This is a genomic window from Pseudofrankia coriaricola (assembly GCF_001854805.1).
Classification (GTDB): Bacteria; Actinomycetota; Actinomycetes; order Frankiales; family Frankiaceae; genus Pseudofrankia.
Map to the genome: position 1 here is coordinate 1 of NZ_MBLO01000045.1, position 47377 is coordinate 47377.

The 47377-nt window shown below is 68.0% G+C and carries 41 protein-coding genes and 1 pseudogene; 10 read left to right on the forward strand and 32 right to left on the reverse strand.

What is annotated here, in order from left to right:
• Positions 1-2: 2 nt before the first annotated feature.
• From BCD48_RS09005 to BCD48_RS09015, 3 genes are all read right to left on the reverse strand, one after another.
• Positions 3-638 carry a transposase gene (locus tag BCD48_RS09005; protein ID WP_198543159.1) on the reverse strand — a complete coding sequence of 212 codons (636 nt, stop codon included), beginning with the start codon at positions 636-638 and terminating at the stop codon, positions 3-5.
• A complete protein-coding gene (locus BCD48_RS09010) occupies positions 563-1081 on the reverse strand; it encodes a winged helix-turn-helix domain-containing protein (RefSeq protein ID WP_241841602.1) in 519 nt (172 codons plus the stop codon). Before BCD48_RS09010 ends, BCD48_RS09005 begins: the two co-directional genes overlap by 76 nt.
• A 284-nt stretch (positions 1082-1365) precedes the next feature.
• Entirely contained in the window at positions 1366-2145 is a 780-nt protein-coding gene (locus BCD48_RS09015; protein WP_071047868.1) for an enoyl-CoA hydratase/isomerase family protein, read from the reverse strand.
• A 34-nt stretch (positions 2146-2179) separates the two neighbouring features.
• On the opposite strand from BCD48_RS09015, the gene BCD48_RS09020 reads away from it, so the two are divergent.
• The 4 genes and pseudogenes from BCD48_RS09020 (at position 2180) to BCD48_RS09030 (ending at position 6001) form a co-directional block, all read left to right on the forward strand.
• Entirely contained in the window at positions 2180-2461 is a 282-nt protein-coding gene (locus tag BCD48_RS09020; RefSeq protein ID WP_071047869.1) for a hypothetical protein, read from the forward strand.
• Positions 2462-2987: 526 nt separating this feature from the next.
• Complete coding sequence (locus BCD48_RS09025; protein WP_157910455.1) at positions 2988-5003, forward strand: flavin-containing monooxygenase; 2016 nt, start codon at positions 2988-2990, stop codon at positions 5001-5003.
• A 266-nt stretch (positions 5004-5269) separates the two neighbouring features.
• Positions 5270-5467, forward strand: a pseudogene (locus BCD48_RS56440) (GntR family transcriptional regulator); the annotation flags it as partial.
• A 6-nt stretch (positions 5468-5473) separates the two neighbouring features.
• On the forward strand, positions 5474-6001 hold the full coding sequence (locus BCD48_RS09030) for a UTRA domain-containing protein (protein WP_241841603.1): 528 nt from the start codon (positions 5474-5476) through the stop codon (positions 5999-6001).
• Positions 6002-6082: 81 nt separating this feature from the next.
• On the opposite strand, the gene BCD48_RS09035 is transcribed toward BCD48_RS09030, so the two are convergent.
• The 4 genes from BCD48_RS09035 to BCD48_RS09050 form a co-directional block, all read right to left on the reverse strand.
• Entirely contained in the window at positions 6083-7009 is a 927-nt protein-coding gene (locus BCD48_RS09035; RefSeq protein ID WP_241841604.1) for a zinc-binding dehydrogenase, read from the reverse strand.
• A gap of 100 nt (positions 7010-7109) precedes the next feature.
• Positions 7110-8051: a hydroxymethylglutaryl-CoA lyase gene (locus BCD48_RS09040; protein WP_071047872.1), complete on the reverse strand. Its 942-nt coding sequence runs from the start codon at positions 8049-8051 to the stop codon at positions 7110-7112.
• A 12-nt stretch (positions 8052-8063) separates the two neighbouring features.
• Positions 8064-9998, reverse strand: coding sequence for an AMP-binding protein (locus BCD48_RS09045; RefSeq protein ID WP_071047873.1), 1935 nt, complete (start codon positions 9996-9998; stop codon positions 8064-8066).
• A gap of 46 nt (positions 9999-10044) precedes the next feature.
• Positions 10045-11256: an FAS1-like dehydratase domain-containing protein gene (locus BCD48_RS09050; protein ID WP_198543160.1), complete on the reverse strand. Its 1212-nt coding sequence runs from the start codon at positions 11254-11256 to the stop codon at positions 10045-10047.
• Between the two features lie 191 nt (positions 11257-11447).
• Here BCD48_RS09050 and BCD48_RS09055 point away from each other — a divergent pair, with 191 nt between their 5' ends.
• Positions 11448-11852 carry a Zn-ribbon domain-containing OB-fold protein gene (locus BCD48_RS09055; RefSeq protein WP_071047874.1) on the forward strand — a complete coding sequence of 135 codons (405 nt, stop codon included), beginning with the start codon at positions 11448-11450 and terminating at the stop codon, positions 11850-11852.
• Positions 11849-13054, forward strand: coding sequence for a thiolase family protein (locus BCD48_RS09060; protein WP_071047875.1), 1206 nt, complete (start codon positions 11849-11851; stop codon positions 13052-13054). The genes BCD48_RS09055 and BCD48_RS09060 overlap by 4 nt, the downstream gene beginning before the upstream one ends.
• Positions 13055-13136: 82 nt before the next feature.
• On the opposite strand, the gene BCD48_RS09065 is transcribed toward BCD48_RS09060, so the two are convergent.
• The 24 genes from BCD48_RS09065 to BCD48_RS09180 all read right to left on the reverse strand — a co-directional run bounded on the left by BCD48_RS09065 (position 13137) and on the right by BCD48_RS09180 (position 41334).
• Positions 13137-13904: an ABC transporter ATP-binding protein gene (locus BCD48_RS09065; protein WP_198543161.1), complete on the reverse strand. Its 768-nt coding sequence runs from the start codon at positions 13902-13904 to the stop codon at positions 13137-13139.
• Complete coding sequence (locus tag BCD48_RS09070; RefSeq protein ID WP_071047876.1) at positions 13901-16669, reverse strand: branched-chain amino acid ABC transporter permease/ATP-binding protein; 2769 nt, start codon at positions 16667-16669, stop codon at positions 13901-13903. Before BCD48_RS09070 ends, BCD48_RS09065 begins: the two co-directional genes overlap by 4 nt.
• A gap of 150 nt (positions 16670-16819) precedes the next feature.
• The gene (locus BCD48_RS09075) at positions 16820-18115 is read right to left on the reverse strand and encodes an ABC transporter substrate-binding protein (protein WP_157910456.1); all 1296 of its coding nucleotides are present in this window, start codon (positions 18113-18115) and stop codon (positions 16820-16822) included.
• Positions 18116-18584: 469 nt separating this feature from the next.
• The gene (locus BCD48_RS09080; RefSeq protein WP_198543162.1) at positions 18585-19178 is read right to left on the reverse strand and encodes a MarR family winged helix-turn-helix transcriptional regulator; all 594 of its coding nucleotides are present in this window, start codon (positions 19176-19178) and stop codon (positions 18585-18587) included.
• Between the two features lie 107 nt (positions 19179-19285).
• On the reverse strand, positions 19286-20296 hold the full coding sequence (locus BCD48_RS09085) for an amidohydrolase family protein (RefSeq protein ID WP_071047878.1): 1011 nt from the start codon (positions 20294-20296) through the stop codon (positions 19286-19288).
• A gap of 129 nt (positions 20297-20425) precedes the next feature.
• Positions 20426-20872, reverse strand: a complete 447-nt coding sequence (locus BCD48_RS09090) for a hypothetical protein (RefSeq protein WP_071047879.1) — start codon at positions 20870-20872, stop codon at positions 20426-20428.
• Positions 20873-20874: 2 nt separating this feature from the next.
• Positions 20875-21927, reverse strand: a complete 1053-nt coding sequence (locus BCD48_RS09095) for a phosphotransferase family protein (RefSeq protein WP_198543163.1) — start codon at positions 21925-21927, stop codon at positions 20875-20877.
• Positions 21924-23042, reverse strand: coding sequence for an Rv3169 family protein (locus BCD48_RS09100; RefSeq protein ID WP_206745005.1), 1119 nt, complete (start codon positions 23040-23042; stop codon positions 21924-21926). Before BCD48_RS09100 ends, BCD48_RS09095 begins: the two co-directional genes overlap by 4 nt.
• A gap of 148 nt (positions 23043-23190) precedes the next feature.
• Positions 23191-24057 (reverse strand): enoyl-CoA hydratase/isomerase family protein, encoded by an 867-nt coding sequence (locus BCD48_RS09105; RefSeq protein WP_241841605.1) that lies wholly within the window; start codon positions 24055-24057, stop codon positions 23191-23193.
• Complete coding sequence (locus tag BCD48_RS09110; protein WP_071047881.1) at positions 24054-25190, reverse strand: CaiB/BaiF CoA transferase family protein; 1137 nt, start codon at positions 25188-25190, stop codon at positions 24054-24056. Before BCD48_RS09110 ends, BCD48_RS09105 begins: the two co-directional genes overlap by 4 nt.
• Positions 25191-25271: 81 nt before the next feature.
• Positions 25272-26501 carry an acetyl-CoA C-acetyltransferase gene (locus BCD48_RS09115; RefSeq protein WP_491677124.1) on the reverse strand — a complete coding sequence of 410 codons (1230 nt, stop codon included), beginning with the start codon at positions 26499-26501 and terminating at the stop codon, positions 25272-25274.
• Entirely contained in the window at positions 26498-27277 is a 780-nt protein-coding gene (locus BCD48_RS09120; protein ID WP_071047882.1) for an enoyl-CoA hydratase/isomerase family protein, read from the reverse strand. Before BCD48_RS09120 ends, BCD48_RS09115 begins: the two co-directional genes overlap by 4 nt.
• Positions 27274-28431, reverse strand: coding sequence for an acyl-CoA dehydrogenase family protein (locus BCD48_RS09125; RefSeq protein WP_071047883.1), 1158 nt, complete (start codon positions 28429-28431; stop codon positions 27274-27276). Before BCD48_RS09125 ends, BCD48_RS09120 begins: the two co-directional genes overlap by 4 nt.
• An 88-nt stretch (positions 28432-28519) precedes the next feature.
• Positions 28520-29635, reverse strand: coding sequence for an acyl-CoA dehydrogenase family protein (locus tag BCD48_RS09130; RefSeq protein WP_071047884.1), 1116 nt, complete (start codon positions 29633-29635; stop codon positions 28520-28522).
• An 11-nt stretch (positions 29636-29646) separates the two neighbouring features.
• Positions 29647-30888 carry an acyl-CoA dehydrogenase family protein gene (locus BCD48_RS09135; RefSeq protein WP_071047885.1) on the reverse strand — a complete coding sequence of 414 codons (1242 nt, stop codon included), beginning with the start codon at positions 30886-30888 and terminating at the stop codon, positions 29647-29649.
• Between the two features lie 55 nt (positions 30889-30943).
• The gene (locus BCD48_RS09140; protein ID WP_071047886.1) at positions 30944-31831 is read right to left on the reverse strand and encodes a MaoC family dehydratase; all 888 of its coding nucleotides are present in this window, start codon (positions 31829-31831) and stop codon (positions 30944-30946) included.
• Positions 31832-31883: 52 nt separating this feature from the next.
• Positions 31884-32798, reverse strand: a complete 915-nt coding sequence (locus tag BCD48_RS09145; RefSeq protein WP_071047887.1) for an SDR family NAD(P)-dependent oxidoreductase — start codon at positions 32796-32798, stop codon at positions 31884-31886.
• Between the two features lie 132 nt (positions 32799-32930).
• Positions 32931-33332 carry a limonene-1,2-epoxide hydrolase family protein gene (locus BCD48_RS09150; protein WP_083418368.1) on the reverse strand — a complete coding sequence of 134 codons (402 nt, stop codon included), beginning with the start codon at positions 33330-33332 and terminating at the stop codon, positions 32931-32933.
• A gap of 52 nt (positions 33333-33384) precedes the next feature.
• Positions 33385-35019 carry a GMC family oxidoreductase gene (locus tag BCD48_RS09155; RefSeq protein ID WP_198543164.1) on the reverse strand — a complete coding sequence of 545 codons (1635 nt, stop codon included), beginning with the start codon at positions 35017-35019 and terminating at the stop codon, positions 33385-33387.
• 240 nt (positions 35020-35259) lie between these two features.
• A complete protein-coding gene (locus BCD48_RS09160) occupies positions 35260-36450 on the reverse strand; it encodes a CaiB/BaiF CoA transferase family protein (RefSeq protein ID WP_083418369.1) in 1191 nt (396 codons plus the stop codon).
• A gap of 93 nt (positions 36451-36543) precedes the next feature.
• Positions 36544-37461, reverse strand: coding sequence for a cyclase family protein (locus BCD48_RS09165; RefSeq protein WP_071047891.1), 918 nt, complete (start codon positions 37459-37461; stop codon positions 36544-36546).
• Positions 37458-39137 carry a class I adenylate-forming enzyme family protein gene (locus tag BCD48_RS09170; protein WP_071047892.1) on the reverse strand — a complete coding sequence of 560 codons (1680 nt, stop codon included), beginning with the start codon at positions 39135-39137 and terminating at the stop codon, positions 37458-37460. The genes BCD48_RS09165 and BCD48_RS09170 overlap by 4 nt, the downstream gene beginning before the upstream one ends.
• Positions 39138-39298: 161 nt before the next feature.
• Positions 39299-40108, reverse strand: a complete 810-nt coding sequence (locus tag BCD48_RS09175) for an enoyl-CoA hydratase/isomerase family protein (protein ID WP_071047893.1) — start codon at positions 40106-40108, stop codon at positions 39299-39301.
• An 8-nt stretch (positions 40109-40116) separates the two neighbouring features.
• The gene (locus BCD48_RS09180; RefSeq protein WP_241841606.1) at positions 40117-41334 is read right to left on the reverse strand and encodes a CaiB/BaiF CoA transferase family protein; all 1218 of its coding nucleotides are present in this window, start codon (positions 41332-41334) and stop codon (positions 40117-40119) included.
• 575 nt (positions 41335-41909) lie between these two features.
• On the opposite strand from BCD48_RS09180, the gene BCD48_RS09185 reads away from it, so the two are divergent.
• From BCD48_RS09185 to BCD48_RS09200, 4 genes are all read left to right on the forward strand, one after another.
• The gene (locus BCD48_RS09185; RefSeq protein ID WP_071047895.1) at positions 41910-43391 is read left to right on the forward strand and encodes an aldehyde dehydrogenase family protein; all 1482 of its coding nucleotides are present in this window, start codon (positions 41910-41912) and stop codon (positions 43389-43391) included.
• Entirely contained in the window at positions 43381-44274 is an 894-nt protein-coding gene (locus BCD48_RS09190) for an SMP-30/gluconolactonase/LRE family protein (protein ID WP_071047896.1), read from the forward strand. The genes BCD48_RS09185 and BCD48_RS09190 overlap by 11 nt, the downstream gene beginning before the upstream one ends.
• A 128-nt stretch (positions 44275-44402) precedes the next feature.
• Positions 44403-45257 carry an SDR family NAD(P)-dependent oxidoreductase gene (locus BCD48_RS09195; RefSeq protein WP_241841607.1) on the forward strand — a complete coding sequence of 285 codons (855 nt, stop codon included), beginning with the start codon at positions 44403-44405 and terminating at the stop codon, positions 45255-45257.
• Positions 45254-46189 carry an SDR family NAD(P)-dependent oxidoreductase gene (locus BCD48_RS09200; protein ID WP_071047898.1) on the forward strand — a complete coding sequence of 312 codons (936 nt, stop codon included), beginning with the start codon at positions 45254-45256 and terminating at the stop codon, positions 46187-46189. Before BCD48_RS09195 ends, BCD48_RS09200 begins: the two co-directional genes overlap by 4 nt.
• Positions 46190-46334: 145 nt before the next feature.
• On the opposite strand, the gene BCD48_RS09205 is transcribed toward BCD48_RS09200, so the two are convergent.
• Positions 46335-46679: a hypothetical protein gene (locus tag BCD48_RS09205; protein ID WP_071047899.1), complete on the reverse strand. Its 345-nt coding sequence runs from the start codon at positions 46677-46679 to the stop codon at positions 46335-46337.
• Positions 46680-47377: the final 698 nt, after the last annotated feature.

Below are 47377 nucleotides of genomic sequence, written 5' to 3' on the forward strand. Positions count from 1 at the left end.
GCTTACTGACGTTGAACTCGCGAGGTGACCAGCTGTGGGGGTTCGAGTTGTAGGCCGGTTCCGGTCAGGAAGCCCGCGAGCAGGTCAGGGCGGTACTGGAGGCGTTTGATCGCGGTCCTGATGACGTGGATCAGGTGGTCCAGGCCGTGCGCGGCGAGGTTGGCCAGCGTCCCGGTCTTCAGATAGGCCCAGAGGCTTTCCACCGGGTTGAGTTCGGGGGCGTAGGCCGGTAGCCAGGCCACGTCCAGCCAGTCGGCGTGGTGTTCGACGAACGTGCGGGTCAGCGCGGCGTGGTGGGCGGGCAGGTTGTCCCACACCACCGTGATCTTGCCGGGGAGCTGGTGATGCGCGGCGCGCAGCAGCCCGGTCAGGTCGGACGGAGTGACCCCTTTGGGTTCGCCGCGACGGCCTCGGTGGACCCGCAGCCGGTAGAGCAGCCGGGGTCTGTGACCGGGGCGCAGACACAGCAGGCCGATGATCGCGACCCGCGGTGAGCGCCGCGCCGAGACCGCCACGATCGGGGTGCGGCCACGGTGCGCCCAGGTCCGTCCCTTCGGCGGTCTCAGCGACTGGCCGGTCTCGTCGAGGAAACAGATCCAGGCACCGCGGGCCGCGGCCGTTCTTTTACCCGCGGCCACCCGTCCCGCTGCCAGGTCGCGACCGCCCTCTCGTCGCGCTCGACCGCCCGCCGCGTCGGGCGCTGCGCCGAATAGCCCAGCCGGTGCAACAGCTTGGCGACCCCGGTCAGCGTGTAGGACTGCCCGAACAGGTCCTCGATCAGCAGCGCGACCCGGGACAGGGTCCAGCGCTGGTCGACCGTCCAGCCGTGCACAGCCGGCCCGCGATCCAGCTCGTCGTCCAGCCGGGCCAGCTGCTCGTCGTCCAGCCGGCAACGCGACGCCGGCCCGGACGACCGCAACGCCTCCGTCCCGCCGGCGCGCCAGGTCTGTTGCCAGGCGTAGGCGGACTTTCTCGACACCCGCAGCCGCACGGCGACCTGCGGCGCAGGCAGGCCATCAGCGAACATCGCCGCGGCCCGCAGACGGACCTGTTCACGGCGGGCACGGTCCGCATCCGTCAACCCGCCACCATCGGCATACCTCATACCTCGGGGCTACCCCACAACCCGAAGCTCACCCCACGAATTCAAGGTCGATAAAGGCCCAGGCTGACTTCTGGCACCACAGCCAGAGGGCAGTCAACTCGGCGAGCGGAGGTCCCGCTGGCAGGAATATCTTTGCCCAAGATCGCCAGGGGTGGCTCGATGCAACACCGCCCTTCCGCGGCACCGCGTCAAGAGCCGGGCGAAAAAGACGCTGACAGGCCGACACTTCCGGCGTGGTCGAGCCCGATCAACCCGAACGCCTACCGCCCCGACCAGCGCGGCTGCCGCCTAGCGCGGAACGCGGCGACGCCCTCTTGGAGGTCCTCCGTGGCGAAGGCGAGTGCGAGTTGGGCCTGCAGGTAGCCCAGGGCAGCATCAAGCGGCTGGTCTCTGGTTGCGTCCAGGGCGTTCTTGCCCATCCGCATCAGGAGCGGTGAACGAGATGCGATCAGCCCGGCCCATTCATCGACCTCGGCGGCGAACCGGTCTGGGGGTGCCACCGTGTTGACGAGGTGTAGCCGTTCTGCCTCCTCAGCTGAGATCAGTTGGCCGGTCATCATGAGTTCGTTGGCCTTTGCCCGGGGCACGCTTCGATAGATGAGTGCGGAGATCATGAACGGGAACACGCCAACATTGATCTCGGGACACCCAAACCGAACGCCCGTGCGAGCGACGATCAGGTCGCAGGCGAGCGCGAGGCCGAACGCGCCGGCGAGGACGTCGCCGCCGGCCGCACAGATGCTCGGCCGCCCAAGCTGCCCCAGCAGCCGAAAGACCCGGGGAAACCGATCCAGCCCGGCATACTTATTTATCATCGGGACGTCGTCGGAAAACGCCTTGAGGTCGCCGCCGCTGGAAAACACTTGCTCGTCGCCGGACCTCAAGACGACCACTCGCACAGAGTCATCTGCTTTTACCTGCTCGAGCAGGCCGATCAGCTCGTCGAGCAGTTGGTTACTGAGGGAGTTACGCGTCGAGGGATCATTGAGAGTGATGGTAGCCACGCCACGTGCATCACAGTCATATTCGACGATCGGCATTGGAACGGTTTCCTCCTTCTCCGCGCTTCTGCGGGTGCGGTGGGAATCGGCAGCGCTGCTCGGTCACGCGCGCCAGCCCGACGTGGTTCCGGACGTACGGGGCGGCCGCCTTCTGGCACTCGGCCTGATCCTCTCGTTCAGTGCCGGACTGGCCGCGGTACTCATGAGCCTGGGACTGCTGCTGGTCCGTTCGCGCTCCCTCGTCGCCCATCTAGGCCGCTTCGACCGGTCCTGGAGCGCGGCGCTGCCCATCGTCACCGCCGTGGTCGTCACGGCCCTCGGCCTCAAGGGCATCGGCGTCACCGGTCCGGTGTAAGGACCGAGAGAACCGCGCCACCACGACCGGGGGCGGCCCCGCGAGCGGACACCTCGCGCTCCCCGAAGGGTAAGTACCTCGCGCCCGTCCCGATGTTCGGTCGATCTGGCGTGCGGCACACGTGGCACCTCGACACGCAGAGGGTTGCTGGKGAGCACCTCCTCGCGGTGGTCGTAGGCAGGGACGCGCGCTCGACTCGCCAGCTTGAGCGAGCCGCTAGTCGAGTCCGGCTCCCTGCCTCCACCAGCCGCGAGCCGTATCGGACGCAAAACTTAACCACGTAGTGGCCCGATCGTCAAGGGTTGAATTGTGACCCACCCTATTGCTAGCGTCAGACGTCAGACGTCAGACGTCCGCACCAGGCTAGGACCTCGTCGCAGATTCAGACCTTGCCGCCTCAGAAGCCATGCCCGACCTCGTGGGGTCTGGGTCTTCGTGTCGGCCACATCGCCGGACAGTCCGGCCGCAGTGTGTGCTCTCCGGACGGGGTGACAGGAAGTCCTATGGAGGTAGAGCGTTGAAACGAGTGATCTGCACTTCAGTGGACCGAGGCGTCGCCCCGTCCGACATCGGCCCTGACGACCTGCGCAAGCACCTCAGTGTCGCAGACACCGCCCGTATGCTGGTGTGCGCCGTCCACCTGACCGGCGATCTCACTCTTCTCGATCGGTACGAGGCGCATGTCACCGCCTCAGGCGGTGCTGGACAGTTCTTCGTCGTGGAGGGCGGTGCTGGAGACCACCCCGTGGGAGACCCTGAGCCGGACGGGTTGGCCGAAAACCAGGTACGCGCGGAACTGACCGACATTCTCTGCGAGGCCGTTGCGCAGACCCCGCTCAACCTCTACACCCCCTTCGACGACAAGACCACATTCATTCGGCTGGGCAGCGTGGCCTCGGGCGCCAAGATCGACTCGGCCTACAGCCAGTTCCTTCTCGAGCAGGCCGGGTTCCTGAATGACCTCGTTCAGGACGAGCCCGCGAAGGCGACCTCGGACGTGCACATCGCGATCATCGGCGCCGGTATGGGTGGCCTCGACGCGGCGGTTCGGGCCACGGCGCTGGGCCTTGACTACACCATCCTCGAGAAGGCCGCCGGTGTCGGCGGTGTGTGGCAGACCCACCGCTACCCCGGCAGTGGCGTGGACACCCCGTCGGTGGCGTACTCGATGTCCTACGAACTCAATCCCGACTGGGGTCGCGAGTTCCCGCTGTCCGACGAGTACCGGTCGTACCTCGAGGACTTCGCCGCAAAGCACAATATTCTTGAGCACGTGCGGTTCGGCACCACCGTGTCCGCGATGGTGTGGAACCCGGACGACGCGACGTGGGAGCTCACGGTGAGCTCCCCAGGCGGCGACCGCGTGGTCCGCGCGAACGTCGTCATCTCGTCGGCCGGCACTCTCAACGAGGCGAGTATCCCGAACATCGAGGGCCTGGACAGCTTCCAGGGCGACATGGTTCACACCACGCACTGGCGTCCCCTCGACGTGGCAGGCAAGCGCGTCGCGGTGATCGGTACGGGTGCTGCCTCGATCCAGACCGTCGCGTCGATCGCGTCGGAGGTGGGCTCACTCACCGTATTCCAGCGGCAGCCGCACTACCTGATGCCCAACAAGGCGTCCGACATCGTGCCGGACAGCGAGATCTGGCTACGCCAGAATCTCCCATTTTACCTGCAGTGGACCAGACTAAAGTCGGTCTGGGAGCTGAGCGATGCGGATCTCTACGAGATGAGCTACGTAGACCGTGAGTGGATGAAGACGCACGACATGTCGTTCTCCGCCGCGAACGAACGCAGCCGGCAGGCGTCGCTCGACTACATCAACGAGTGCTTCGGCGAACGCTCCGAGCTGGCGCGGAAGGTGACGCCGGATTACCCTTTCATGACCAAACGACCGTTGCGTGACCCAGGGACCTTCGGTCCCGGCGGTTTCTACTACGCACTCACTCTGCCGCACGTCGAGCTCGTCGCTGAAGGAATCGACTCAATCGGGCCGAACTTCATCCGCACGACAAGCGGTGAGAAGATCGAGATCGACACGATCATTCTCTGCACCGGAATGGTGCTCCACTGGATGAAGCACATCGACGTAGTCGGCGTCGACGGCGTCAAGCTCGTGGATGTGTGGGGCGAGGACGACCCCCGCGCGTACCTGGGTGGGACCGTTCCAGGCTTCCCGAACTTCTTCATGAACAACGGGCCGAACACGGCAGGTGGGCACGGAGGCACGCATACCCTCCAGGCAGAGACGGTCAACCACTACTCCTTCGAGTGCATCAGGTTCATGCTCGAGAAAGGTGCCCGGTCGATCGAGGTCACGCAGGAGGCGTTCGACGACTACCAAGCTCGTCTTGACGAGGCGATGAAGGACAAGGTGTGGGTGGCCGATGATCGCGCCCACAACTTCTGGAGGAACTCCAAGGGTCGCGTCATCCTTCAGCAGCCGTGGCGTCTCCTCGACATGTGGCGCATGTGTCGGCGGCCGAAACCAGCTGATTTCGTGCTCGCTCCCGGCCCGGTGCTGGTGGAGTCAGCGTGAGATGGTGGCCCTGACTGATATTCTGGATCATGCCGGCCGAGCGGCCGGCAGGTCGCCTAGTCACTAGCAGCACCGCGGTGCCTGTCCGGTAACGGAACCTGTGGGATTGTGGCTCACAGGCATCCGTTGCCGGAAGGCAGTCGGGTGTGACGCGTGCGGGACTCTCGTTCAGCGGGCACGAAGGAACTTGATCCTCAAGCGTGTGACCAGGCTAGTTGCTGGCGATCATCAGCCCTGTCACTGACAACACCGCGAGGCCTGCGAGTATGGCAAGACATCAACCACGTCAGCGAAGCACCTCTGCTCAGGTCGAGGAGCTGGTCCGAAAGCTTGCGGCCAACGGTGAGAAGCGAGTGCCCAACGAGGACCTCCTGGCGTCGGAGCTTGGAGTGAGCCGGCCTACGATCCGAACCGCTCTGCAAGCGCTTCAGCGCGACGGGCTCATCAGGCGGCGCCACGGTACCGGAACGTTGATCAACCATTTTGCCTTCGGTCGCGACACGACAAGCATCACCGCTGAGCGCGACATCATGGCCCACATCAAGGAGTGCGGTCACGAGCCACGCCTCGAGTCCGTCGCGGTCATCCCGTCGGTCACACACGAGGGCGCCGGGGCCGAGCTTGGCGTGTCGGCTGATGAGCCGCTTTGCGAGATTCGGCGGGTGTACACCGCCGGCGAGGTGCCGGCCGTCCTCACCTACGAGTACATCCCCGAAACCTACATCCACGTGCCAGCCGAGGCGCGCGTACCCTCCCGCACGATCCTCGACTTCGTCGCGGCGTGCACCGAGTTCCGCGTCGCCTACACGGTCACCTCGCTCGTGCCAGCCGTGGCCGACGCCGAGGTCGCGTCGGCCCTCGACCTCCCCCCGGGCACGCCGATCCTGTGCTTCGACAGCCTCCAGATCGCGTCCACCGAGACTCGCGTGGCGTTCTCGCGGTCCTGGGTCAGCTACGGCGTCGTCCGCTACTGCGTGGTCCGCGACCAGGGTGGCTGACGCTGGTCAAGCACGCCCACGCGGCGATATGCCAGGGCCGGGACCATGACGAGGGAAGAAGGCGCAGCAGCACGGGATCTCCTAGATTTCGAGCACGAGCCGGCCGAACGCCGCGCCGCTCTCCAGGCGTTCGTGGGCGGCGACCACCTCGTCGAGCGGGAACGCGCGGTCGACGACCGGTGGCGGGACGTTGTACGAGGCGAGCACGGACATCAGGCCGGCGAAGTCCTGCGGGCTGCCCATCGTGGTGCCAAGCAGCGAGTACTGGCCGAAGTAGTAGGGCCGGACCGCGATGCGAGCTTCCTCGGCTCGCGACGCACCGAGCACGACCAGCCGCCCACCGGGGCGCAGGGCACGCAGCGCGTCCTCCCACGTGCCGACCGAGTCGAGGACGACGTCGAAGCCTCGTCCGCCCACGAGTCCCCGCGCGTCCTCCGGCCAGCCGGGGTGGTCGTATCGCACCCCTGCGGCAGCCCCCAGCCCGCGGGCCCGGTCGATCTTCTCCTGGCTCGACGACGTCACGACAACTCGAGCGCCGACGGCGGAGGCCAGCGAGACCGCCATGGTCGCGACGCCACCGCCCGCGCCCAGGACGAGCAGCGACTCGCCCTCCTTCAGCGCGGCCCGGGTGAACAGCGCCCGATAGGTGGTCAGCCCGACCAGGGGCAGCGCGGCGGCCTCAGCCCAGGACAGGCCAGCCGGCTTCGGGACGACGCACTCGCGAGGCACCCGGACAAGCTCGGCATAGGTCCCGTTGCGGCGGTCTCCGAGGATCTCCCACCCCGCTCCGGGCGCCGCCACGTCCTCGCCCCACCACAACGAGGGCACCACCATCACCTCGTCGCCGGTGACGGCGTCCACACCGGCACCGTCCGCGCCAGGGACGTGCGGCAGCGGCGAATCGTAGCGACCCTGCCGGACCAGCACGTCGTGCCAGTTGAGTGCGGCGGCCTTCAGCCGGACCACCGACCAGCCGGGTGCGGCCTCAGGATCTGGTACGGCGGCCATCCGGAGCACTCCCGGGGGGCCGAACTCGTCCAGTACCGCCGCCCTCATGCCGCCCCCGGCGCAGTACGGTGCGCCATCTTTCCTCGCGCTTCTCCTGTGATCAGGCCGGGTACCAGCTAACCGGCCCGGCCACGATCGAGTGGCTGGTCAGCTGGCGGCCCAGGGTGGACTGGGCCTCACGAGCAGCCTCGATGATCAGCTCGAGGTCGAGACCGGTGTCGACCCCCATCTCGTGGAGCATCGAGACGAGGTCCTCGGTGGCGATGTTGCCCGTCGAGCCAGCCGGCACCGGGCAGCCGCCCAGCTCGCCGAAGCTGGACTCGAAGCTGGTGCAGCCCGCCTCCAACGCCGCGTAGGCGTTGGCCAGGCCCTGACCCCGGGTGTTGTGGAAGTGCGCGGTGACCTCGATGCCGGGCAGCCGCTCGATGGCCGCCGTAAAGAAGCGCGAAGCGTACGCCGGGTTGCACATGCCAGTGGTGTCGCCGAAGCCGATCTCGGTGGCCCCGGCCTCCGCGAACCTCTCGGCGAGATCCAGCACCCGACTCATCTCGACCTTGCCCTCGAACGGACAGCCGAACGAGGTCGCGATTATCGCGCACAGCCTGAGACCCTCGGCCAGAATCCGCTTTCCCATGACCTGGACGCCGGCCACGGTCTCCTCGACCGTGCGGTTGATGTTGCGCTTGTTGTGCGTCTGGGACGCGGAGACGAACAGCGCCGCTTCCTCGAAGAACTCACGTTCACGCAGCGCGTTGTCGAGACCGCGACTGTTGGGGACGAGCACCATCCGGGCGACGTCGCCGGGCACGTCGATGCCGCGCAGCACTTCGGCCCCGTCCGCGAGCTGCGGGATGACGTCGGGCCTGACGAAGCTGGCCACCTCGATCCGCTTGAAGCCTGCGCGTCCCAGGGCGTTGACGAGCCGGATCTTGTCCGGGGTCGGGATCCTCTCCGGCTCGCTCTGGAACCCGTCGCGAGGTCCGACCTCGCGGATGTGCACGCGTCGGGTCTCTCCGTCGGTCGCGTTGGGGTAGCTGGTCATCACACCTCCTGATCAGCGCAGCTTGTCGACGAGGCCGCGGATCTCGTCCACGGCCTGCGGGTTCTCGGCGCTCGACAAGTCGCCCGGATCGGTGCCGAGGACGGCCGCGCGGATTGCCCGCCGCAGGATCTTCGCCGAGCGCGTCTTCGGTAGCCGCTCGACCCGGAGCACCTGGCTTGGCGTGAAGGGCTTCCCCACACCACCGGCCACCAGGCCGCGCACGCGGCTCGCCACGTCGGGCTCCGCAGCGGCGTCGCGCGCGGCGACGTAGAAGACCCACACCGCCTCGCCCTTGCTCGGGTCCGGGATGCCGACGACCGCGCACTCCGCCACGTCGGGGTCCGCGGCGACGACCGACTCGATCTCGCCCGGCGCAACGCGTTTGCCCGCCACATTCATCACGTCGTCGGAGCGGCCCAGGACGAACCAGCTACCGTCCTCGTCAACGAGCGCGAAGTCGCCGTGCCGCCACAGGCCATCGAAGGTCGACCAGTAGGCCTCGTGGTAACGCGAGCCGTCGGCGTCCTGCCAGATGCCCCTGGTCATCGAGGGCCAGGGCTGGCGACAGACGAGCTCGCCGATCACGCCTCGGACCGACTCCCCCTGGTCGTCGACCACGTCAACGTCCATCCCGAGCGCAGGACCGCCGAGCGAGCAGCTTCGGATCTCCTCGACCGGGTAGGGACAGAGGAACGAGCCCCCGACCTCGGTGCCACCGGAGAAGTTGATGACCGGCACCCGGCCGTCGAAGACGTCGCGTGCGAGCCACTGGTAGGACTCGGGATCCCACGGCTCTCCGGTGGAGCCAAGGACACGCACGCTACCGAGGTCGTGACGCGCCACGCCGCCGTCGGCCCGGAGTGCCCGGACCAGGGTCGGGCTCACGCCCAGCATCGAGACCTGGTGCCGCTCGACGAGGTTCCAGAGCCGCTGCGTGTCCGGCATGTCGGGCGAGCCTTCGTAGAGCAGAAGGGTGCCCCCGGTGCCGTGCGTACCGAAGATCGAGAGCGGGCCCATGATCCAGCCCATGTCGGTGATCCAGCAGAAGGTGCGTCCCGAACCCAGGTCGAAGCCGTAGGCGACCTCGGAGGCCGTCTTCGTCACAAAGCCCGCGTGCGTGTGCACTGCTCCCTTCGGCCGTCCAGTGGTGCCCGAGGTGTAGGCCAGTAGCAACACGTCGCCGGCCGCCGTGGACTCGACCACGGGATCCAGATCGCCGGCCAGCGCCTCGTACCAGGCGATCTCGCCGTCGACGAGCTCGAGCGGCCGCCCGAGGTTGCCGACCACTACCACCGTCTCCACGCTTGGAGACGATCCGAGGGCGGTCCGCAGCATTGGGAGCATCGCCGTCTCCCTGGAGCGGCGCACCGTGCCGTCCGCGGTGATCACCACCTTCGCCCGCGCGTCCCGCAGACGGCGCGCCACGGCTAGCGGCGCGAAGCCCGAGAACAACGGGACGAGAATCGCGCCCAGGCTCGCGACGGCGTACGTCGCCACTACGGCCTCGGGCGTCATCGGCAGGTAGATGGCCACCGCGTCGCCCTTGCGGACGCCCCGGGCCCGGAGCGCACCTCGCAGCCGGGCCACGTGGTCGGCGAGTTCACAGTAGGTGAGCGTTCGGACCCGCCCATCCTCGGACTCGTGCACCACCGCCCTGACGTCCGGGGAGCGGTCCGCCCACGCACCGAGGCAGGCGTCGGCCGCGTTGAACCCGGCGCCGACGAACCATTCGGGCCACGCGATGCCCCGGCTCTGGTCGACCACCTGGCTGTACGGCGTCCGGAACGTCAGCTGCAGGTCGTCGACCACCTCGCCCCAGAAGGCACCGATGTCGGCCACCGACCGGGCGCGCAGCTCGTCGGCCGTCGCTACGCCGAGCCGGCGCATCAGCCGTGCGACGTTGCTGTTCTCCAGATAGTCGCGGCCGGGGCGCCAGACGTAGGTCATGAGTGGTTCCGTTCGACGACGAGGTGGACACTGCGCGCGGTCCGGCTCAGAACCGGCTGCGCGCTCTGCGGGCGGCCGGGGTTGTGGCGGATGTGCGTGACGGCAGGCCGACGGTGGCCTTGCCAGGCATGACGTCCTCGCCGCGCTGGTTGCGCGCGAAGGTCGTGACGTGGACGAGGGACTCGCCGTCCTCCGACACCTCCTTGCCGACCACTTCGCCGCCGAGCTCGATCACATCGGAGAGGTAGACAAAGCCCCGGTACTGCGAATCCAAGTGCTTCACCCAGCCAGCGTCACCCACCCAGTGAGTCATCAGCTGGATTTGCCAGCACTGACGCTGGAAGCCCACGTCATACTGGAACGCGACGCCCATCGCATTGGCGGCCGCCCGGTTGTAGTGCACCGCGTAGATCGGCTCCTGCGCACCGGTCGTGGGGTCACGAAAAGACCATGCAGGGTGAGCTGCGTAGTCGACAAGCGACGCCGCGTGCGCCTTCAGCCGGGGGATCGGGGTGCCGCCCCCGGCGATGAACGCGACCTCGTCGGTGAGCCCGACCGGGCCCTTGGTCAGGCGCGAGACGGTGTCGCCGACCTCGACGTCCTCGAAGTAGCGGGGCTCCTCACCACGCGGCTGCTCCGTAAGAACCTGCTTCTCGACCTCCTCGATCTCCCCAGAGGTCCACGGGTGCGGAATCGTCAGGGGCTTGCGCTCGCTGTTGTTCTTGCGCGCGGTGGCCCGTTCGTAATTCACGACCTGCCAGCGGATCTCGGCGACCGTCTCCCCAAGCTGGTTGGTGTAGGAGTTCGTGAAGTGGTCGGTGACCATCTGCCGCGCGAACGACGACGGCCGCGGGCCTGTGAAACCGTCGTAGCGGCAGCTCGCGGTGATGGTGTCACCCCAGTAAACCGGCCTGAACAGGTCCATGTCGGTCGCCGAGTGGAAGGAGCCCAGACCCGGCCAGCCGAACTGAATGCCGGAGAAGCAGCCGATGACAAACGACGGCGGCGCTACCGGCGCGCCGTAGTCCGAGGCCCGACCGCGCTCGGCGTCGGTCCAGAGCTCGTTGACGTCCCCTATGCCGCCGGCGAACTTCGCGACCGCGATCCGCGTGGCTTCCTCGTTGTTCACCGAATGACCGATACGCAGGTCCACCCCAATCTTCGCCCGCATCGACTCCATCATTTCCTCGCCAATGACAGCCTCCGGCATACGTGCCTCGGACGTCGAGGTCGGAAGTGACGAGTTTTCGGTGCTCACCGAGGAAGCTCCTTTGCCGTGGCCAACAGATCATTGTGCGGTCCGTGCGCGCTGTGGTGCAGTCCTCGCACCCGACTAGGTCATCTACGCCTTCCGCCATGTAGTCTAGTGCTATATCATCCAGTAGTCGAGCGATCCGATGCCACTCGAACGGATGTTGCAGGCTCCCGTTTCCAGACCGGAAGGCCACGATGCCGAGACAGATCCCTGTAGTCGAGTACCTCGCCCTCGGCGACGATCCTCACCTGACGAGCCATGCCTGTCGGTCGTGCGGTGCCCTGTACTTCGACCGCCGCAACGCGTGCGCCAAGTGCTTCGCCACGGACTTCGACACCACCCACCTCGCCAACCGAGGAAGGGTACGGGCCTTCACCATCGTCGGTCGGATCAAGCGTCCGTTCGTGTCGGTGGTCGTCGATCTCGAGGGCGGCGGGGTCGTGAAGGCGAACCTGCTGGGAGTCGACGACCCAGACGCGATCACTCCCGGGATGCCCGTCGAGCTCGCGACCTTCGTCGCGGGCACCGACGACGAGGGCACCGAGGCCATCGCGTTCGGGTACCGACCGCGGTCCGACAGAGAGGCGCAGCCGGCATGAGCGCGGGTGACATCTGGATCGTCGGCGCGAGCATGACGCCGTTCGGTCGGTTCGCGGACAAGGATCTCGTCGACCTCGCAGCCGATGCGACGCTGGACGCCCTGCGCGACGCCGACATGACCATGGCCAATATCGGGATCCTCGCGCTGGGCAACGTCTACGAGGCCAACTCCCACAACGGTCAACGGCTCCAAAAGCAGATCGGCCAGACCGGCATCCCGGTCTACAACGTGGTCAATGCCTGCGCGACCGGAGCGAGCGCGGTCCGGATCGCGATGCTCGCCGTCGCTGCTGGCGAGACTGAGGTCGGTCTGGCCGTCGGCGTCGAGAAGATGGGCAAGATGGGCATGATCGGCGGCGCGGCGGCCGCGCGCGCCGAGAAGAAGGTCTACGGGCCGCGCGGCCGGTACGGCGCGGTAATGAAGTCCGAAGGCCTGTTGGGCACCGGGCTCATGCCGGGTGTCTTCGCCCAAGCCGGCACCGAGTACGCCCTGGCGAACGGGGTGACCGCGACACAGTTCGCGAAGGTCGCCCAGAAGAACCACGCGCACTCGGTGCTCAACCCCCTGGCTCAGTATCGCAAGGAGTTCTCACTCGACGAGATCGTCTCCGCCGAGATGATCTCCTACCCCAACACGCTGCCCATGTGCTGCCCCACCGGCGACGGGGCGGCGGCCGTGGTCCTCGTGTCCGACCAGAAGCTCCGCACTCTCGACCCCGACGTCCGCCGGCGCGCTGTCAAGATCTCAGCCTCGATCATGACGTCGGACCCCTGGACCGAGTCCGACCAGGTGCAGCCGGACGTGAACACGCTTACCCGGATGGCCGCCGACGCAGCGTACGAGACGGCGGGCCTCGGCCCGGCCGACCTCGACATCGTGGAGCTGCACGACTGCTTCGCCACCGCGGAACTGCTGCACTACGACAACCTCCGGCTCTGCGAACCCGGCGGAGCCGGGGACTTCATCGACTCCGGTCGCCCCTGGCGAGACGGCGACACCCCCGTCAACGTCTCTGGAGGACTGCTCTCCAAGGGCCACCCGCTCGGCGCGACCGGCGTGGCGAACCTCTTCGAGGTAGTCACCCACCTACGCGGCGAGGCCGGTGACCGCCAGGTCGAGGGGGCCCGCGTCGGGCTCACCCACGTCATCGGACTCGCCTCCGCCTGCGCCGTCCACATCCTCGAGGCGCCCGCCCGCTGACAGTCAAGGAGGAGCGGACGGGACGGACCGCCTCGGGTGCGCCGTGCAGGCGGTCCGTCCCGGCGTCGCAGCGGAGGCTGGCTCAGCTTGCTGATCCTGCCGACAGGTAGTGCGCGAACAGGTCGCTGGCGCGCAGCTCGGCCGACGGACCGGCAAACGCCAGCTCGCCTCGCCTCAGGACGAAGGCGTGCTGGGCGATGTCGAGCACCCGGTGTACCAACTGGTCGACGACCAGCACCGAGACACCACGTCCTGCCACCAGCTCGTTCTCGAGGAACTGGAAGATCGCGTCGGTGACGATGGGCGCCAGACCGAGCGACGGTTCGTCCAACAGCACGAGCTGCGGCTTCCGCACATAGGCGCGGGCCATGGCCAGCATCTGTTGCTCGCCACCGCTCATCGTGCCTGCCAACTGCTCCATCCGCTCGCCCAGGCGCGGGAACACCGTGGTGGCCAGGTCGGCCGCTTCACGTTCGCGTCCCTTCTCAGCTTGCATGATCAGGTTCTCGCGCACGGTCAGGCGTTTGAAGACAGCCCTGCCCTCGCCGATGTGGCACAGGCCCATCTTGGTCCGCCTATACGGTGCCAGGGTTGTGATGTCGCTGTCGTAAAGGGAGATTGTGCCGCGGGTCGGGCGGATCAGGCCCGCGATCGTGTTGAGCAGCGTCGACTTACCTCCACCGTTCGGGCCGACAAGCGCAACGACCGACCCGGCGGGAACCTGCATCGAGACTCCCCGCAGCACCTCCGTCCGGTCATAGCCGGCCGCGAGGTCCTTGACTTCGAGCGCCGGTGTGCCGGCCATCGGCTGCGGAGACCGGGTCGCGGGTGGGGTCGGTGCGGCGTTCATGCCGTTCCTCCGGCGCTGACCTGGATGGGGGCGGCTGACCCTACCTGCGGGCGCTCGCGGGTTCCCGTCTGCTCGGCGCCCAGGTAGGCGGCCTGCACTTCGCGGCTCTGGGCCACCTCCGAGGGAGTCCCCTCGAAGACGAGCTGCCCGAAGTCGAGGACGTAGATGTAGTCGCAAAGCCCCATTACAAGCGACATGTCGTGCTCGACGAGCAAGATGCCGCAGCCCCGCTCTCGCACCACCTCCCGCAAGATCGCCGCGAACCGCCTGGTTTCCTCGACGCCTAGCCCGCTCGACGGTTCGTCGAGGAGCAGGGTGTCGAACGGCCCTGCAAGACACCGGGCGAGCTCGACGAGGCGGCGTTGGCCGGTCGACAGGCTGCCCGCCTGAACGCCGGCGACATCGGTGACCTCGCAGAGTTCCATGGCCTCCTGCACGGCGGCGTCGCGACTGCTCAGTTCGTGCCGTCCCGCGATCAGCTGCCGCCAGGGCGCGGCGCCCGCGCGGCTCGCCTCCCAACCAATACCGACGTTGTCGGCCACCGTGAGTGAATCGCAGAGCTCCATCACTTGGAACGTCCGGCCGAGCCCCAGCCTCGCCCGCGCACTCGGCGAACGGTGGGTGATGTCGCGGTCGTGGAGCTTGACGGTGCCCTTCGACGGCCGGTCGAAACCACTGCAGGCGTTGAACGTCGTGGTCTTACCGGCGCCGTTGGGCCCGATCAGTCCGGTGATCTGCGCTGCTTTGGCCTTCAGCGAGACGTCGTTGACTGCCACCAGCCCACCGAACCGGATGGTCAGGTGCTCGACCGTCAGCGCGCTGGAGCCGGGAGCGAGCCGGGCGGGCGGCGTCTTGGTCCGCTCGACGCGGGGGCCCGTCGACGACGGGTGGGCCGACCGACGGCCAGCCCGACCGAACTTCGACTCGAAGAATTCCTGCAGGCGCTTCGGCATGGGAGCCGGCCCGCCCTGAGTCGCGACGAGCACCGCGAAGAACCCGAACAGGACGTTCATGACGCTCGTGGTGTTCTCACCCGGCAAGTAGCCGGGGATCACAGCTGTGATGCCGGCGAACAGCCCGTACCACGGCACCCGGAAGGGAGCCAGGGCCAGGATCGCCAGTAGGACGACGGAGTTGAACGATGTGAAGTAGGAGTTGGTCGGTCCGACGCTGCCGAGCATCGCGCCGTACAGGGCCCCGGCCACTGCGGCGATGAAGGCGCTGGTGCAAAACACGATCACCCTGGTGACCCGCACGTCCACTCCCAGCGTCGACACGGCCTTCGCCGAGTCGCTCAGTGCCCAGAGCAGCCGACCGAGCCTCGCGCGATGGATCACGCCGACGAGGACGACCGTCGCAAGGAGGAACGCCATGACCACGTAGTAGTAGGCGACGTCGGACTGCGCCCAGCTCGGCCGCGGCATCGAGCGCCCGGCCGCGAGCGTGGTGAACATCCAACCTCGGCGGTACAGCAGGCGCTCGACCAGCAGCCCGAACCCGAGGGTCGCCAGGGCGAGGAACAATCCCGAGAGCCGGATGGCTGGTATGGCCACCAGGGCTCCGACCGGGACGGCGATCAGACCCGCGGCAAGGATCGCGAGTATCCATGGGAAGCCGGCCTCTAGCTGCAGCTGGGAGAAGGCGACGGCACCGATGGCGGCGAAGGCCGCACTGCAGAGCGAGACAATGCCCGCGGTCCGCACCAGCAGCCCCAGGGCCAGGATCATCATCGCCATCGTCAGCGCGCCGGTCCAGTACGGCGTCAACTTGTACCCGGGCGCCCAAAGCGGCACGGACGCGAGAGCGCCGAACACCACCACGTACGCGGCGAAACGAAGCGAGCGCGGGCCGTGCCAGAGCAGCGCCGGGCGATGCTCGAAGGTGGAAGGCGGCAGCAAGGTGCGCTTGGGGAGGAGCAGCATCGCGCCGATGAGCACCACGAAGGGCAGCGCCTTCGACATCCCCAGGAGGGCAGGGTACGTCAGCTCGTACCGGGAGATGACCGCTTCACCGACTCCCACCAGGATGCCACCGACGAAGGTCATCGAGATCGAGGCGAACCGGCCGACCGCGGCCGCCGCGAAGCTCTGGACCACGAGGAACGTCAGCAGGATCGGGTCCAGACCAAGGAACGGCAGGATCAGCACGCCGGACATGGAGGCGATCGTGCAGCCGAGGACCCACGACACGCGGCGCACCCGGACGGGACTGACCCCTTGGACGTCCGCGAGGTTCGGGTCCTCGACCACGGCACGCATCGTCAGGCCGAGCCTGGTCTTCTTGAACAGGACCGTCAAAGCGAGGACGACCAGCGTGGCTGCGACGAGGACGGTTACCTGGCTGTAGCGGACATTGACGTCGAACAGCCGGAACATCTCGTTGCCGCTGGGGAGGTACTGACGGACGGGCCTGGTGTCGGGACCGTATTTCAGCGTGCCGGCGCCCTGCATCAGCAGGATCAAGCCCGCGGTACCGACAATCTTCCACGCGGTGCGCTGATGGGAGAGCCGTCGAGCGACGAATTCCATCACGAGTCCGGCGACCGGGCCGGCTACCAGGACCGCGACCACCGCGGCGACGATCCAACTGGCCTGTTGCTGGACGTAGAAGTAGTAGAAGACGTACGCGCCGAAGGTAGCGATCGCCCCGTGCCCGAAGTTGAGGATGCCTGCCGTCTTGTACGTCAGAACCAACCCGGTTGCTGCCAATCCGTAGATGGCACCAGTAACGATCCCGGCGACGACGAAGGGAAGGATTTGTAACACCTGACGACCACGCAATCAAGCTAGGGGGCAAAGACTCGGCGAGACTCTCGCTGGGCGGTCTTTCTGCCAACCGACCCGACAGCGTGACGTCTCGACCGCTCCTGGCCAGCCGGGAGGTCAACTGGCCGCGACGCCACGCTGTCGGCAACATCAGCTCTGGACGCACTCCGAGGCCAGGTCACCCTTGGCGCCGTTGCCGGACTTGCCCTCGAAGGCGACCCGCTTGAATTCGCCCTTGGAGTCGCGCTCGATGGTCCAGAAGCAGCTGATCGCTGGGCTGGGCCCGTCCTTGGTGAAGGTCAGCGGCTGCGGAAGCAGACCGTCGAGCGTCTCGTCCTTGACCTGCCGGTAGGCGCCCAGCACGCTGGCGCTCGTGACATCGGCGCTCGACGCGGGATCCTTCTGCATGGCCTTGCGGAACAACTCCAGAGTCGACCACGTCGTCGTCTGGACGTACCCGCGATAGTCCACACCGTGGCCGTAGCGCTGCACCGCGTCACGGAACTGCTTGGCAGGCGCGGCGTCGGCGAACCACGGGAAGCCGGTCGACATCCCGTACATGGGCGTGTCGCCAAGCGACTCGAAGAGCTTGGCGTACGTCGAGACCAGGATCAGCGGCCCGGTGTAGCCCTGCGTACGACACTCCACCAGGAGCTTGGACAGCGGGTTGGAGGTGACGTACCCGGCGATCCCGCCCGGCTTCTCGTTGACGATTTGCAGGCACTGGGCGGTGGCACTGGTGTCGTCCGCGGCCATTGTGACCGTGCCCTTGTAGTCGATGCCGACCTTGGGTGCATAGGCCTGCTGGACTTTGCCGATCGCCGCGCATTCGGGGACCTCAGAGCAGACGACGCCTACGGTCGAGTGGAGACCGGCGTCCTTGGCCACGTTCGCGGTCGTCTGCAGGATCTGGGGCGCCTGGATGTCCGTGCCGAACCACGTGCTCGGGGAGTTCTCCGCGCTCCGGGCGAAGTTGACGCCGCCGATGATCGGGACGCCCTTGGAGTCGAGGTAGTCAGCGATGGCTGGTCCGGCGACGGAGCTTTCGATCGCGATCGCGACCACCCCGTCCTGCTCGACCGCCTCGCGCGCGGCCGCGGCCGCTTTGTCGGCCTGGAGCTGGTCGTCGTACACCTTGACGGTGACCGGGTGCCCGTTGATGCCGCCCAGCTCCTTGTTGACCATGTCGGCCCAAGCCTGGGAGACCGGGCCGGCCGGCGCATAGGTCTCTGAGAAGGCGCCGGTGCTGGAGGCGATCAGACCGATCGTGATGGGCGTCCCGGTCGGCGTGGGGCCCGCGCCGGCCGGGGGCAGGTCACTCGCTAAGGGGTTCCCCGTCGCAGAGTCGACCGCACTGCCGCCTCCGCCACACGCAGAGAGCACGAGCGCAGCCACAACGCCCGTGAGAGCGATACGCCTACAAGATCGGGATTTTTTCAACGCCACTTGTGACCCCCTTGGTTGGCGGCAGCCTGCATTGGTCTCGGAAGTATGGTGTGCGTCACCAGCAGGGTCAATAGTCATCGACTATTTAGTGCTCGACTATTTTTCCAGGCCAGGGATCCTCGTACGCCGCCCGGCGGGCCGGCACGTCAGGTGGCGAGTGCCCTGCCGAAGGGGGTGGTACGCACCTCAAACGGTCGTACGCGCCTCGCGACGACACGGCGACGGTGCGTTACCGAAGGTGCCGGCACCGCAGGGACTGGTCGTCCGGCAGTCCCACCGACCTGGGGCGGGGCCGAGCTACAACGCGGTACCGCTACGACGATGTACGGAGCACCGGCTGATGTATCCCGCGCACAATGCCCCTGCTCAACCGCGAACTCGGAGCGGGATGGTGGCGTACATACGCTGAGACGCACCAGGCGTTCGCCAGTCCGGACGCCAGAGGATGCGACGTGGGCGACGGGACATCTCAGGCGTCATGTGTCGGGCGCACTTTTGAGATGACGTTGGTGTCGCCGCCCCTCATACGCATACGCGCCAGGATCTCGGCGAAGTCCGCGCGGTCCGCGGCGCTGCTGCCGCACAGCCCGAAATCGACCTGCCGCACTGAGTCCGTCGCCTCCGACGAGATCCTCTTTCCGGCGGCCGTAATCGACACCAGGGTCGCGCGCCGATCCGTCGGGTGCGGACTGCGAACGATCAGCCCCCGCTTCTCGAGTCGGTCCGTCGCCAGAGTCGCTGTCGTGGCGTGCACGAGCAGGATCCGCGCCAGTTGACTGATCAGGCGGGTCCCGTTGTCGCTGAGACGCAGCGTCATCAACAGCATGTAGTCGGTGATGTTGAGCTTGTGGGCACGCAGCGCGCCCTCGACCTGGTCGGCCACCATCCGGTGGAAGCGGAACAGCGAGCCCATGGTGAAGAACTCGTCTTGCTGCTCGCCGAGGCCGTGCAGCGCCCAGAAGGGACGTGCCCACTCCAGCGGGTCGATGGGCGATGTGACCCGCGCCGAACTGCTCTCGTCCGAACGAGATGACATCGCTGGCTCCGTTTCGGTCGAGCCCATCGAATACTGTGGAATGAACTATACGGGACCGCACCATTTACGGTGCCCCCGCCATGCGTCGCCGCGCCCCCCCCGCGGCCGGTCCCCCGCCCTCCCGCCCCGCGGCCTCAGTCCGGGAGCCCAAGGAACCGACGCGCATTGCGAAAGGTGACCTGCTCCAGCATGTCGCTGGGCAGGGAGCCGACCTGGTCGAGGATCAGTCCAGGAAGGTCCGGCCCGAACGGGTAGTCCGAACCGACGACTATCTGCGAGGTCCCGTACGTCTGCTCGAGGTGCCGGAAGGCCGCCGGGGCGAAGACCAGGCAGTCGACCCACATCCGTCGCGCGTACGCGCTCGGCGTCTCCGGCAGCACGTCCATGAGGTGCAGGTCACGTCGATCAACGGGTCGGTGGTCTGACCGCCACGTCCGGTCCAGGCGCGGCAGGATCATCACCAAAGAGCCCGCGCCGTGACTCGCGCATATCCTCAGCCGTGGGAAGTCGCGCACGATCCCCTCGATGATCAGCCCCGCGAGCGCGGCTCCGATCTCGTTGGGGAGCGAGGTCGCCGCGGCGGCGGTCTCCCAGGTTATCCCCAACGGTGCGCGTCCCTGACCAGCATGCACGAACAGCGCGAGGTCGAGCCGTGCTGCCTCCGCGAAGAAGGACCGGTACCGGGCGTCGCACAGCGGCACGCCGGCCACACTCGACCCGATCTCGACGCCGCGCAGCCCCGCGGCGCTGACCTCGCCCAACATCTGGGTGGCGGCGTCAGGTTCCTGCATCGGCACGACGCCCAGACCGACCAACTTGCCCAGTCCGCTCGCCACCTGGTCCGCGATCCACTCGTTCGTGCGCGAACAGAAGTGTGCCGCCTCGTCGGCCGGTGCCTCGTAGTTCAGCAGCGCCGGCATCATTGAGAGCACCTGGATCTCGACGCCGGCCTCGCGCATGTCGTCGAGGCGTTCGGCCAGGCTGTAGCCCCCCGGCTTGACAGCTCGGGTCTTACGCCCGCCGCGGCACAACCAGGCTTCCTCGCCCGACCGGTCGAGCGACTGCCAGGGATAGCTGCCGCTCAGCCCGAACGGGATCTCCGGGGGCACGACGTGCGTGTGTACGTCGATCATCTGATTGACCACGCCGAGAGCTCCTAACCACGACCATTGACGCTTCGGCTCAAGAGCCTCGACGCCATCGATTTACCAGCATCACCGAGCTTCGGTACGGGTTGCGCCGCTCCTGCCACGAAACGCGGGGAACGTGGCGGGTCACTTCGCCAGCTGCGCAACGATGCGCAGGCGCAGCTCGGGACATGAGTCATCCGATTCCGAGCCCTGGTGCGCACGCCACCACACGCCCAGGTCGTGGCTGGCCTGAGCGAGGATCTCCGCGGCCTGCGTGTAGCGCGCGTTGACCTCGGCGAACGTCTCCAGAGGACCGTCGCTCAACGAGCGGATCCGCCGGGCGAGGTCGGCGAAGTGGTCCCTTCTGTCGCCATCGGCCCCGACCCACTCGTCGATGTCGGCGAGCAGCCCGACGACGAGGTCGGTGCGGTGCCGCACCCGGAGCGCCGCGTCGTCCCAGTCGATCTGCGCGAGGACGGCTCGGATCTCACGCAGGCGTGCGCGCGCGAAGTCCGAGCGCACCTCCGGCTCGATGACGTCCCTGAGTACGGCGCGGACCCCGGCGATCGTCTCAGCGGGTGTCGGTCGCATTCCTACCTTCCCTCCGCCGCGAGGACCGCCGCGAGGACCCTCCGGACGAGGCCGTCGGACGGCGGCTGTGGTCGGTCGGTGGTGCCGAGGGCGAAGTTCCGCGCCGCGGTCACCGCGATGACGGCCAGTCGGAAGGCCGACATGATCTGCCAGAATTCCAACGCCCTCCGGTTGATCTCCAAACCCGTCCGTTCGGTGTAGCGGCGCAGGAAGTCCTCGACCTCCCACCTGCCAGGGATGAAGTGCTCGTGCGTGTAGAGCGTCGTCGTGTACCAGCCGAGGTCGTCGAGCGGATCACCGAGGTGGACCAGTTCCCAGTCGAGTACGACGGAGAGCTTGCCTTCGTGGACCAGGACGTTGGCCGGGCGGAAGTCGCCGTGCACCACCACCATCCGGGCCGGCGGCGGCGGGGGGTTGTCGCGCAGCCACGCCGCGACCGCCCGCAGACCGGGCTCGGGTTCGATCTGCGCGGCGTCAAGCCTACCTTCCCATTGCTCCAGCTCCTGCAACGCGGGCTCGGGACCCGGGTCGGGCAACACTCCCTGGACTCCGGTCTCGTTCGCGTCGATCACGTGCAGCTGACCCAGAGCATCCGCCAACGAGGCCGCGAAGGCTGACTGACCTTCCGTACCCAGTCTGAGTGGATCGTTCGGCCGCAGCACCGCACGGTGCGCTGAACCCTCGCAGCGTTCGACGATCATCGCGGGCCGGAGCAGCTGCTCGCCGGTGTCGTCGAGCCAGTGGACCCGCGGGCTGGGCATGCCGGTTCTCGCCAGGTGCTTGAGCACGGCGAACTCGGCCACCCGTTGCGTCTCGACCACGTCGGCGGGCGGATCTCGCCGCATCAGGAGTCGGTGGACAGACCGTTCGCCGTTGTCGGCCCAGACCGCGTCGAAGGGCCAGTTCTCCCTCGAGGCACCGCCACCGGAGCGACGCAGGTTCGTGACCTCAGGCTCGGCCCCGTCTGGGAGGTTCGCGCGCAGGAACGCCGTGAGCGCCTCGACGACGGCGTCAAGCTCCGGGGCGGCCGCAGGCTGGACGGCCACAGCGTTCACGGGCCGGCCTTGTACTTCGCCGCGACCGCCTCCGGGTACTTGGTGTAGCCGGGGAGGACCACGTACTGCATGACGCCGTAGCCGACCTGGCCCTCGTGCCGCACCTCGAACAAGTGGTCGCTGCCCGCCTTGGCGTAGCGGTAGATCTGGCTCTCGTCGGTGAGGTCCCAGGTCTCGTGCTCCAGGCTCTCCTCACCCTTCCAGTGGCCCTGGAACCACCCGTTCCAACCCTCGTACCCGCCACCGCGCAGGTGGGCGCGCCCAGGGTGGGCCTTGAGTTCGAACTCCATCGCGCGGCCCGACTCCAGCGTGAGCGTGATCAGTCCGCCGTCGAGAGCCGGGGCCGGGGCGCCGTGGATCCACTGGAGGTCGTGTTCCACCCCGATGATCGCGTCGTCGTCGGCGGGAGCGCCGAAGCGTCGCCCGATACCTGCGGTCAGGTGCGTCAGCCGACCGGGCTGGTCCTCGCGGATGTAGACGTGCACCCCGAACTCGGGCAGCTGGAAGGGGCAGAACATCGCGAACTTCCACTTTGGGCGGTCGGCCGGCTGCGCGCCCTGCACGCGCGGCAGCGGGCGGGTACCCCAGGAGTGGTCGCGCTCGCCCCACCAGGTCTCCGGCGTCAGGGTCCATTCGCCGGTGGGTCCCTGCAGCGTGCCCGCTCCGCGCCCCATCTGCGCGTAGCGGGCCGCGTCGTAGACGACCCGGCTCCGGGCCACCTCGAAGTGCCGATCCTCCAGGATCGGCTCCTGGTCACTGGTCCAGGTGATGTCGAACGCCAGGCCGGACGGGTTGTCGTCGAGGATGAACCGGATCTCCTCGTACGGTTTGACGATCTCGGCCCGGAGCGGACCGACGGCCATCAGATCATTGCGGGGCGAGAGCGCACGGGCCATCCGAACATTGGTCTGCGTGTCCCCGTGAGCCAGGACGGCGTAGGCCTCCTGGGTGTCCTGGTTGGGGTAGTGGCCCAGCCCCAAGGTCAGCACGGCGTCCTTGGACCGGACGTCCTGAAAGCTCACCCAATACCGCTCGCGCCAGCTCGGGTCGCTCGACGCGACCATCGCGTGCGGGTAGGAGACCTGGTGATAGAAGTACTCGTCAGGCGGACTCAAACGCACCATTTCATTCCCATCTGCTGTCGGCCACCGTGCGGTGTGAGTGTGTGGTGGACCGACAAAGGCCCTCCACGACGCGGCAGCCTGCAACGCCTGCTCTGGGCGCGCACCCTGCCGCCGCTCGGCCGCGGCCGCCTGGAGCTCCTCAGCGGCCCTGCCACACACCCGGACGCTTCTCGCTCAGCGCGGCTACCGCCTCCCGCAGGTCCTCGCTCTGCGTGGTGATCGCCTCCAGGTAGAAGCCGGTGTCGAAGCACTGGTCGATCCGTGACGCCAGGGCCTTGTTCAATGTCCGCTTTGTCAGCTGCACCGCCACAGGCGGGAGCGCGGCCACCTGCCGCGCGAGCTCGAAGGCGAGCGGGCCGACCTCTTCGGGGGTTTCGACGAGATCGCTGACCATCCCGAGCTTCCACGCGTCCTCTGCGAGCAGCCACTCACCCCACAGCAGGTGACGCTTGGCTCGCGCCAGGCCGAGGTGGCTCGGCCACATCACAGCGCCACCGTCACCCGCCACCAGGCCGAGCTGGACGTGCGGGTCGGAGAACCGCACTCCTGGCGTCGAGACGATGCGGTCCGTGGTGAGCACGAGGCTGGTAGCGACGCCGAACACGTGACCGTGCACGGCGCTGACGATCGGCTTGGTGAAGTCGGCGAACTGCCGGAACAACCGTCGACCAGTGTCGACGTCCTTGAGTAGCAACCGCAGATCGGCGTTGATCTGCAGCATGCGCTCCGTGTCACCACCTGCGGAGAAGTGCTTGCCGGTCGAGGTGAGCACGACGGCGTTCACGCCGTCGTCGCCCTCAAGCTCCGCGAACGCCGGTCCCAGCTCCCCGAACAGCAGCTCGTCGAACCGGTTGTGCAGTTCCGGGCGGGTGAACCGCACCTCGCCCACGGCGTCGTGCCTGTGCACCGCCAGCGTGCTGTATTCCGTCATCGTTGTGCCCGTCTGCTCGCTGCGCTGTTCGGCCAGGTCCAGGTCGTCTCCACCAGACGAGGCGTCGGCCCTCATGGGGCGGAGGCCACCGCGACGCCCTGCTGCGTCAGGTCGTCGATCTCGTCAGCCGTCAAGCCCCAGTCCCGCAGCGCGTCGACGGTGTGCTGCCCAGGTCGAGGGGCTCCAGCCGAGACCGCACCCGGCGTCCGGGAGAACCGGGGCGCCGGGGCGGGTTGCGGGACGCCGGCGACCTCCACGAACGTGCCGCGAGTGCGGTTGTGCTCGTTCTGGGGCGCCTCGGTGAGCCGGAGGACAGGAGACACGCAGGCTTCGGTCCCGGCGAAGTGAGCGGTCCATTCCGCGCGCGTCCGGATCTTGAAGACCTCCCGGAACCGCTCACGCATCGCCGGCCAGGAGGACTGGTCGTCCTGAGGCCCGACGGTTGCCGGGTCCAGGCCAAGGCCGTCGAGCAGCGCGGCGTAGAACCGGGGCTCGATCGCGCCCACGGCGACGTACTCACGGTCCGAGGTCTCGTACGTGTCGTAGAACGGGGCGCCACCGTCGGTGAGGTTGACACCTCGCTCGTCGACCCACCACCCCTCCGCGATCATGCCGTGCAGGCACGAGGTCAGCAGGGCGGCACCGTCCACCATCGCGGCGTCAACGACCTGGCCTCGGCCACTGCGGGCCCGTTCGACGAGCGCCGACACAAGACCGACAACGAGCAGCATTCCGCCACCGCCGAAGTCTCCGACGAAGTTGACTGGCGGCACGGGCCGCTCGCCCACCCGGCCGACTGGGTGGAGCGCACCTGCGATCGCGATGTAGTTGATGTCGTGGCCGACCTCCGGGGCCAACAAGCCGGTCTGCCCCCAGCCGGTCATCCGTCCGTACACCAGCCTGGGATTGTGCTCCCAGCAGTCCTCCGGGCCGATGCCGAGGCGCTCGGCAACCCCGGGTCGGTTGCCCTCGACGAGGATGTCGGCGTGGGCGACCATACGCAGCAAGGCGCCGCGCCCCGCGGGCTTCTTCAGGTCAAGGATCGCCGAGCGCTTCCCACGCCCCAGCGTGAGCGGCGCCTCCAACTCCCGCGAGGGCCGGTCGATGCGAAGCACGTCAGCACCCATGTCGGCCAACATCGCGCAGGCGAACGGGGCCGGCGCGAGACTCGCGAGCTCGATCACGCGCACACCAGCTAGCGGACCCATGGCACCCTCCCAGGAGACGGCGGCGGACGAGCCTCGAACGGGAGCTCGGTGCGCCGCGGCTCACCGGTCCCGGTCGATCGGTCAGACCCGTTCGATGATCGTCGCGGTGCCCATGCCGCCGCCCGTGCACATCGTGATCAGGCCAATCGTCTGGTCGCGGCGCTCGAGCTCGTCCAGGACGGTCTGGAACAGGACCGCTCCGGTCGCCCCGATCGGGTGACCCAGCGCGATCGCACCACCGTTCACGTTCACCCGGCTTTCGTCGATCTTGAGGTCACGCATCACCTTCATCGGGACGGCGGCGAAGGCTTCGTTGATCTCCCACAGGTCGATGTCCGCGACGGACATCCCGGCCTTGGCCAGGCATGCCTCGGAGGCCGGTCCCGGCGCGGTGAGCATGATGACCGGATCCGCGGCGGCCACGGTTCCGGCCACGACGCGAGCCCGAGGTCGCAGACCGTGGGCCCGGGCATAGGCCGGCGACGCGAGCACCATCGCCGCGGCAGCGTCCACGACGCCGGAGGAGTTGCCGGCGTGGTGAACGTGATCGATCCCGGTGACCTCGGGGTACACCACAGCACACCGCTCGTCGTAGCTCCGGCCCTCGGGCTGGACCTCGGCCCCCAGCGCGACGAAGGCCGGCTTCAGCTTCGCGAGCGACGCGACGGTCGTGCCCGGCCGCGGGTGCTCGTCCCGGTCGAGCACAACCTGGCCGGTCGCGTCCTTGACCGGCAGAATGCTCCTGTCGAAGGCGCCGTTCTCCATGGCCGCCGAGGCCCGGTCCTGGCTGCGCACCGCGAAGGCGTCGAGCTCAGACCGGGTGAACTTCTCTCGCGTGGCGATCAGGTCCGCGGAGATCCCCTGCGGCACCAACGGATAGAGGTCGAGCAGGCGGTCGTTGCCGGCCGCCGTCGGCGTGGTGATGCCGCCCGGGTACCGGGACATGGACTCGACGCCGCCGGCGACGACGAGATCCTGCCAGCCAGCCGCGATGCCCATCGCGGCAAACATGATCGCCTGCTGCCCGGATCCGCAGAACCGGTTGAGGACCACGCCGGGAATCTGCTCCGGCCATCCCGCGGCGAGGACCGCCAACCGGGCGATGACGTTGGCGTGGTCACCATCTGGGTTGCCGTTCCCCATGATGACGTCCTCGACCGCCGCGGGGTCGATCCCGGCGCGTTCGACCAGGCCGTTGAGCACCTGCGCCAGCAGCTCCTGCGGATGGATGTCGTGGAGCCCGCCCCCCGGCTTGCCCTTGGCCCGGGGAGTACGGGCCCCGTCGATGATCCACGCTTCGTTCACCATCATTGCCTCCGATCAGACCAGACGGACCAGTCTCTGGGTTGAGTCGAGCCATCCGGGCGCCCGAGGGCGCTCGAGCTTCCCGCGGGCGACGATCCGGACCGCCGCGCCACCTCCGCCCGCAGCAGGTCGGCGGAGCCGACGACATCGTTGAACGCCGACCGTGCACGCTCGAGTGCCGAGGGCCGACAGCCTGCCAACGTCGAGGCGAGCTCCAGCCCGGCATCGACGAGGTCAACCGGCTCGGCCAGCCGGTCGGCGAGGCCGGCGGACCAGGCGGTCGCGGCGGGCACCCGCTCCCCGAGGAGCACCATGCGACGTGCCAGCGACAGGCCGACCCGTGCCACCAAGGAGCGGTAGGTGTACTCGCCCACACGGATCCCGAGCGGGATCTGCGGGAGCGAGAAGTAGGCGTCGGTTCCGGCGACAACGAGGTCACCACACAGCGCGAGCTCCACGCCCCCGCCGATCGCGCCTCGCTGCACGCACACGACGACCGGGACCGGGCACCTCGTCACCTCGTCGAACAAGGAGACCAGGTCGACGAGGTAGCCTCGGAACTCGTCCGCGGTCAGGGCCGCCGCCTCCGAGTGATCGCCACCGGCGCAGAAGTGCTTGCCCTGCGCCGACAGCACGACGGCCGAGCCGAGATCGGTCGCGTCACGGATCGCCTCCCGGAGGTCTGACACCAGCTGCGGCCCCAGCGCGTTGTTCCGCTCCCCGTCGGCCAACTGGACGTGGGCGACGCGGCCGTGCCGGCTGACGACGACCAGGCCGGTCATGACTGCGTCCCCGCGGCCGCGAACTCGGCGCGCCCGATGATCAGGCGCAGCACCTCGGACGTCCCCTCCCCGATCGAGAACGCCTGACTGTCGCGGAAGAAGCTGAGAACCGGTCCCTCGTCCGTGAAGCCGATGCCTCCGTGGAGGTGGAGCGCCGCTTCGGTCGCGTCGTTGGCGAGCTCGGAGGCCGCGAGCTTGGCCATCGCCGACTCGGTGGAGCACCGCTGGCCCGCGTCGAACATGTCGATGGCCCGCTCCATGAGCAGCTGCGCGCCGTCCAGCCGCACGCGTAGGTCGGCGATGCGGGCCAGGACGACATCGTTCGTCGATAGCGGACCGCCGAAGGAGTGCCGGTCCTGCAGGAAGTCCACCGTCGACGCCAGGACGCTCTTGGTCATGCCGAGGCAGATCGAGGCGACGCCGATGCGGCCGAACTCGACCATCGCCATCATCTGGTAGAAGCCGCGCCCCTGCTCGCCCATCAGGCGCTCGTCCGGGACGAAGCAGTCGTGAAGTTCGAACCAGCCGACACCGGCCGCGCGCAGGCCCAGCGTGCTGTGTCGACCTCCGAACTTGAAGCCCGGGTCGTCCCTGCGCACGATGAACATCGACAGCCCGCGGCGGGGCGGGCCGTCAGGGTCGCTGCGGGCGCCGACGAGGACGAAGTCGGCGTTCGCCGCGTTGTCGATCAGCCGCTTGCCGCCGTTGAGGACCCAACCGCGGTCGACGCGGATCGCCGTCGTCCTGAGTGCGGCGGCGTCCGAGCCGCCGTGAGGCTCGGTCCAGCCCACGGCCCCGAGCGACTCGCCGCTGGCGGCCAGGGGCAGCAGCTCGGCCTTCTGGGCGGCCGACCCGAATCGGTGCAGCAGCAGTCCGCTCAGGTTGGACCAGGTCGCGGCGACGGCGCCGGTCGGCCATACCCGCGAGAGTTCCTCCTGCTGGATCGCGAAACCGCGCAGTCCGTCGTCGGCGCCGCCGTACTCCCGCGGAAGCGCCCGTCCGAAGCATCCGGCCTTGGCCATCTCCCCGCGGATCTCGGGGGTGATCTCCTCGCGCTCGTCGGCCGCCGGCACGAACGGCCTGATCCGCTCGGCCAGCCGCCGCATGCGATCACGGTGGGCTGCCTCCCACTCGCGCCGGGCCTCGAGCGCCATCGACACCACCTCTTGAGGGAATTTGCTTAAAGCTCAATAGTTTGCAGTTAGACCATAATCCTCAAGCGAGCGCGGGGCATGACCTGTGTCACAGACCCAGCTTCGCCGCCACGGTGTCCAGGTGGTCGTCGACGACCGCCAGCAGGCGGGCGGACGACACCGCGCGCTTCAGGAACAGGTGGGCGTCGTGCTCCCAGGTGTAACCGATGCCGCCAAGCACCTGCAGCAGGCTCGACGCCGTGCGCTGGAACGCGGTCGACACCGACGAGCTGGTCATCGCGACCAGGAGTTCCTCGTCCTGGGCAGTTGCCTCGGCGAGGGACCAGGCGGCGTAGTACACGACCGACCGGCTGGACTCGACGGCGACGAACATGTCCGAACAACGGTGCTTGATGGCCTGGAAGGCCCCGATCGGCCGACCGAACTGCACCCGCGAGCCGGCGTAGGCGACCGCCATGTCCAGGCAGGCCTGCATGCCACCGAGCTGCTCTGCGGTCATGATGACCGTGGACACCAGTCGCGCGCGGTCCAGCGACCGGACGTCGCCCGCCGCACCCACTAGCTGCGCTGGGGCGGCGTCCAACGACAGGATCCCGAGCGGCCGGGTCGGATCAAAGGCTTTCGACGGCGTCGCGACGAACCCTGCCGCGTCCTTTGACACCGCGAACAGCGCCGGACCGCCGGTGGTGGCAGCGACGACGAGGACGAGGTCGGCGGTCGCGGCGTCGACGACCGCGGTGCACGTCCCCGAGAGGCTCCAGTTACCCGCCGCGTCGCATGCCGCGTCGACGGTGCCGTCACCTCCCCGGACTCGGCCGGGTTCGCCGCTCGCGACGGTGGCCGTGATCGCCCCGGCGGCGATCTTCGAGAGCAACTCCTGCCGGACGAGCCCGTCGGCCGCCTCGAGGAGCGCCGGCACGGCCAGGCCGGCCGTAGCGAACAGCGGCGAGCACAGCAGGTTGCGCCCGGCCTGCTCGAACAGCACGACCTGCTCGACCAGACTCGCCTCGGACCCGCCCGCACCCTCCTGGACGAGGAGTCCGGACAGGCCGAGCCCTTCAGCCAGCTCGGCCCACAGCCTCTCGTCGTAGGCACCGTCGCCGTCAACGAACCGACGACGGTGGTCGGCGCCGACGCGGCTGCCGAAGAAGTCCTCGAGCACTTCCCGGAACGAGCCCTGCTCATCGGACAGTGCGAATCGCATGTACAGCTCCTTCAGCTGGTCCGAGGGACTTTCACGCGCGGCTCACGTGGAAGACCGAGAACCTGCTCGCCGATCGTGTTCCGCTGGATCTCCGACGAACCGCCGTAGATGGTCGTCGGGCGGGCATGAAGGAAGTCGTAGGTCCACACGGCCGTGGACGTCGGGTCGATACCCGCGGGGTGAGGACCGAGCACCGCGAGGCCGGGGGCACCCGACGGCGCCAGGATGCCGCGGCCCGCGACGTCGAGCGCCAGCTCGGTCACCTGGTGGCGGTACTCGGAGGTCACCAGCTTGGTGATCGACGACTCCGGGCCGGGTGGCTCGCCCGAACTGCCGCTGGCCAAGGCACGTAGCGCCAGACAGTGCAGGGTGTGCACGGTCGCGCGGCAGGCCGCGATCCGTCGCCGGACGGCCGTGTCGCTCGCGCGGCCCGTGCGGCGGGCGAACTCGACCAGACGATCCAGCTCCGCACGCGCCTCGAGCGCCGCCGCGACACCGCCCGCCCCGCGTTCGTAGCCCAGGAGCGTGATGGCCACCTTCGACCCGTTGCCGACACCGCCGACCACGTTCGAGGCGGCCGTGCGTGCGTCGGTGAAGAAGACCTCGGCCAGCTCGGTGTCGTCGGCCATCGACCGGATTCCGCGGACGTCGACGCCTGGCTGGTCCATCGGGAGGAGCAGGAACGACAGCCCCTTGGACCGCTCCGCCTCCGGGTCGGTGCGGGCCACCAGGAAGATCCAGTTGGCGTCGAGGCCGCCGGACTGCCAGACCTTCTGGCCGTTGACGACCCACTCGTCGCCGACGAGACGGGCCTGGGTCTTGACGTTGAAGAGGTCAGAGCCCGCCTCGGGCTCGGAGTAACCCTGGCACCACCGCACCTCACCGTCGATCGTCGCCTGGAGGAACTGTTTCTTCTGCTCGTCGGTGCCCCAGTGCAGCAGGGTCGGTCCGAGCAGCACCAGGCCGGAGGAGTCGGTCGAATGCGGGTAGCGAGGAACACCCGCCCGAGCCAGTTCCTCCGCCAGGATCGACTCACTGATCAGGTCCCGCCCGCGGCCGCCGAACTCCTCGGGCCATCCGGGTGCGAGAAGGCGCACCTCCCGCAACGAATCGCGCCACCAGGCCAGCCAGGAAGCTCGCTCGCTCGCCTCGACGTCGCCGGAGCCCCGCCAGTCGGACGGGAACACGCTCGAGATCCACTCTCGTACCTCGAGACGGAAAAGCTCCGCTTCCTCGGAATAACGCAGGTCCACGTGTGCTCACCCGTTCAATCTGTCCGGTGGGTCCCGGCGGGTTCCCGCGACGTGGTCACGAGGTCGGGCCTTGTGCCGGGTGACACGTGGCACGGCCTTCGTCCAGCACTGCCCGGGGAGCCGAGCCGTCCGGTCCTGCGGCCTCGGTCCTGAAGACGGCAGAGCCCTCGTCGGTCCGCCAGACCGACGTCGTCAGGGTCTCGCCCGGGAACGTAGGCGAGGTGAAGCGCACCGACAGCGAGCTCAGGCGGTCAGGATCACCGTCACCAAGGACGGAGACGAGGGCGCGGCCCGCGATCCCGTAGACGCAGAGCCCGTGAATGATCGGCTGCGGGAAACCGGCCCTCTCCCGGGCGAACCACGGGTCGCTGTGCAGCGGGTTGCGGTCACCCGAGAGCCGGTAGATGAGCGGGAGACGCTCGTCGGTCGCGAAGACGACCTGGGCGTCAGGCTCCCGGTCCGGGACCGGCTGGGGCTCCGGCTTCTCGCCCGGCGAGCCGCCGAAGCCGCCCTCGCCACGAAAGACCAGAGTCGTCCGGGTCGTCACGAGGGTCTCCCCGCTCTCGGGATCGGCTCCGGTCCCCAACAGCACGACGACGGCGTTCTTGCCCGGGCCTTTGTCCCGAATCTCACCGATCCGCGAGGTCACGGCCAGCGAACCCGCCGGCACGAGCGGGCGACACACGCGGATCTCCTGCGCGCCGTGCAGCAGCCGACCCCAGTTCGGCCTGCCCACGAGCGGCAGCGCCTCGAAGCCTGCCGCGACGATCACGCCGAAGGTGGGCAGGACCTTCTGCGGCAGGTCATGGGAGTTCTCGGTGGTGAGCGCGAGGTCATCTGCCCCCGCGCCGACACCAAGTGCATACAGCAAGGTGTCACGGTCGGTCCACGAGACGACCTTGGGGCCGACGGTCACGCCCAGGCTCTTGAGTTCGATTCCCACGCCCACTCCTGCACGTCATGGCCTTCCGGCCTTCCACCTCGCAGTTGGCTGATCAGCTCGCGAGGCCCTCCGGGTTGGCGCTCCATTTCTCCGTCAGCGGCAGCCCGATCTCGGCGACGACGTCAACGAGCTTCTCGTGGGTCCAGCGGCCGTCGGTCGACAGCGTCCACGACTTGTCGGCCTGCCACGGTGCGACCCGCTGCACCTTGCTCCCGCCGACGACGAACACTTCACCGGACATCTCGCAGTCGGGGCTGACGAGGTACGCGACGAAGGGAGAGATGTTCCCGGGGTGCCACCGGTCGAACGCACCCTCCTTCGCGGCCAGGGCCGCGCCGAAGCTCTCCGTCAACCGGGTGCGAGCCTGGGGCGCCACGGCGTTCACGCGTACGCCGTACCGGGCCAGTTCCTTGGACGCGACCTGCGTCAAGGAGGCGACGCCGGCCTTGGCGGCCGCGTAGTTGGCCTGCCCCGGATTGCCGAAGAGGCCGGATTCGCTGGTCGTGTTGACCACGGCGGCGTTGACCTTCTCGCCCGCCTTCGACCGCGCACGCCAGTAGGTGCCAGCGGCACGGGTCAGCAGGAAGGTGCCCCGAAGGTTCACCCTGACGACCAGGTCCCAGTCGTCGTCATCCAGGTTCACGAGCACCCGGTCACGCAGCACGCCGGCGTTGTTGATCAGGATGTCCAGCCGATCGAACTCGTCCAGCGCCGTGTCCACGAGCCGCTGGGCACCCGCCGGGTCGGAGATGTCGTCGGTGTTCGCCACCGCACGCAGGCCCTCGGCCCGGATCTCCGCGACCACGCTCTCCGCGGGACCAGCGGCGTTGCCGGTTCCGTTCTGCGCACCTCCGAGGTCGTTGACCACCACCGAGGCACCCTGACGTGCAAGGAGCAGAGCGTGCTCGCGGCCGATTCCGCGACCTGCTCCCGTCACGATCGCCGTCAAGCCGTCCAGACCAGCCATGGGACACCCATCCGATCACTCACGCGGCGGCGCCTGAAGACCCCGCTGTCGGGGTTGCCGCACGGACGAGGAAACTCTATCAATATATAATCGTTCTATCTACTAAAGCTCGTCGTCCGGAAGCGGGATCACTCACGCGGAGAGATCGGCACCGAAGTCTTCGACCTGGCGTGGGTCGAAGTAGTCGCGCCAGTAGCGGATCTTGCCGTCGACGACCTCGAAAACACCCATCAGCTCCATCTTGTGGATGCGCTCGCCCGCTTCGTCGAGAAACCAGTCGATGCGCTCGGTCAGCACCTTCGTACCGTTGGAGGCGACGTTGACCACCTCGATCTCGTTTGTGTACTTCAGCGCGTCCAGGTGGGACCTCACGAGCGCGAGGATGGCCTGCTTACCGCTCTGGTTCGGGAAGCCGGGGCCGGGCGCAAAGACGGCGTCATCGGCGAAGAGCTCGTCGATCGCATCAATGAAGCCGCCCTTGAGGGGCATCTTCGCGAACAGCTCCTGCACCACGTCTGCGGGTTCAGCACTCATCGTCTAGCCTTCCTTTCGTTGGAGGTCGTCCAGTTGGAGGTCGCCGTGCGGACTATCGCTGGTTGCGGATCAGGTCTGCGGCTCGCTCGGCGATCATGATCGTCGGCGCGTTCGTGTGTCCTGCGATGAGCGTCGGCATGACGGAGGCATCGACGACCCTGAGGTTCTCGACGCCGTGCACCCGCAGCTCCGGGTCCACCACGCTGGCCGCATCCGTGCCCATGGCGCAGGTTCCCGAGGGGTGCTCACCGCGGAACGCGCCGACGCGGAAGAACTCCGCCCACTCGTCGTCGGTCTGGACCGAGTCGCCGGGGACGATCTCACGGCCGGCGTACGGCGCCATCGCCGGCTGCCGGATGAGGTCGCGCACGATCCGCGCGGCCTGCCGCAACGCGGCTACATCGTCGTCGCGCCCCAGCAGCTCGTGGCGCACCCGCGGGCCGTCGTCGGGATTGGCGGACCGCAGCGTGACACTGCCCCTGGCCACCGGGTGCGACACCGATGGCAGCGCCATCATCGCCGGCTGCCTCATCGGCCGCATCTTGTTGACGTCGTGCTGGTGGTCCTCGGCGCCGTCGCCCCCGCCCGATTCGAGCGCAGCCGGGTTGAAGGCGATCTCGTAGTCGACGTACGGCTCGTCGGACCCGTCGAACCGGCCGAACACGAAGGCATTTCCGATACAGGCGGTCGCGGGCCCCCTGCCCTTGCGGACTAACTGCCACGCAGCCTTCGCCACTGCCGCCGGCCCCATCTGGGAGTTCAACGTGGGGATCGTCGACTCGTACATGAGGGAGGTGTACAGGTGCTCCTGGAGGTTCTGTCCCACCCCTGGGATGTCGGCGGCGATCTTGATGCCGAGGCTCGACAGGTCGGCCCCCGGCCCGATCCCCGACAGCATCAGCAGCTTCGGTGTGGCGATCGCGCCGAGCGAGAGGATCACGGACTTGTCGGCGTGCTCACGGTGGATCTGACCGCGGTGGCGGTACTCGACCGCCTTCGCCACACCGCGCTCCACGATGACGCCGGTTGCGTAGGCGTGGGTCCGCACCCGCAGGTTGCGTCTGCGACGCACAGGGGCCAGGTAGCCGCGCGCCGTGCTGTAACGCAGGCCGCGGCGCTGCGACAGTTGGACGTAGGACACCCCGTTGGCGCGTCTGCCGTTGTAGTCCGGGTTGTACGGAAGCCCCAGCTGTTCCCCCGCGGCGACGAACGCATGGGTCAGCGGGTGCACGACCGCGGTCGGCGATACCCGCTGCGGTCCGTAGCAGCCTCGGTACTCGTTGCCGGGGCCCGTGTACGTCTCCGACTTGCGGAAGTACGGGAGCACCGACCGGTAGTCCCAGCCCGTCGCGCCCAGCCGGGCCCAGCGGTCGTAGTCCCCCGGGCTCCCGCGCGTCCACATCTCTCCGTTGATCGAGCTTGAGCCGCCCAAGACCCGACCACCACCCCACTGGTCCACGGCACCGCCCCGGCTCTGGTCGGGCTCTCCTTCGTACCGCCAGTTGTATTTCTTCGACAGTTTGAGGAGTCCCACCGGGAGGTGGATGAACGGGCTGTAGTCCTCGCCACCCGCCTCGAGCAGCAGGACGGACGCCGACGGGTCCTCGCTCAGGCGGGCCGCCAGGACGCAACCTGCGGACCCGCCGCCGACGATGACGTGGGACCAGGACCGCCGTTGTCGGCTCACGGGCACCTCCATGATGGAAACCGGACCTGCTCCCGCCCGCCGGGGCCTGTTCTGGTCACGCGGCACGGCCGGTTTCGGCGTCGGACTGTCGGGTCGTGCCGGAACTCGCCGTGACGGGCGAAGTGCAGGGCCGTCTACGGTTGCTGTCGTCCGTCGTCGGGAAACCTACTTGTCACGACAGTGAAAAACAGATTTGTAGACTATCGCGTCTTAGACCATTTGCGAACCACGGCCCGCCCGTCACCGGCTCGGTGGCTCTGAGTCACGGAGCACCCCGCTCGCACGAAGGGACTCAAGTTCTGCCTGGTCCAGCCCCAACCACTCGACCAGCACCTCCTCGGTGTGCTCCCCGACGAAGGCCGCGCCCGCCCTCGGTCCGCTCGCGGCGTCGGAGAACCGGTAGGGCATGCGGACGACCGGACGCGTCCCGCCGCGACGGTCGTCCACCGGGACGGCGATTCCTCGCTCGACCGCCGAGGAGGAAGCCACTGCCTCGTCGGTGCTCTTGACGACCGCCCAGGCGAGCGTCGCGTTCTCGAGCTGCTCGAACAGGTCACGCCGGTCCTGGAACGCCAGAACCCACTCACGCACCACCCGGGCGCGCGCGGCGAACTTGTCCTCGTCGGGCAGGAACTCGCTGGGATCGGTCAGGCCGGCGGAGTCACGTAACGACATCCAGATGTGCCGAGGCTCTCCGGCGATGAGGACGTCGCCCTGCGGGTGCGGGTAGGTGACCCCACGCCCCTCGACGGGCGGGCCGTTGGCCTCCAGGCTGTAGTGAACGTAGTCGTCGCTGGCGAGCATCGCCTCGAACATGCTGAGATCGATGTGCTGACCCACCCTGGTGTCGTCGCGCAGCCGCAATGCCGCCAGGACGGCGATCGCGCCGTGCAGGCCCGCGAGCGAGTCGGCCAGCGCCAGCGGGAGGTCCGTGGCCTCTCGTCGGTCCATTTCGGCCATCCGAGCGAGCAGGCCCGATTCGGCGTGGAGCACGGGGGCGTAGGCCGGCCGCTTCGCCTCCGGTCCGGTCTGACCGAAGCCGCTGATGGACAGCATGATCAGCCCTGGGTTCAGCTCAGCTAGGCGCTGCCACCCGACTCCGAGCCGATCCATGACCCCCGGGCGATAATTGTTCACCAGCACGTCGCACTCACCGACCAGACGGCGAAAGAGCGAGACTCCCCCGTCGGTGCGCAGGTCCAGCGAGATGTTGCGCTTGCCGGCGTTCATCTGCACGTAGAGCCCCGAATGCGGGGCGTCACTCACGCCGAAGGCCTGCGAGACGTCGCCGCCGGGCAGCTCCACCTTGACGACGCTGGCACCGAGGTCACCGAGAATCCGTCCCACGTACGGTCCCGAGACGGCCCGGGACAGGTCGAGAACACGAATTGACGCGAGCGGGTACCCAAGACTTCCTGCGTGGTCGGACATTTCGAACCTCTCAGATCCGCTGTACCCGGCTGTCGCCGGTCGACGGACGGCCGGCGCACCTGTTCCCCGCTGGCCGCGGCGAGCAAGACCCGGTCAGAAGACGGCGAGCGGGTTGACCGGAGACCCAGTACCGCCCGGGATCCGCAGCGGGGCGATCAAGGTGAGGAACTCGTAGCTACCCACCTCGACACACACCTCCGCCAGCCTGTCGACCTGCGCGTTGTCGACCAACGCGACTCCGTAGGCCCAGATCATCGAGTGGACGGTATGGGCGATCTCGGAGTAGCTGGGATAGGACGCGTCGTGCATGTCGGCGATCACCACCGCGAAGTCGTACTCGCGGATGAACTCCAGACAGGACACGTCGAGGCCCGGGCGCGCGAAGTCGGTCATGTCGGCGTTCCAGACGCCCCACTGGCCCTTCTCCTCGAGCCACGCCTCGAGACCGCAGTTGATGACCAACGCATCGCCCGGCTCCGGGGTCAGCTCGGTTTTGGCCAAGATGGCCTCCAGTTCCGCCCCGGTGACCGGGACGTCCGGTGTCACGCTCGGCGTACCGCGATGCTTCGGAACGTCGAGCAGGACGCCCCGGGTAATGATGCCGTCGTGCCAGACGTCGACGTCGGCCCAGCTGGCTTTGTTCGCCCTGAAGACCTCGTCCACGCGGCGTCCGTTCCACACTCCGTCCCGGTCCCAGTTGTGGTTCAGCGCGTCGATGTGCGTGCTCCCGAGGCAGTGGATCGGGAGCTGAAGGTGGTCGAAGGCGTTGCCGGTGTCCCGCCACCCGAACTGCTGGACGACCTGCCGCTGTCCTGGCTGGGGCGAGGTGCTGATCGGGCGCGCCATTGAGACCGTCCGGCCCGCGCGGACCAGGCCCAGGGCGGCGAGGCGCTTCTCGGGAGTGATCAGGTTGACCGCGCCGGCCTGGTCGTCCTCGCCCCACCGGCCCCAGTTGCGCTTCTCGACCAGCCAGGTGTCGATGTCCTCGGCGGTCCATTTCTGAACGCTCACACCCGCTGTCCCTTCTCGTCGGTGCCCCGCTCGGGCTCCGGACCCGTCGCCGCCTCGGTGGCGAGGAACTCGGCCTTGACGGTCTTCTTGTCGATCTTCTCGCCGGCCAGCGTCGGCAACCGGTCCGTACGGATGGACCACCGGGTCGGGAAGGCGAAGTAGGCGACGGCTCCCCGGAGGAATGTCGTCAGGTCCTCGGGCGTCACGGTGACGCGTTCCTTCGCGACGACGACAGCGGCCACCTCCTCACCCAGGTCCGCGTGCGGGATGCCGAAAACGGCGACTTCGAGGACCTCTGGGTGCCGCGCGATCGCCATCTCCACGTGCCCGGTGGCAACGTTCTCACCACCACGGATGACGACGTCCTTGCTACGACCGTCGAGGTAGAGGTAGTTGTCCTCGTCGAGGTGCCCGAGATCGCCGGTGTGCAACCAGCCCTCGCTGTCGACAGTCTCGTCGTCGAGCCCCAGGTAGCCGAGCATCACGGTAGGGCTGCGGACCAGCACCTCGCCGGACCCGGTCCCGTCGGGGTCGAGGATGCGCAGTTCGGCCACCGGATACGGTCGTCCGACCGTACCCGGTCGCTGCTCCAGGTCCTTGTTGCCGGCACCGGTGACGAAGCCGCCCGACTCGCTCATCCCCCAGGTGTTGCCCAGTCCACGCCTCTTGAGCTGCGGGAGCTGGCGGGCCAGGCGTTCCAGGAGGGCGGGCGACACCGGGGCGCCACCAAGCGGCCACGAACGCAGGCTGGAGAGGTCGTGTTCCTCGAACGACGGGTGTTCGAGCACCCTGATGGCCATGGTCGGCACTCCGCCGAAGCTCTGCACCTTCTCGGTCTCGATCAGACGCAGGATCTGCGCGGGATCGAACTTGCCCTCGTTGAGGACCATCTTTCCGCCGACGATCAGGTTCGTCAGCACGTTGGTCACGCCGCCGACGTGGAACAGGGGCGTGCAGACCAGCGTGACCGACTGTTGGCCGTTGGGATCGAGGCCGGCGGGCAGCCGTCGTGAGCGCATCAGCAGGTTGTGCTGGTTGGCGATCACCGCGCGCTGGGACAGCACGACGCCTTTCGGCGCACCCGAGCTCCCGGAGGTGAAGATGACGAGGGCCGGGTCGTCCTCTTCTCGAGTGGCGAAACCGTCCATAACGGCGTCCGCGTCGCCCACGGACCCTGCCTCGTACGCCGCGGCGAAGTCAGCGATCGCCAGGGCGCCGCTCATCCCGCAGGGCGCCGGATCAGGGAGGTCGGTGATCACCAGGGCCGGGCGGGTCAGCTCGAGGCTGTTGGCGAGCTCCGCCTCGCTCCACCACCGGTTGCCCAGCACCGGGGTCGCGCCAGCCTGCCAGCAGGCCCACAGCGCGAGGACCCAGTCCGGGCTGTTGTAGCCGAGGAGGAGCACGTGGTCACCCGGTTGTACGCCGCGTCCCGTGATGATCTCCCCGGCTCGCGGGAGGGCGGCCACGAATTCGCCGAAGGAGATACGGCGCTCGCCCTGCACGAGATACGTCCGCTGGGCCCAGCGGTCGGCCCCGACAAGAACGTCCCTGAGCGACCGCGGGCGCGGCTCGAAGACCAAGCCCACGTGCCCGGCGTACTCGGCGGCCACGACCGACGAGCCCCACAAGCGCGCGAGCTCGGTCACTGCGCGCTTGCGCGCGTCCGCCGTCGTCATCGCGTCTCGCTCACGAGCGGGACTCCTGTGCCGGTCCTTCGTGGGCTACCTGGCCCGGACAAAGTTATCAGCACGAACGCCTTTCCATCCATCCAGCTCGGCCGTGCCGACCAGACAGGCCCGAGTTCCCGACGGTTCGGCCGATCCACCGCGTTCGCAGCTCAGCCTGTCCCAGATGGCCCGGCGTCCAGCGGGCGAGCAGCACCGAAGACCGGTCGACGCTTCTCCCGCCGGGCCGCCTGCGCCTCCAGGAAATCCGGGCCCGTCAACGCGCTCTCCGCAGTCAGGTCGAGTCCGCGCACCGCCTTGATCTGACGACCTGAGACGACGCCGTCGCGGATCGCGAGAGCGAACTCCTTTCCACGCGCGATCGAGAACGGCGACAAACCACTGAGCCGCTCGACCAGCTCGGCGACCCGGTCGTCGACCGCGGCGGCGGCCACGGCCTCACTGACCAGGCCGATCCGCGTCGCTGTGTCCGCGGTGACGCGCTCCGCCGTCAACAGCATGCGCCGAGCCCAGCCCGAACCGACAGCATCGACGAGCCGGTGGACGCTCGCGATCGGGTAGACCACGCCGAGCGCGGCTGGCGGGACGATGAACTTCGCGCTTGTCGACGCGATGCGGATGTCGCACGACAGCGCCAGCTCCAGGCCGGCGCCAGCGCAGCCGCCCTCGATCGCACCGATCACGGCACCCGGGTGCCGCTCAAGATCGTCAAAGAGACCCGAGAGCAAGTGGGCGTCGGTACTCGCGTCGAGATCGCCGATGCTGTAGCCCGAGCAGAAGTGACCGCCCGAGCCCTGGACCACGACGATCTCCGAGCCGTCCAGATCGGCCAGGGTCCGGCGGATCTTCCTGATCATCGGCGGCGTCATGGCGTTGCGGACCGTCTCGTTGCTGAGCTTGATGTGGACGGCCCGGTCCTTGACGACTACGTCAACGTCTCCGTGCGTGGCGTCTCCGTGCATGGCAGGTCCTAGGAGTCGATCGGGATGCGGTAGTGCGTGTCGGTCCGGAGGACGCCTGCGGAGTGGAGGTCCGCTAGGGCGGCCTCGTCCAGCTTCAGCAGGTCGGCGAGGACCTCTCGGGTGTGCTGACCGAGCCGAGGAGCCAGCTCACGCCCGTCGAACTCGTGGGAGCTCTTGATCGGGTTGCCGGCGAACGCGAAGTTCAGGCCGTCCGCCGTGATGTCGAGGAGCATGTCACGCGCCTCGACGTCCGGCTCGGCGAACGCATTGCGGATGCCGTTGACCGGGCCGCTCGGAACGTCGTGCTCATCAAGGACCTTGAGCCAGGTCGCGGTGTCGGCCTTCTTGAACTCTGCCGCGATCTCCCGCTCGAGCTCGTCGCGCAGCTCGACCCGGCCGTTGTTCGTCCGGTAGCGCGGGTCGCTCTCGAGATCCGGACGCCCGATCGCGCGACACAGCTTGGGCCAGAAATCGTTGCTGAACACGGCGATGATGATGTAGCTGTCGGTCGTCTCGTAGGCACCGTAGGGCACCACCTTGGAGTTACCACTACCTTGGGGCGGAATATCCTCATTCAGATTGAGCGCCAGCGCAGCCCAGTACATCAGCAGCGACAGCTGGCAGTCGAACATCGAGATATCGAGTTCCACGGGCTCGTCGACCCGGCCGCGCTTCACGAGCGCGGCAAGCACCGAGATGACTAGAAACATCCCGCCCGCAAGGTCCGCGATCGGGACTCCCGCTCGGGCCGGGGGGGTGCCCGGATGACCGGTGATGCCCATAACGCCGCTGCGCGCCTGGATCGCCACGTCGAACGCCGGCGCGTTGCGGCGCGGGCTGGTCGTGCCGTACCCGGACAGCTGGCCAACGATGATCTTAGGGTTGGCTTCCTTCAGGATGTCGGTCGAGAGCCCCAGCCGGTCCATGACGCCGGGCCGGAAATTGTGGAACACGATGTCGGCCTCGGCGACCACGCGCAGGAAGAGCTCGCGCCCGCGCGGGTCGCGCAGGTCGATCGACACGCTCTTCTTGTTGCGGTTGATCGCGGCGAACATCAGCGGGACTTCGCCCTTCAGCGGACCGCTCGCTCTCGTCGGGTCGCCGGTCGGCGGCTCGATCTTGATGACCTCGGCTCCCATGTCGGCCATCAGCAGCGAGCCGTACGGTCCGGAGAGATGCATCGACAGATCAAGGATACGAATCCCCGAGAGTAAACCGTCACTCACAGCGGCCAACCTTTCTTGCGTCGGGCACGGGGCACCGACCAACTCGACTGGAGTGGTGGTACCAGGCTCTGCCAGGACACCCGGTGAGCGCCAGGCTCGCGCCGTGCGTGGGCAGCGCGGGCACAGGAACTCCGCCCGGCCGCCCGGTCGCTATTTCCCCCGAGGCGGGCCGACCCGCTCGCGGTGCGTCATCGTCATCCGTCTTCACTCTTGCGCGTGGCTGCCCACCGGAAGCACCATACTGCCAAATAGTTGAGAACGCGAGTAGTATCGCGGGCCCAGGGCAGTTCGCTGCCGCACCGGGAGGCCACTGTGGACGCGCTCGTCATGGAGGGGCAGCTCGGCGGGGCACGTCACCCATGTCGACCGTGGCCGGCACCCGGACGGCCCCGTTCGCGCCGGCTCGCCCCCCGCGTCATGACCATTGCGAGCGGGTCCAGCAAAGGGCGAGACGCAGGCTGTCCGCTGATCGCGCCGTCCGGGCCGGCGTCCGTTCGACCGGCCGACGACGAGGACCACACCATCGAGACGATCACACCACTGAGAAGCGCCAACACCGAGCTCCGAGGACTGACATGACGACAGACAGGTCCAAACTCTTCATCGGCACCGAACTTGTCGACCCGCTCGGTACGGATCGGTTAACCATCGCCTCGCCCATGACCGAAGAGGTCGTGGGCTCCTCCCCCGCCGCTTCCGAGGCCGACGTCGACCGCGCCGTCGCCGCTGCGCGCGAGGCGTTCGACCACGGTCCATGGCCCTCGATGGACCCGGAGGAGCGCCGGGAGATCCTTCGCCGTGCGGGCAAGATCCTCGAGCCGCGGGCCGCGGAGCTCACGGAGCTGATCGTGCGCCAGAACGGAACGCCGTCCCGCTTCCAGCCCGGCAACAGTCAAGGCGCGTTCGAGTACTTCACCAGCCTGCGGATGCCGAGCCCACGCCTCGGCGAGTCCTCCCCCGGCAACCAGGCCGTCGTCGTCCACGAGCCCGTGGGTGTGGTTGGGGTCGTGATCCCATGGAACTGGCCGATTGGCCAAGGCCTGAGCAAGGCGCTGCCCGCTCTGCTCGCGGGCAACTGCGTGATCGTCAAGCAGTCGCCCGAGACCCCTCTTCAGGACGAGGCTGTCGGCGAGGCGTTCATCCAGGCGGGTCTCCCGAAGGGAGTGCTGACCATCATCGCCGCGACCTCGGGTCCGTCCGAGTACCTGGTCGGACATCCCGGCGTCGACATGGTCTCCTTCACCGGCAGCACCGAGGTCGGGCGTCGCGTGGGGAGCATCTGCGGCGGCCAGATCAAGCGCGCGCTGCTCGAGCTCGGCGGGAAGTCCGCGGCGATCGTGCTGGACGACGCCGACTTCGGCGAGGTCGCCCCTACCGTGCTGAACTGGGGCGTCTTGCTCCTCAACGGGCAGGCATGCTCGGCTTGGTCCCGCATCCTGGTGCCGCGGAATCGGTACGACGAAGCCGTGGACGCGTTCGCGGACGTCATGTCATCCGCGCGGGTAGGCGATCCGCTCGACCCCGAGACCGAGGTTGGGCCGTTGGTCACCAGCAAGCAGCGCGACCGGGTGGAGGGACTCATCGCGTCCGGAGTGGCCGAAGGCGCGCAGATCAAGGTCGGCGGGGTGCGACCCGCCGGTTACGACAAGGGCTGGTTCGTCGAACCGACCCTGTTCGTCGAGGCGAACAATGCCATGCGCATCGCCCGCGAGGAGATCTTCGGTCCCGTCGCGCTGCTCCTGCCCTACGAGGACGAGGACGATGCGGTGAACATCGCGAACGCGTCGACGTACGGCCTGGCCGGCGGCGTCTTCACCAAGGACCCCGCACGCGGCGCCGCCGTCGGTCGACGGATCAGAAGCGGTGCTATCAGCGTGAACTGCTTCAGCAACAGCGACGCCCTGCCTTTCGGCGGCTACAAGGACTCCGGGGTCGGCCGGGTCGGCGGTCCCGAGGGCTTCGCCGAGTTCTTCGAGACCAAGGCCATCGGGTTTGCCGGCGCGGTGCCCGAGCTGCTGAGCCCGAAGCAGGCGAAGGGTCTGGACGATGAACAGTGACTCGGTGACCCGATCGGCGGTGGAGCTGCGCCGCGGCGGGGTCTTCTACGAAGCACCGCGATGGCATGGCGGACGCTGGTGGGTGTCGGACCAGCAGGGCACCGAGGTCCTGGCGATCTCCCCGGAGGATGGCACCGAGGTCTACGCATCGGTGCCTGGCGGACCGTCGGGACTGGGCTGGCTCCCGGGCGGCGATCTGCTCGTGGTGTCGATGAGCGATCGGAGAGTGCTACGCCGACGTGGCGACGGCCAGCTCGTCGTGCACGCCGATCTCGCCGAATTCACCAACTACCGGATCAATGACATGATCGTCAACAGTCGCGGGCAGGCCTACGTCGGTTGCATCGGCTTCGACGACGAGTCGTCGACAGCTCCGTTCAGCACCGGTTCGCTCATCCGCGTGGATCCCGACGGAACTGTGTCAACTGCCGCCGAATGCCTCAGATGCCCGAACGGATCGTTCTTCCTTGACGGCGAGCGGACTCTCGTGGTGGGCGAGACGATGCTGCCGGGTTACACCGCGTTCACCGTCCAGGACAACGGCACCCTGACCGAACGACGGACCTGGGCTCAGATCGGACCGACCCCGGCGTCGACGACGGTCGCGGAGATGTTCCCGCAGCTGGTCTTCGCGCCGGACGGGTGTGCGGGTGCCCCGGACGGAACCGTCTGGTCGGCAGATCTGAGCAACGCACGGTGCGTCCACCTCGCTGAAGGCGGGGACGTCATCGAGCAGGTCGACGCCCCCGCAGGACAGATGGTCTTCGCGTGCGCCCTAGGCGGTCCGAGCGGCAGGACGCTGCTGTTGTGCGTCGCTCCTGATTGGGATCCGCGCGCGCGCAAGGCCGAGCACAACGCCTCGCTGATCACCGTGGAACTGTGAGCGGCCCGCGGCGGCCGACTGCAGGCTGACGTCGGCCCTGGTCCCGTGAGTCGTCGGCCTTCTGCCCAGCGAAGTGCACGTCGCCGCGCCGATGTCTGAGCGTTCGAAGATCAAGGAATGGAGTGGAGATGCCGGCAAGTGGACGGCTTGAGGGAATGGCCGCGGTCATCACGGGTGGGGCTCGCGGTCTCGGCCTGGGAATTACACGGTTGTTCCTCGATCAGGGCGCGAAGGTCTGCATGGCCGGACGCACGCAGTCGTGGGGCGACGAGGCCGTCGAGCAGTTCCAGAAGATCAGCGACGACGTCATGTTCGTGCAGTGCGACGTCGCCGAGGAGGCCGATGTCGCACGCTGCGTAGCGGCGGCCGTGGAGCGCTTCGGATCGCTGCACATCGTGGTGAACAACGCGGGCGGCACGACGTTCGGCACGGGCGCCAAGGCGTGTGACACGGAGCTCGCGGAGTTCCAGCGGGCGTTCCACGTGAATACCGATGGCCCGTTCCTGATGGCCAAGCATGCGATTGCGCACATGCTCGACGCTGGCTACGGCTCGATCGTGAATGTCAGCTCGAATGCTGCGATCCGGGCGTCCGCCAACGCGAACGTCGGCTACCACGCGAGCAAGGCAGCCCTGCACGGCCTGACGTTGAGTCTCGCCCGGGAGTACGGTCCGCAGGTTCGCTGCAACGAGATCGTCATGGGGCACCTCCACCCGCCGAACCCGGACCTGCCCCGCCACCGGTACGTAGAAGAGGACGAGGCGGCGCGGACTGCTGTCGAGCAAAACTACATGGTCGGCCGCTGGGGCTCCCCGGACGACCTCGGGTATGCCTGCGTCTTCCTCGCCTCCAGGGAGTCGGGCTTCATCACGGCGACCTCACTCCGCCTCGACGGCGGATCGCAGTCGAGGATGCAGTTCCCGCACCTGACCGGATACGAGGATTGGCTGGCCACCCAGCACAGCGCACAGGCGACGGCATGAACGACGAGATTCGCTTCGACGGCCGGGCCGTCATCGTCACCGGCGCCGGCCGGGGCCTGGGGCGGAGCCACGCCCTGCTGCTGGCTTCCCGCGGCGCCCAGGTCGTCGTCAACGACCTGGGCGCCGCGCTGCGCGGGGGCGGTTCGTCGACGGGGCCAGCACAGTCGGTCGTCACCGAGATCGAACAGGCGGGCGGCCTCGCCGTTCCGCACTACGGCGACGTGACGACACAGGAGTGCGGCGAGTCGATGGTCGCCACGGCGCTCGAGCACTTCGGCCGAGTCGACGCCATCATCTGCAACGCCGGGTACTCCAAGCACGCCCCCGTGCTGGACAGCGACATCGGACAGCTCGACGAGATGTTGCGTGTACATGTGCACGGGGCCTTCCACGCGATCCGCGCGGCCTGGCCGACGTTCGTGGCCCAGAACTGCGGTCGGGTCGTGGTGACGAGCTCGTCGGCCGGCCTGTACGGCGGGACAACCCGGGTATCTTACTCGACAGCCAAGATGGGCCTTCTGGGCCTGGCCCGAGGCTTCGCCATCGACGGCGCCGAGAACGGTATCAACGTCAATGTCGTCGCCCCAGGGGCTGCGACCCGGCTGAGTGATGGCATGAAAGACGAGGTGCTGCGGGAGAAGCTGCGCCGCGAGGCGCCCGCGGAGCTCGTATCGCCTGTCTTCGCCTGGCTCGCACACCCGGATTGCAATGTCTCGGGGCAGTTCTTCCACGCGACGTCGGGTCGCGTCGCTCGGGTGCTCGTCGGTGAGACCCATGGCTACGCAAGGCGCGACCTCTCCGTCGAGGACGTGCGCGACCACTGGGCAGACATCTGTTCGGAAGATGCAGGTTATCTCCATCCGTCCAGCAACTACGAGGCTCAGAACATCGCCATGCGTCTCATCGAAAGCGGTGCCCTCTCGGGCTCGTGAACGATGTAAGGCTTCACCTGGCGTGCGTCTCCTCCGTCACGCACGACGAGAAGCACCAGGGGCAGCCGGCCAGATCCGAATACTGGCCGGCTGCCCGCCTGGCGAGCTCAGAACCGTGGGAATCGGCGCTGAGCTTGACCTGGTCTCAGCTCGCCGCATCGGCCAGCACTCGACCGACGTCGTCTTGGACGAGCTTCGTGAAACGATCCATCGGAAGCGACATCGCCTTCCGAATCCCACTACGGGCATGGAAGTGATCAACCATTGCGGGATCGACCTGCTGGTGGCTGCCCAGCAGGTCGCTCGGCAACGGACCACATCTCAGGGCCGCAGCCTCCAGAGCCGGTCGGTCTAGGCCGTAGAATTTGATCATGTTCTCGCCGAGGATCAGGCGGACCTCGTCCTCCGGCACGTCTCGCATCGTCTCCCGGATGTACTCCCGCGTGTTCGGCCACGTGCTCTCGGGGTGCAGATAGTCGGTGCCGAACATGAACTGTCGACGCCCACTTCGTGCCGCACCGCCAGGTCCCCATACCGCATGATCGTGGCACCCGCCGCGCAGTTGCGTTGCCAGTACTCGCTTGGGAGCAGCTTGGTCGGGTGAGTCCTGGCAAACGTGTCCAGATAGTGCAGCGTGTCCGGTACCCAGTCGCAGTGGATCTCCATGAATCCCACCCGGAGGTCCGGGTGGCGATCGAACACTCCACCCCAGATCATCTGCCACAGCGGACGGCGCTCTACGAAGGTGTCCAGAACGTTCTGCAACGCGGTGTCCTCGCCTTTCGCGGCGCGCGCTGCCGCAGTGACCAGGTGGAGCATCCCCTGCGGGTGACCCCAGCCCGCATGGATGTGGGACGGCGAGCCCGAAATCGACACAAGCGTCCCAGAGCCGGTCGTAGAACGGGTCCCACAACCCCGGCGCCGGGTCGCCCTCAGCACCCGATCGCCTTCGCACCTGCCTCAGCCGCCCGGCGGCAGTCCTCGACAGCCAGGGCTGCGGCAAGTTTGCTTGGTAGCGACCGGTAGGTCGTGCTGAGTCCTCCGGGCCCTTCGGCCGGCCGCGCAAGCGCGGAAATTTTGGGGTGGGCCTGTAAGAACAACGGCTCTGGCGCATATTCGGTGGTGACGTTCAGTGATCGCGTGGTGAGACGCCGCTTGCGTCTACTTTGTCCTGGTTGAGGCTTTCCA

Excerpts from the sequence above, each read along its gene's own strand:
- BCD48_RS09015 (WP_071047868.1), bottom strand. The coding sequence starts at position 2,145 with ATGCCGATCGTCGAATATGACTGTGATGCACGTGGCGTGGCTACCATC.
- BCD48_RS09035 (WP_241841604.1), bottom strand. The coding sequence starts at position 7,009 with ATGGCCGCCGTACCAGATCCTGAGGCCGCACCCGGCTGGTCGGTGGTC.
- BCD48_RS09040 (WP_071047872.1), bottom strand. The coding sequence starts at position 8,051 with ATGACCAGCTACCCCAACGCGACCGACGGAGAGACCCGACGCGTGCAC.
- BCD48_RS09045 (WP_071047873.1), bottom strand. The coding sequence starts at position 9,998 with ATGACCTACGTCTGGCGCCCCGGCCGCGACTATCTGGAGAACAGCAAC.
- BCD48_RS09055 (WP_071047874.1), top strand. The coding sequence starts at position 11,448 with ATGCCGAGACAGATCCCTGTAGTCGAGTACCTCGCCCTCGGCGACGAT.
- BCD48_RS09060 (WP_071047875.1), top strand. The coding sequence starts at position 11,849 with ATGAGCGCGGGTGACATCTGGATCGTCGGCGCGAGCATGACGCCGTTC.
- BCD48_RS09065 (WP_198543161.1), bottom strand. The coding sequence starts at position 13,904 with ATGAACGCCGCACCGACCCCACCCGCGACCCGGTCTCCGCAGCCGATG.
- BCD48_RS09080 (WP_198543162.1), bottom strand. The coding sequence starts at position 19,178 with ATGGGCTCGACCGAAACGGAGCCAGCGATGTCATCTCGTTCGGACGAG.
- BCD48_RS09090 (WP_071047879.1), bottom strand. The coding sequence starts at position 20,872 with ATGCGACCGACACCCGCTGAGACGATCGCCGGGGTCCGCGCCGTACTC.
- BCD48_RS09105 (WP_241841605.1), bottom strand. The coding sequence starts at position 24,057 with ATGAGGGCCGACGCCTCGTCTGGTGGAGACGACCTGGACCTGGCCGAA.
- BCD48_RS09110 (WP_071047881.1), bottom strand. The coding sequence starts at position 25,190 with ATGGGTCCGCTAGCTGGTGTGCGCGTGATCGAGCTCGCGAGTCTCGCG.
- BCD48_RS09115 (WP_491677124.1), bottom strand. The coding sequence starts at position 26,501 with ATGATGGTGAACGAAGCGTGGATCATCGACGGGGCCCGTACTCCCCGG.
- BCD48_RS09120 (WP_071047882.1), bottom strand. The coding sequence starts at position 27,277 with ATGACCGGCCTGGTCGTCGTCAGCCGGCACGGCCGCGTCGCCCACGTC.
- BCD48_RS09125 (WP_071047883.1), bottom strand. The coding sequence starts at position 28,431 with ATGGCGCTCGAGGCCCGGCGCGAGTGGGAGGCAGCCCACCGTGATCGC.
- BCD48_RS09130 (WP_071047884.1), bottom strand. The coding sequence starts at position 29,635 with ATGCGATTCGCACTGTCCGATGAGCAGGGCTCGTTCCGGGAAGTGCTC.
- BCD48_RS09145 (WP_071047887.1), bottom strand. The coding sequence starts at position 32,798 with ATGGCTGGTCTGGACGGCTTGACGGCGATCGTGACGGGAGCAGGTCGC.
- BCD48_RS09150 (WP_083418368.1), bottom strand. The coding sequence starts at position 33,332 with ATGAGTGCTGAACCCGCAGACGTGGTGCAGGAGCTGTTCGCGAAGATG.
- BCD48_RS09160 (WP_083418369.1), bottom strand. The coding sequence starts at position 36,450 with ATGTCCGACCACGCAGGAAGTCTTGGGTACCCGCTCGCGTCAATTCGT.
- BCD48_RS09170 (WP_071047892.1), bottom strand. The coding sequence starts at position 39,137 with ATGACGACGGCGGACGCGCGCAAGCGCGCAGTGACCGAGCTCGCGCGC.
- BCD48_RS09175 (WP_071047893.1), bottom strand. The coding sequence starts at position 40,108 with ATGCACGGAGACGCCACGCACGGAGACGTTGACGTAGTCGTCAAGGAC.
- BCD48_RS09185 (WP_071047895.1), top strand. The coding sequence starts at position 41,910 with ATGACGACAGACAGGTCCAAACTCTTCATCGGCACCGAACTTGTCGAC.
- BCD48_RS09190 (WP_071047896.1), top strand. The coding sequence starts at position 43,381 with ATGAACAGTGACTCGGTGACCCGATCGGCGGTGGAGCTGCGCCGCGGC.
- BCD48_RS09195 (WP_241841607.1), top strand. The coding sequence starts at position 44,403 with ATGCCGGCAAGTGGACGGCTTGAGGGAATGGCCGCGGTCATCACGGGT.
- BCD48_RS09200 (WP_071047898.1), top strand. The coding sequence starts at position 45,254 with ATGAACGACGAGATTCGCTTCGACGGCCGGGCCGTCATCGTCACCGGC.
- BCD48_RS09205 (WP_071047899.1), bottom strand. The coding sequence starts at position 46,679 with ATGTTCGGCACCGACTATCTGCACCCCGAGAGCACGTGGCCGAACACG.